This window comes from Polynucleobacter sp. MG-27-Goln-C1 (assembly GCF_018881905.1).
Classification (GTDB): domain Bacteria; phylum Pseudomonadota; class Gammaproteobacteria; order Burkholderiales; family Burkholderiaceae; genus Polynucleobacter.
Genome location: NZ_JACVPM010000001.1, coordinates 114,167 through 168,628 on the forward strand (window position 1 = coordinate 114,167; position 54,462 = coordinate 168,628).

The 54,462-nt window shown below is 46.3% G+C and carries 64 protein-coding genes (2 of these 64 only partly in view); 41 read left to right on the forward strand and 23 right to left on the reverse strand.

Annotation, left to right across the window (positions count from 1 at the left end; all coding sequences use genetic code 11):
- The 3 genes in view from ICN14_RS00590 to ICN14_RS00600 are tightly spaced (at most 15 nt apart) and all read right to left on the reverse strand, a layout consistent with a single transcriptional unit that may run on beyond the window.
- Window positions 1-727, reverse strand: the 5' portion of a protein-coding gene (locus ICN14_RS00590; protein WP_216224103.1) for a DegT/DnrJ/EryC1/StrS aminotransferase family protein. 446 nt of this gene lie to the left of the window's left edge; the window shows 727 of its 1,173 coding nt (coding positions 1-727); it begins with the start codon at window positions 725-727; its stop codon lies off the left edge, out of view.
- Between the two features lie 15 nt (window positions 728-742).
- Window positions 743-2,437: a glycosyltransferase family 39 protein gene (locus ICN14_RS00595; protein ID WP_216224105.1), complete on the reverse strand. Its 1,695-nt coding sequence runs from the start codon at window positions 2,435-2,437 to the stop codon at window positions 743-745.
- Complete coding sequence (locus ICN14_RS00600) at window positions 2,437-2,814, reverse strand: MTH938/NDUFAF3 family protein (RefSeq protein ID WP_216224107.1); 378 nt, start codon at window positions 2,812-2,814, stop codon at window positions 2,437-2,439. The genes ICN14_RS00595 and ICN14_RS00600 overlap by 1 nt, the downstream gene beginning before the upstream one ends.
- Window positions 2,815-2,893: 79 nt before the next feature.
- Here ICN14_RS00600 and ICN14_RS00605 point away from each other — a divergent pair, with 79 nt between their 5' ends.
- From ICN14_RS00605 to moaE, 6 genes are read left to right on the forward strand one after another with little or no spacing between them, the layout of a single operon-like run.
- Window positions 2,894-4,153: an aminotransferase class I/II-fold pyridoxal phosphate-dependent enzyme gene (locus ICN14_RS00605; protein WP_216224109.1), complete on the forward strand. Its 1,260-nt coding sequence runs from the start codon at window positions 2,894-2,896 to the stop codon at window positions 4,151-4,153.
- Complete coding sequence (locus ICN14_RS00610) at window positions 4,150-5,460, forward strand: homoserine dehydrogenase (protein ID WP_216224111.1); 1,311 nt, start codon at window positions 4,150-4,152, stop codon at window positions 5,458-5,460. Before ICN14_RS00605 ends, ICN14_RS00610 begins: the two co-directional genes overlap by 4 nt.
- Before the next feature lie 8 nt (window positions 5,461-5,468).
- Window positions 5,469-6,911, forward strand: coding sequence for a threonine synthase (gene thrC, locus ICN14_RS00615; protein WP_216224114.1), 1,443 nt, complete (start codon window positions 5,469-5,471; stop codon window positions 6,909-6,911).
- A gap of 30 nt (window positions 6,912-6,941) precedes the next feature.
- Entirely contained in the window at window positions 6,942-8,168 is a 1,227-nt protein-coding gene (glp, locus tag ICN14_RS00620) for a gephyrin-like molybdotransferase Glp (RefSeq protein WP_216224932.1), read from the forward strand.
- Window positions 8,169-8,186: 18 nt separating this feature from the next.
- On the forward strand, window positions 8,187-8,444 hold the full coding sequence (moaD, locus tag ICN14_RS00625; RefSeq protein WP_216224117.1) for a molybdopterin converting factor subunit 1: 258 nt from the start codon (window positions 8,187-8,189) through the stop codon (window positions 8,442-8,444).
- A gap of 1 nt (window position 8,445) precedes the next feature.
- Window positions 8,446-8,904, forward strand: a complete 459-nt coding sequence (gene moaE, locus ICN14_RS00630) for a molybdopterin synthase catalytic subunit MoaE (protein ID WP_216224119.1) — start codon at window positions 8,446-8,448, stop codon at window positions 8,902-8,904.
- Window positions 8,905-8,911: 7 nt separating this feature from the next.
- Here the strand turns inward: moaE and ICN14_RS00635 are convergent, their stop codons facing one another.
- The gene (locus ICN14_RS00635; protein WP_216224121.1) at window positions 8,912-9,901 is read right to left on the reverse strand and encodes an NAD(P)/FAD-dependent oxidoreductase; all 990 of its coding nucleotides are present in this window, start codon (window positions 9,899-9,901) and stop codon (window positions 8,912-8,914) included.
- Entirely contained in the window at window positions 9,898-10,521 is a 624-nt protein-coding gene (locus tag ICN14_RS00640; RefSeq protein WP_216224123.1) for an alpha-ketoglutarate-dependent dioxygenase AlkB, read from the reverse strand. The genes ICN14_RS00635 and ICN14_RS00640 overlap by 4 nt, the downstream gene beginning before the upstream one ends.
- Before the next feature lie 92 nt (window positions 10,522-10,613).
- Between ICN14_RS00640 and ICN14_RS00645 the strand changes: the two genes are divergently transcribed.
- A complete protein-coding gene (locus tag ICN14_RS00645) occupies window positions 10,614-10,799 on the forward strand; it encodes a hypothetical protein (RefSeq protein WP_216224125.1) in 186 nt (61 codons plus the stop codon).
- Here ICN14_RS00645 and ICN14_RS00650 read toward each other — a convergent pair.
- The 4 genes from ICN14_RS00650 to ICN14_RS00665 are packed head-to-tail and all read right to left on the reverse strand — an operon-like array spanning window position 10,771 to window position 13,009.
- Entirely contained in the window at window positions 10,771-11,103 is a 333-nt protein-coding gene (locus ICN14_RS00650; RefSeq protein WP_216224128.1) for a hypothetical protein, read from the reverse strand. The genes ICN14_RS00645 and ICN14_RS00650 overlap by 29 nt on opposite strands.
- Window positions 11,100-11,504, reverse strand: a complete 405-nt coding sequence (locus ICN14_RS00655) for a DUF4149 domain-containing protein (protein ID WP_255535903.1) — start codon at window positions 11,502-11,504, stop codon at window positions 11,100-11,102. The genes ICN14_RS00650 and ICN14_RS00655 overlap by 4 nt, the downstream gene beginning before the upstream one ends.
- Window positions 11,488-12,357 carry an oxygenase MpaB family protein gene (locus tag ICN14_RS00660; protein WP_216224133.1) on the reverse strand — a complete coding sequence of 290 codons (870 nt, stop codon included), beginning with the start codon at window positions 12,355-12,357 and terminating at the stop codon, window positions 11,488-11,490. Before ICN14_RS00660 ends, ICN14_RS00655 begins: the two co-directional genes overlap by 17 nt.
- A gap of 4 nt (window positions 12,358-12,361) precedes the next feature.
- The gene (locus ICN14_RS00665) at window positions 12,362-13,009 is read right to left on the reverse strand and encodes an LON peptidase substrate-binding domain-containing protein (RefSeq protein WP_216224135.1); all 648 of its coding nucleotides are present in this window, start codon (window positions 13,007-13,009) and stop codon (window positions 12,362-12,364) included.
- A gap of 111 nt (window positions 13,010-13,120) precedes the next feature.
- On the opposite strand from ICN14_RS00665, the gene ICN14_RS00670 reads away from it, so the two are divergent.
- From ICN14_RS00670 to ICN14_RS00690, 5 genes are all read left to right on the forward strand, one after another.
- Window positions 13,121-13,273 carry a hypothetical protein gene (locus tag ICN14_RS00670; RefSeq protein WP_216224137.1) on the forward strand — a complete coding sequence of 51 codons (153 nt, stop codon included), beginning with the start codon at window positions 13,121-13,123 and terminating at the stop codon, window positions 13,271-13,273.
- Window positions 13,274-13,319: 46 nt separating this feature from the next.
- A complete protein-coding gene (locus ICN14_RS00675) occupies window positions 13,320-13,733 on the forward strand; it encodes a DUF2244 domain-containing protein (RefSeq protein WP_255535904.1) in 414 nt (137 codons plus the stop codon).
- Window positions 13,734-13,832: 99 nt separating this feature from the next.
- Entirely contained in the window at window positions 13,833-14,399 is a 567-nt protein-coding gene (locus ICN14_RS00680) for an Rrf2 family transcriptional regulator (protein WP_216224140.1), read from the forward strand.
- A 17-nt stretch (window positions 14,400-14,416) separates the two neighbouring features.
- On the forward strand, window positions 14,417-14,887 hold the full coding sequence (locus ICN14_RS00685) for a tetratricopeptide repeat protein (protein ID WP_255535905.1): 471 nt from the start codon (window positions 14,417-14,419) through the stop codon (window positions 14,885-14,887).
- Between the two features lie 12 nt (window positions 14,888-14,899).
- Complete coding sequence (locus ICN14_RS00690; protein ID WP_216224142.1) at window positions 14,900-16,363, forward strand: 3'-5' exonuclease family protein; 1,464 nt, start codon at window positions 14,900-14,902, stop codon at window positions 16,361-16,363.
- Here ICN14_RS00690 and ICN14_RS00695 read toward each other — a convergent pair.
- Window positions 16,325-16,618, reverse strand: coding sequence for a GIY-YIG nuclease family protein (locus tag ICN14_RS00695; protein ID WP_370624790.1), 294 nt, complete (start codon window positions 16,616-16,618; stop codon window positions 16,325-16,327). The two genes, ICN14_RS00690 and ICN14_RS00695, sit on opposite strands and share 39 nt — an antisense overlap.
- Before the next feature lie 64 nt (window positions 16,619-16,682).
- Here ICN14_RS00695 and clpB point away from each other — a divergent pair, with 64 nt between their 5' ends.
- The 4 genes from clpB to ICN14_RS00715 all read left to right on the forward strand — a co-directional run bounded on the left by clpB (window position 16,683) and on the right by ICN14_RS00715 (window position 22,688).
- Window positions 16,683-19,277: an ATP-dependent chaperone ClpB gene (gene clpB, locus ICN14_RS00700; RefSeq protein WP_216224143.1), complete on the forward strand. Its 2,595-nt coding sequence runs from the start codon at window positions 16,683-16,685 to the stop codon at window positions 19,275-19,277.
- 48 nt (window positions 19,278-19,325) lie between these two features.
- Window positions 19,326-20,564 carry an MFS transporter gene (locus ICN14_RS00705; RefSeq protein ID WP_216224144.1) on the forward strand — a complete coding sequence of 413 codons (1,239 nt, stop codon included), beginning with the start codon at window positions 19,326-19,328 and terminating at the stop codon, window positions 20,562-20,564.
- 269 nt (window positions 20,565-20,833) lie between these two features.
- Window positions 20,834-22,132, forward strand: coding sequence for an isocitrate lyase (gene aceA / locus ICN14_RS00710; RefSeq protein WP_072583092.1), 1,299 nt, complete (start codon window positions 20,834-20,836; stop codon window positions 22,130-22,132).
- 115 nt (window positions 22,133-22,247) lie between these two features.
- On the forward strand, window positions 22,248-22,688 hold the full coding sequence (locus ICN14_RS00715) for an HIT family protein (RefSeq protein WP_216224145.1): 441 nt from the start codon (window positions 22,248-22,250) through the stop codon (window positions 22,686-22,688).
- A 16-nt stretch (window positions 22,689-22,704) separates the two neighbouring features.
- On the opposite strand, the gene ICN14_RS00720 is transcribed toward ICN14_RS00715, so the two are convergent.
- Genes ICN14_RS00720 through ICN14_RS00745 form a run of 6 tightly spaced genes read right to left on the reverse strand, consistent with a single transcriptional unit; the run spans window position 22,705 to window position 27,892 of the window.
- A complete protein-coding gene (locus ICN14_RS00720; RefSeq protein ID WP_216224146.1) occupies window positions 22,705-23,499 on the reverse strand; it encodes a DUF4239 domain-containing protein in 795 nt (264 codons plus the stop codon).
- Between the two features lie 31 nt (window positions 23,500-23,530).
- The gene (locus ICN14_RS00725) at window positions 23,531-23,956 is read right to left on the reverse strand and encodes a DUF1841 family protein (RefSeq protein WP_216224937.1); all 426 of its coding nucleotides are present in this window, start codon (window positions 23,954-23,956) and stop codon (window positions 23,531-23,533) included.
- A complete protein-coding gene (gene nth / locus ICN14_RS00730; RefSeq protein ID WP_216224147.1) occupies window positions 23,949-24,605 on the reverse strand; it encodes an endonuclease III in 657 nt (218 codons plus the stop codon). Before nth ends, ICN14_RS00725 begins: the two co-directional genes overlap by 8 nt.
- Window positions 24,605-25,297: an electron transport complex subunit RsxB gene (gene rsxB, locus ICN14_RS00735; protein WP_216224148.1), complete on the reverse strand. Its 693-nt coding sequence runs from the start codon at window positions 25,295-25,297 to the stop codon at window positions 24,605-24,607. Before rsxB ends, nth begins: the two co-directional genes overlap by 1 nt.
- Before the next feature lie 54 nt (window positions 25,298-25,351).
- Entirely contained in the window at window positions 25,352-26,650 is a 1,299-nt protein-coding gene (locus ICN14_RS00740; protein WP_216224149.1) for a polyhydroxyalkanoate depolymerase, read from the reverse strand.
- Between the two features lie 42 nt (window positions 26,651-26,692).
- A complete protein-coding gene (locus ICN14_RS00745; RefSeq protein ID WP_216224151.1) occupies window positions 26,693-27,892 on the reverse strand; it encodes an amino acid aminotransferase in 1,200 nt (399 codons plus the stop codon).
- 171 nt (window positions 27,893-28,063) lie between these two features.
- Between ICN14_RS00745 and uvrB the strand changes: the two genes are divergently transcribed.
- From uvrB to fdx, 8 genes are all read left to right on the forward strand, one after another.
- Window positions 28,064-30,217: an excinuclease ABC subunit UvrB gene (gene uvrB, locus ICN14_RS00750; RefSeq protein ID WP_255535906.1), complete on the forward strand. Its 2,154-nt coding sequence runs from the start codon at window positions 28,064-28,066 to the stop codon at window positions 30,215-30,217.
- A gap of 114 nt (window positions 30,218-30,331) precedes the next feature.
- A complete protein-coding gene (locus tag ICN14_RS00755) occupies window positions 30,332-30,901 on the forward strand; it encodes a Fe-S cluster assembly transcription factor (protein WP_216224153.1) in 570 nt (189 codons plus the stop codon).
- Window positions 30,902-30,939: 38 nt separating this feature from the next.
- Window positions 30,940-32,199 (forward strand): IscS subfamily cysteine desulfurase, encoded by a 1,260-nt coding sequence (locus ICN14_RS00760; protein WP_216224154.1) that lies wholly within the window; start codon window positions 30,940-30,942, stop codon window positions 32,197-32,199.
- 32 nt (window positions 32,200-32,231) lie between these two features.
- Window positions 32,232-32,618 carry a Fe-S cluster assembly scaffold IscU gene (gene iscU, locus ICN14_RS00765; protein WP_215301395.1) on the forward strand — a complete coding sequence of 129 codons (387 nt, stop codon included), beginning with the start codon at window positions 32,232-32,234 and terminating at the stop codon, window positions 32,616-32,618.
- Window positions 32,619-32,637: 19 nt separating this feature from the next.
- Window positions 32,638-32,961 carry an iron-sulfur cluster assembly protein IscA gene (gene iscA / locus ICN14_RS00770; protein WP_046330505.1) on the forward strand — a complete coding sequence of 108 codons (324 nt, stop codon included), beginning with the start codon at window positions 32,638-32,640 and terminating at the stop codon, window positions 32,959-32,961.
- Entirely contained in the window at window positions 32,927-33,466 is a 540-nt protein-coding gene (gene hscB / locus ICN14_RS00775; protein ID WP_216224155.1) for a Fe-S protein assembly co-chaperone HscB, read from the forward strand. Before iscA ends, hscB begins: the two co-directional genes overlap by 35 nt.
- Before the next feature lie 18 nt (window positions 33,467-33,484).
- Window positions 33,485-35,350: a Fe-S protein assembly chaperone HscA gene (gene hscA, locus ICN14_RS00780; protein ID WP_216224156.1), complete on the forward strand. Its 1,866-nt coding sequence runs from the start codon at window positions 33,485-33,487 to the stop codon at window positions 35,348-35,350.
- A gap of 18 nt (window positions 35,351-35,368) precedes the next feature.
- Entirely contained in the window at window positions 35,369-35,707 is a 339-nt protein-coding gene (gene fdx, locus ICN14_RS00785; RefSeq protein ID WP_215301387.1) for an ISC system 2Fe-2S type ferredoxin, read from the forward strand.
- 94 nt (window positions 35,708-35,801) lie between these two features.
- Here the strand turns inward: fdx and ICN14_RS00790 are convergent, their stop codons facing one another.
- From ICN14_RS00790 to ICN14_RS00800, 3 genes are all read right to left on the reverse strand, one after another.
- Complete coding sequence (locus tag ICN14_RS00790) at window positions 35,802-36,146, reverse strand: Rap1a/Tai family immunity protein (protein WP_216224157.1); 345 nt, start codon at window positions 36,144-36,146, stop codon at window positions 35,802-35,804.
- Window positions 36,147-36,198: 52 nt separating this feature from the next.
- Window positions 36,199-37,431, reverse strand: a complete 1,233-nt coding sequence (locus ICN14_RS00795) for a DUF3300 domain-containing protein (RefSeq protein WP_216224158.1) — start codon at window positions 37,429-37,431, stop codon at window positions 36,199-36,201.
- Window positions 37,432-37,622: 191 nt separating this feature from the next.
- A complete protein-coding gene (locus ICN14_RS00800; protein WP_216224159.1) occupies window positions 37,623-38,522 on the reverse strand; it encodes a LysR family transcriptional regulator in 900 nt (299 codons plus the stop codon).
- An 82-nt stretch (window positions 38,523-38,604) separates the two neighbouring features.
- Here ICN14_RS00800 and ICN14_RS00805 point away from each other — a divergent pair, with 82 nt between their 5' ends.
- From ICN14_RS00805 to ICN14_RS00835, 7 genes are read left to right on the forward strand one after another with little or no spacing between them, the layout of a single operon-like run.
- Window positions 38,605-39,336: a succinate dehydrogenase/fumarate reductase iron-sulfur subunit gene (locus ICN14_RS00805; protein WP_216224160.1), complete on the forward strand. Its 732-nt coding sequence runs from the start codon at window positions 38,605-38,607 to the stop codon at window positions 39,334-39,336.
- A complete protein-coding gene (locus ICN14_RS00810) occupies window positions 39,333-39,683 on the forward strand; it encodes a succinate dehydrogenase (protein ID WP_216224161.1) in 351 nt (116 codons plus the stop codon). Before ICN14_RS00805 ends, ICN14_RS00810 begins: the two co-directional genes overlap by 4 nt.
- Window positions 39,680-40,039 (forward strand): succinate dehydrogenase, cytochrome b556 subunit, encoded by a 360-nt coding sequence (gene sdhC / locus ICN14_RS00815; protein WP_216224163.1) that lies wholly within the window; start codon window positions 39,680-39,682, stop codon window positions 40,037-40,039. The genes ICN14_RS00810 and sdhC overlap by 4 nt, the downstream gene beginning before the upstream one ends.
- Window positions 40,040-40,050: 11 nt before the next feature.
- Window positions 40,051-40,926, forward strand: a complete 876-nt coding sequence (locus ICN14_RS00820) for a fumarate hydratase (protein ID WP_216224164.1) — start codon at window positions 40,051-40,053, stop codon at window positions 40,924-40,926.
- Between the two features lie 8 nt (window positions 40,927-40,934).
- Window positions 40,935-41,546, forward strand: a complete 612-nt coding sequence (locus tag ICN14_RS00825) for a fumarate hydratase C-terminal domain-containing protein (protein ID WP_216180469.1) — start codon at window positions 40,935-40,937, stop codon at window positions 41,544-41,546.
- Complete coding sequence (locus tag ICN14_RS00830) at window positions 41,543-43,261, forward strand: L-aspartate oxidase (RefSeq protein WP_216224166.1); 1,719 nt, start codon at window positions 41,543-41,545, stop codon at window positions 43,259-43,261. The genes ICN14_RS00825 and ICN14_RS00830 overlap by 4 nt, the downstream gene beginning before the upstream one ends.
- Window positions 43,262-43,272: 11 nt before the next feature.
- The gene (locus ICN14_RS00835; protein ID WP_216224168.1) at window positions 43,273-44,016 is read left to right on the forward strand and encodes a sulfite exporter TauE/SafE family protein; all 744 of its coding nucleotides are present in this window, start codon (window positions 43,273-43,275) and stop codon (window positions 44,014-44,016) included.
- A gap of 68 nt (window positions 44,017-44,084) precedes the next feature.
- Here ICN14_RS00835 and ICN14_RS00840 read toward each other — a convergent pair whose 3' ends face one another.
- Window positions 44,085-45,071 carry a tripartite tricarboxylate transporter substrate binding protein gene (locus tag ICN14_RS00840; protein WP_216224170.1) on the reverse strand — a complete coding sequence of 329 codons (987 nt, stop codon included), beginning with the start codon at window positions 45,069-45,071 and terminating at the stop codon, window positions 44,085-44,087.
- A 302-nt stretch (window positions 45,072-45,373) separates the two neighbouring features.
- On the opposite strand from ICN14_RS00840, the gene ICN14_RS00845 reads away from it, so the two are divergent.
- From ICN14_RS00845 to ICN14_RS00875, 7 genes are all read left to right on the forward strand, one after another.
- A complete protein-coding gene (locus ICN14_RS00845; RefSeq protein WP_216224171.1) occupies window positions 45,374-46,384 on the forward strand; it encodes an Ldh family oxidoreductase in 1,011 nt (336 codons plus the stop codon).
- Window positions 46,385-46,416: 32 nt separating this feature from the next.
- Window positions 46,417-46,698, forward strand: a complete 282-nt coding sequence (locus ICN14_RS00850; protein WP_015421504.1) for an SAF domain-containing protein — start codon at window positions 46,417-46,419, stop codon at window positions 46,696-46,698.
- Between the two features lie 42 nt (window positions 46,699-46,740).
- On the forward strand, window positions 46,741-47,913 hold the full coding sequence (locus tag ICN14_RS00855) for a UxaA family hydrolase (RefSeq protein WP_216180479.1): 1,173 nt from the start codon (window positions 46,741-46,743) through the stop codon (window positions 47,911-47,913).
- A gap of 9 nt (window positions 47,914-47,922) precedes the next feature.
- Window positions 47,923-48,642: a GntR family transcriptional regulator gene (locus tag ICN14_RS00860; RefSeq protein ID WP_216224172.1), complete on the forward strand. Its 720-nt coding sequence runs from the start codon at window positions 47,923-47,925 to the stop codon at window positions 48,640-48,642.
- A complete protein-coding gene (locus ICN14_RS00865) occupies window positions 48,614-49,639 on the forward strand; it encodes a YeiH family protein (RefSeq protein WP_255535907.1) in 1,026 nt (341 codons plus the stop codon). Before ICN14_RS00860 ends, ICN14_RS00865 begins: the two co-directional genes overlap by 29 nt.
- An 85-nt stretch (window positions 49,640-49,724) precedes the next feature.
- Window positions 49,725-50,984, forward strand: coding sequence for a sulfite dehydrogenase (soxC, locus tag ICN14_RS00870; RefSeq protein WP_216224173.1), 1,260 nt, complete (start codon window positions 49,725-49,727; stop codon window positions 50,982-50,984).
- Entirely contained in the window at window positions 50,974-51,510 is a 537-nt protein-coding gene (locus tag ICN14_RS00875; protein WP_255535908.1) for a c-type cytochrome, read from the forward strand. Before soxC ends, ICN14_RS00875 begins: the two co-directional genes overlap by 11 nt.
- A 19-nt stretch (window positions 51,511-51,529) precedes the next feature.
- Here ICN14_RS00875 and ICN14_RS00880 read toward each other — a convergent pair whose 3' ends face one another.
- Window positions 51,530-51,694: a hypothetical protein gene (locus ICN14_RS00880; RefSeq protein WP_216225047.1), complete on the reverse strand. Its 165-nt coding sequence runs from the start codon at window positions 51,692-51,694 to the stop codon at window positions 51,530-51,532.
- Window positions 51,695-51,801: 107 nt separating this feature from the next.
- Window positions 51,802-52,578, reverse strand: coding sequence for a ferredoxin--NADP reductase (locus tag ICN14_RS00885; RefSeq protein WP_215333516.1), 777 nt, complete (start codon window positions 52,576-52,578; stop codon window positions 51,802-51,804).
- A gap of 149 nt (window positions 52,579-52,727) precedes the next feature.
- Between ICN14_RS00885 and ICN14_RS00890 the strand changes: the two genes are divergently transcribed.
- Genes ICN14_RS00890 through ICN14_RS00900 form a run of 3 tightly spaced genes read left to right on the forward strand, consistent with a single transcriptional unit; the run spans window position 52,728 to window position 54,007 of the window.
- Window positions 52,728-53,000 (forward strand): hypothetical protein, encoded by a 273-nt coding sequence (locus tag ICN14_RS00890; RefSeq protein ID WP_216224175.1) that lies wholly within the window; start codon window positions 52,728-52,730, stop codon window positions 52,998-53,000.
- Between the two features lie 40 nt (window positions 53,001-53,040).
- Entirely contained in the window at window positions 53,041-53,526 is a 486-nt protein-coding gene (locus ICN14_RS00895) for an isoprenylcysteine carboxylmethyltransferase family protein (protein ID WP_216224176.1), read from the forward strand.
- Window positions 53,527-53,554: 28 nt separating this feature from the next.
- The gene (locus tag ICN14_RS00900) at window positions 53,555-54,007 is read left to right on the forward strand and encodes an OsmC family protein (RefSeq protein ID WP_216224177.1); all 453 of its coding nucleotides are present in this window, start codon (window positions 53,555-53,557) and stop codon (window positions 54,005-54,007) included.
- Window positions 54,008-54,091: 84 nt separating this feature from the next.
- On the opposite strand, the gene lysS is transcribed toward ICN14_RS00900, so the two are convergent.
- Window positions 54,092-54,462, reverse strand: partial view of a lysine--tRNA ligase gene (gene lysS, locus ICN14_RS00905; protein ID WP_216224178.1) — the 3' end only. It continues 1,186 nt past the right edge of the window; the window shows 371 of its 1,557 coding nt (coding positions 1,187-1,557); the start codon falls outside the window, past its right edge — the gene reads right to left on this strand; its stop codon occupies window positions 54,092-54,094.

Here is a 54,462-nt window from a genome sequence, read left to right on the forward strand (position 1 = left end):
CGGCATTCACATCAGTCAAATTATCTTTGCCGCCCAAGACGTCTACATCCATGCCATCCATACCTTGGCGGGTAAGTCCTTGAAGACGAAACTTCTCCGCAAGCTTTGCTTCATCCGTATTGTTGAGAACGAGGCAGCCGCCTTCAACAGTCGATAAATTTTTATTTGCCTGAAAACTAAAGCTCACGAGATCACCAATGCTGCCAATCTTTTGACCTTTCCACTGCGATCCAAATGCTTGCGCTGCATCTTCAATTACGCGCAGCTTGTATTGCTTGGCCAAGTCATAGAGTTGATCCATATTGACAGGCAGTCCAGCTAGATAGACGGGCATGATGGCGCGCGTCTTCGGTGTAATTGCTGCGGCCAGCTTGTTTAAGTCGATATTGCGGGTGATGGGATCAATATCTACAAAGACAGGCGTTGCGCCAACACTCAAAACGACATTAGAAGTGGCCACCCATGAGATCGGGGTGGTAATCACTTCATCACCAGGACCAATACCAGCAACCTGAAGAGCGATTTTCATGGTGGCAGTGCCATTGGCAAAGCAACGCACAGGACGACCACCAAAGTATTCACTCAGTGTGGCTTCAAACTCCGCCAGTTTCGGTCCTGAAGTTACCCAGCCAGAGCGTAATACCTCTGCAACTGCATCAATCGTTTCTTGATTGAAGTGTGGGCGCGTAAAAGGAATAAAAGGCAGGGAGTTTTGAGTGACTGACATGGGAGCCTTAAGAATTTATTGTGCAGAGTTAGTTGGTGATTCTGGGTGTTTAACAATGACACGCCGAGAGTCTCTTCCCACTTCTTGCATTGGGACATTGAGTTTTTGCAACTCAATAAATTGTTCCGGAACCATTAGAGCGTAAGCGGTTTGATCTTCTTTCCAGCGCTCAATAAAGGCGTCGAAGGTGGAGAGCCACAACTCAGGCTCTTGCTTCACTCCGAACTCTAGCTCATCTGGAGATTCCACCATGATCATGGTTCTGCCAAGATAGAAAGGCACCGTGTGATCGAGGATTCTGATTGAATAGAAGTTCACCTTCTCCGGAATACTCGCTTTAACTTGCTCAACTAAATCTATACCCGAGACTGCGCGACCAAGGGTTTCATGGCCTGTGCCTGCGATGATTGTGCAGAGAAAAAAGCCAGAAGCAAAACTGGTGATGCTGCTCAAGCCATTGCGCTTACTTTGGACAAATGCTAGCAGGCTAAATGAAATCAATACGATCAGCGCTGCAATGATCCAGTAAGTGTATTGCGCATAGGATTCAATTTCATCAGGCCTTGCTTGCTTGCCAACCTCGCTTAAAAAGAAAAAGCCAACGCCGCCCAAGATTGCGAAGAAGAGGGCTTGCAATCTCCAAGGCAATCCCATTGAATTGCTAAAACCCAGATTACGGTCTAAGCGATGACCAACAAGCATTGCCAATGCTGGAAAGACCGGGATGATGTAGCCAGGTAATTTCGATTGAGACATGCTGAAGAAGCCCATGATCACCGCAAACCAACAAACCAGCAACCAGCCGCTGGAGAACTCGCGGTTGCGTTCCCGCCAAGCCTGAGCAAGGGCTCCAGGGGTTTGCGCAATCCATGGCAAGAAGCCTAGCAGTAGCAGTGGAATGAAGTAATAAATTGGGCCCGTTCTACTATGCGCTGTTTGCGTAAAACGTTGCAGGTGCTCATGAATAAAAAAGAACTCTAGAAATTCTGGATTGCGTTGTGCCACCAGAACAAACCATGGTGCAGTAATTGCTAAAAATAAAATCGTGCCACTAATGATGTGTAGGCGTTTCCAAATCTTCCAGTCCCATGCAGTAATGGAATAAACAATGAAGACCATGCCGGGGATGGCAACTCCGATGACGCCTTTAGATAATGTTGCTAAGGCCATGAAGGCCCAGCAGGCCCACATCCACTTTCTAGTGTCGTTTGAGTTATGAGAAGTTTGCGCCAACAAAAGACTGCACAGTGCAGCAACTAAAAAAGCTGACAATCCCATATCTAGCGAGTTGATGTGCCCACCCATCACCCACATTGGGCTGGATGCTAAAGCGATCGCAGCCAACCAGCCTGCTCTTGCGCTGTAGACGCGTGCACCAGTAAATCCAATAAATACGATCGTCAGAAATCCAGTAAGCGCAGTCCACAAGCGCGCCTGCCAATCGCCGATGCCAAAAAGATTAAAGGCAGTAGCAGTAGCCCAAATTTGCAATGGCGGTTTTTCAAAATACTTGTAACCGTTGTAGCGTGGGGTGACCCAATCTCCGGTCACAAGCATCTCGCGAGCAATCTCGGCATAGCGGCCTTCGTCAGACGGGATGAGGTGACGGTAGTTGAGGGTGCCAAACCATAGCAAGGCATAGATCAGCACCAGAATCAAAATCGATGCTGGATTGAGGGCGCTAGACTGCCGAATTTGGCCAAACTGCATTAGGCGGCTTCCACGATGAGGGCGAGCAGAACCTGGCGACCTTCGCCAACAAGAATGTTGTATGTGCGACAAGCAGCTTGAGAATCCATTACTTCAAAGCCAATCTTGGCCTCGATAAGGGTCTTGAGTAACTCAGGCTTTGGAAAGCGCTGGCGTTTACCAGTGCCAATAATGATTAATTCAGGCTTAAGGGACGCCATTTGAGCGAAATCTGCTGGGCTTAGATCTTCAAAGGACTTGATGGCCCATTCGAGGATTTCACCGTCTGAGCTCAATAAAACCGCGTGACTGTAGGGGATCTTATTGATCTCGATGTAGCCATCGCCGTAACCGGTGATCGTATTGGCTCCGGAATGGGGGTCAGATTGAAGCTTCACATGGACTCTCTGTCATAATTATGAGGATTATAGCTAGCTGTTTTTTCCTAGATTTCAAGAACTTACCCTTTAATTTATTGTGAAACCGATCCTAAAGTCCGAAAAACTCAATCACGTCTGTTACGACATTCGTGGACCCGTGCTGGAGCTCGCTCAGCGCATGGAGGAAGAGGGTCACAAAATCATCAAATTAAACATCGGCAATGTGGGTGTTTTTGGTTTTGATCCTCCAGAAGAGATCCAGTTGGACATGATCCGCAATTTGGGTAATGCCTCAGCGTACTCCGATTCCAAAGGAATCTTTGCGGCCCGTAAAGCCATCATGCAGTATTGCCAAGAAAAAGGCATCCAGGGCGTTACCTTGGATGATATCTACACCGGCAATGGTGTTTCTGAATTAATCGTCCTGGCAATGAATGCATTGCTGAACAACGGTGATGAAGTTTTGGTACCAGCCCCTGACTATCCATTATGGACAGCTGCTGTCAGCCTATCTGGCGGTACTCCAGTTCATTACTTGTGTGATGAGTCTAAGGAGTGGGCCCCAGATCTGGCAGATTTACGTAAACGAATTACGCCGCGCACTAAAGCGATTGTGGTGATTAATCCCAACAATCCAACTGGCGCGATCTATTCCAAAGAAGTGCTGACAGAGTTAACTTCAATTGCGCGTGAGCATGGCTTGATTCTGTTTGCCGATGAGATTTACGACAAGATGTTGTATGACCAAGAGAAACATATTTCCTTGGCATCCTTATCTACCGATGTGGTCACCATCACTTTCAATGGCTTATCTAAGAACTATCGCTCTTGCGGCTACCGTGCCGGCTGGATGGTAGTTTCTGGGGATAAAGAGATGATTCGCGATTACATTGAGGGCCTCAATATGCTGTCCTCAATGCGCTTGTGCGCCAATGTGCCAGGCCAGTACGCTATTCAAACGGCATTAGGTGGTTATCAGAGCATTAATGATTTAGTGGCTGAAGGCGGTCGTTTGGCTAAGCAGCGTGATCTTGCTTGGAAGCTCATTACTGAGATTCCAGGAGTAACTTGCGTCAAGCCAAAGTCTGCTTTGTACCTATTTCCAAAACTTGATCCAGAGATGTATCCGATTGAAGATGATCAGCAATTTGTAGCCGATCTTTTGAAAGAAGAAAAAGTTTTATTGGTTCAGGGTTCTGGTTTTAACTGGGGCAAGCCAGATCATTTCCGCGTAGTGTTCTTACCTCACGAAGATGTGCTGAAAGAGGCGATTGGTCGTCTGGCACGTTTTCTAGAGCGTTATCGTCAAAAACATAGTCGTAAAGCGGCTAATTCAACAGCAACAAAGGCATCATGAAACCGATTCAAGTTGGTCTATTAGGCATTGGCACCGTAGGTGGTGGCGTATTTACTGTTCTCGAGCGCAATCAGGATGAGATTTTGCGTCGTGCGGGTCGTGGTATTCGCATCAATACTGTTGCCGATCTAAATGTAGAGCGTGCCAAAGAGTTGGTCAAGGATCACGCCCAAGTCGTGAGTGATGCGCGTGCAGTTATTAATAATCCTGAGATTGATATTGTTGTTGAATTGATCGGTGGTTACGGTATTGCTAAAGACTTGGTAATGGAGGCAATCGCTGCTGGTAAACATGTCGTGACAGCTAATAAGGCTTTGATCGCCGTACATGGCAATGAGATTTTCAAAGCTGCCCATGAAAAAGGTGTGATGGTTGCGTTTGAAGCGGCTGTTGCTGGCGGTATCCCAATCATCAAAGCGCTTCGTGAAGGTTTGACTGCAAACCGCATCGAGTGGATCGCTGGCATTATCAACGGCACAACCAATTTCATTCTGTCTGAGATGCGCGACAAAGGTTTGGACTTTGCGACCGTATTAAAAGAAGCGCAGCGTTTAGGTTACGCAGAAGCGGATCCTACATTTGATATTGAGGGTGTAGATGCTGCGCATAAAGCAACGATCATGAGTGCGATTGCATTTGGTATCCCAATGCAATTTGAGAAAGCCCACGTTGAGGGTATTACGAAGCTAGATGCCATCGATATTAAATACGCCGAGCAGTTAGGCTATCGCATTAAGTTGCTAGGTATTGCTAAGAAGACAACAACTGGTGTTGAGTTGCGCGTGCACCCAACATTGATTCCAACCAAGCGTCTCATTGCCAACGTAGAAGGCGCCATGAATGCCGTTCAGGTATTTGGTGACGCTGTAGGCACGACGCTTTACTACGGTAAGGGCGCAGGCTCAGAGCCAACCGCCTCTGCTGTGATTGCTGACTTAGTGGACATCACGCGTTTATTGGGCGCAAGCCCTGAGAATCGTGTTCCTTATTTAGCATTCCAGCCTGATGCAGTGCGCGATATCACCGTGCTGCCAATGGGCGAGATCACTACAAGTTATTACCTACGTTTGCGCGTAGCAGATCAAGCTGGTGTATTGGCCGATATCACGAAGATTTTGGCGGCTCACGGCATTTCGATTGATGCGCTCTTGCAAAAAGAAGCAGACGAAGGTGAGAGCCAAACGGATTTAGTAGCGCTAACTCACGAGACCAAAGAAAAGCACATGCTGGCCGCAATTCAGGAAATTCAGAATCTGAAAACTGTTGCCGGTGAAGTAGTGAAGATCCGTTTAGAAAATCTGTCCTAATACAAATCATGCGTTACCAATCTACTCGGGGCAATAGCCCACAACAATCCTTTCTAGAAATCTTGCTCGGCGGATTGGCGCCAGATGGCGGCTTATATCTGCCTACTGAGTACCCGCAAGTTACTAAAGAGCAGTTAGATTCTTGGCGTGGATTGTCTTATGCCGATCTAGCTTATGAGGTTTTGAGCCTCTATTGCGACGATATTCCTGAGGTAGATTTACGTGCCTTATTGCGCAAGACCTATACAGAACAGGTCTATTGCAATGGTCGCGCTGAAGATAACGCTAAAGACATTACTCCATTGCATTGGCTGGGCGAAGAGCAGGGTACTCGTATCGGCTTATTGAGCCTGTCCAACGGACCAACATTGGCATTCAAAGATATGGCGATGCAGTTGCTCGGCAATCTCTTTGAATACGCGCTAAAGAAAAAAGGTCAGAAGCTCAATATTTTGGGTGCGACATCTGGCGACACTGGTAGTGCTGCTGAATATGCCATGCGCGGCAAAGAAGGTGTGAAAGTATTTATGCTTTCACCACGCGGCAAGATGAGCTCTTTCCAATCCGCACAGATGTATTCCTTGCAAGACCCGAATATTTTTAACTTGGCGGTTGCTGGTGTATTTGATGACTGCCAAGATATTGTCAAAGCAGTCAGCAATGACCATGCCTTTAAAGCAAACAACCAAATCGGTACTGTGAACTCAATTAACTGGGGCCGTGTAGTTGCCCAAGTGGTTTACTACTTCCAAGGTTATTTACTCGCGACAAAATCAAGCTCAGAAAAAGTCTCTTTCACCGTACCATCTGGCAACTTTGGCAATATCTGCGCCGGCCATATTGCCCGCATGATGGGTTTGCCAATTGCGCACTTGATCGCCGCTACCAATGAGAACGATGTTCTCGATGAGTTCTTTAGAACCGGTGTTTACCGTGCGCGTAAGTCTGCAGAGACTTTGCATACCTCTAGCCCGTCCATGGATATTTCGAAGGCAAGTAATTTTGAGCGCTTTGTATTTGATCTCATGGGCAAAGACGGCAAGGTCACTGCTGAAATGTTTAAGCGGGTGGATGAAGCCGGTGGCTTTGACATTTCCAAAGATGCCGTCTTTAAAGAAATTACTCAGTATGGATTCCAGTCTGGTCGCAGCACTCATGAAAACCGCCTTGAGACGATCCGCAACATCGACTCAGAGTATGGCGTGATGATTGATACGCATACAGCCGATGGTGTAAAGGTTGCCCGTGAGCATTTGCAAGCAGGTGTTCCCATGATTGTTCTGGAAACTGCCTTGCCAATTAAGTTTGAAGAAACGATTGAAGTTGCATTGGGTCGTCCTGCAGAGTGCCCAGCAGCATTCAAAGATATCAAGTCAAAGCCCCAGCTCGTTGAAAATATCGATGCTGATGTCAATCAAGTGAAAAACTTCATTACTGCCCACGTCAATTAACTCAGAAAAACTACTATGACTAAGCCTCCGATGTTGACTGCTCAGCAGGCTTTAGATCACCTGCTGTCAAATGCAAAAACTGTAGGTGAGAGTGAGGTAGTCACTATGCAGGCTGCGCTCGGCCGTGTGCTTGCGGAAAACGTGAATAGCTTGGTGGACGTACCTCCACTCGATAACACCTCAATGGATGGTTATGCGGTACGCACTGCGGATACCCAAACTCCCGGAAGTACCCTCAAGATTGCACAGCGTATTCCGGCGGGATCAATGGGTACCCAATTGGAGCCAGGCACTGTTGCCAGAATCTTTACAGGCGCACCAGTGCCTCCGGGTGCTGATGCGGTTGTCATGCAAGAAGATTGCGCTATTCCAGAGGGATCAACCGATCAAGTGCAGGTCAATATTGCGCCAACATCAGGCCAGTGGATTCGTCGAAGAGGCGAGGATCTGACTGCAGGAAAAGTAGCTCTGACGGCAGGTACTTTTCTGCGCCCACAAGAACTAGGTGTTGCAGCATCTGCTGGTCTTACGCATTTAAATGTGAAACGCAAAGTCAGGGTTGCAGCATTTTTCACTGGCGATGAGCTTTCTCTTCCAGGTGAACCACTCAAACCAGGCGGCATCTACAATTCCAATCGCGATACTTTATTAGCGTGTATTAAATCTTTGGGATGTGATGCCACAGACTTTGGCATCGTTCCCGATAGCCTTGAATCCACTAAAGAAACGCTTCGCAAGGCTAGCAAAGATCATGATTTGATTATTACCTCTGGCGGCGTATCGGTTGGTGAAGAGGATCATATCAAGCCAGCGGTGACCGCTGAGGGTAGATTAGATCTCTGGCAAATTGCGATTAAGCCTGGCAAGCCTCTGGCTTTTGGTGCTGTACTCAAGTCAAGTGAGATCAAGGATGGGGAAACTTGGTTTATTGGACTCCCCGGCAATCCAGTTTCTAGCTTTGTGACATTCCTCCTGTTTGTACGACCCTTTATTCTGAAGTTACAAGGGCGAGATGCAGGGATGCCACAGTCTTATCCAATGCGAGCTGACTTTGATTGGCTCAAGGGTGATCGTCGCAATGAGTTTCTGCGCGTCAAGATCAATTCGCAGGGCGGTTTAGATCTATTCCCCAACCAAAGCTCTGGAGTGCTTACAAGCGCTTCATGGGGTGATGGCTTAGTGGATTGTCCGCCGGGACAGGCAATTAAGGCAGGCGATATGGTGAAGTACATTCCATTTAATGCGCTCCTCGCTTAACCGTATTACGATTCCCTTATGAAACTCGAATTACGATTCTTTGCCTCCTTAAGAGAGGGTCTTGGACTTTCTGGTGAAAGCATCACTACGCCGCCCGAGGTAAAGACCATTGCTGACTTAAGGACCCACCTTGCTCAACGAGGGAGTCCTTGGGCTGAAGTATTAGCAAGCAGTAAAGTAATTCGCTGCGCTTTAAATCAAGAGATGGTGGGTGACTCGACTCCGTTGGTAGAGGGTGCTGAGGTGGCTTTCTTTCCTCCGGTTACTGGCGGCTAAGATGCAAAATGATTTCATCCGCATTCAAGAGGCAGACTTCGATCTCACGACTGAAGTGAAAATGCTTCGCAAGAATGATCCTCGCGTTGGTGCAGTAGTGACTTTTGTTGGTACTGTTCGGGATATGAATGATGGCAGTCAGGTCAAGGGTATGACGCTGGAACACTATCCAGGCATGACAGAAAAGTCCCTAGATGAAATCATCCAGCAAGCTAGAGGCCGCTGGGATCTGTATAAAACAGTGGTCATTCATCGAGTGGGACCACTTCTACCTGAGGATCAAATTGTTTTGGTGGCGGTTACTAGCGCTCACCGAGGTGAAGCTTTTGCAGCTTGTGAGTTCATCATGGACTACTTAAAAACAGCGGCACCCTTTTGGAAAAAAGAAGAAACTCCGGAGGGTGGTAAATGGGTTGATGCCCGCGTGACTGACGATGCTGCAATGGCGCGTTGGAAATAATTTAGCGCTACATCTCTTTTAGTGCTACAGCCAGCTCGAGACCGCTCAACCAAGCACCTTCGACTCTGCCGCCATTAAGCCAGTCTCCACAAAGTCCTAAGCCGATATCCGGTAGCGAAAGAAAGCCAATTGAATTTTCTAGGCCGCCGCTTGCATAGCGCCAGCGGTGCATGCTGGTTTCTGCATCCTGACAGTTAAAACCAAGACTTGTTAGACATTGCAACATCTGGCCTTGAGCCTCCTCTTTGCTTAGCTCAACATTATCTTGGCTCCAGGTTGGGCTGCCATGGATGGTCCACGTAGCTCCCTGTCGCATTGGCTTAGATCCATTTTGGCAAATCCAGCTAATGATTTCTTGGTTGATAAACGCTGCATCAAAGTCTGATGGTGTCTGATTGGGAAAATTTGCCATCATTGTCCAGCAGGCCTTCATGTGCGCTGAGTGAGTGATATCAAAAGCTCTAGTATCAAGGTCTTTAACTAAGGCGCTTGCTTGAGGAGCGGGTATAGCTAATACGACAAAATCATAGGACGCAGTGATTTCACCAATCTCATTGCTCTGAAGATGCCACTGATCAGCTCTCCGATCTAATTTTGAGATAGTGACCCCATATTGAATGGATAGTTTTTCCGTGAGATGCTTTCCTATCGAGTTCATATTGGGGGTGCCAACATAGCGGATTTCTTGTGAGCTGCTTTCGCGCCATGCCTTAGCCTCATACACCTTGATTTTGGGTTTCCAAATTCTGGCAATCCCAGCCTGTATCCAGCTTTTCACTTCCTGAATAAAACGAGGATCTCTGGCGGTAAAGTATTGAGCTCCATGGTCTGCTGACCAATCATCGCTACGACGTGTACTCATTCGCCCACTAGGGCCGCGGCTCTTCTCAAAGACATCAACCAATATGCCCTGTGACTGTAGCTCGCGCGCGCAGGAGAGGCCAGCAATTCCTGCACCAATAACCGCTACCTTGTTGATTGCTTTACTAGTATTCATATCCTAGGAAGTATTTTGCGAAAGGTGAGATTGATTCTTGGGTCTATGACAGCCTTCGTTTTAAGAAGACTGTGATGCCAGTGCTCTTGAATGGGTGGATGCATGATGAGGAGGCTGCCATGCTCCAGAAATACTGAAGTGGTAGTTTTATCCTGCTTGTGGCGAAATGCAAACTTACGTCGAGCACCTAAGCTAATTGATGCGATAGGGGTCGTACTATCTAGCTCCTTCTCATTATCACTATGCCAGCCCATGCCTTCAGCACCAGCGTGATACAGATTGAGTAAGCAAGAGTTATAGGTTGAGCCAGTCACTTGTTCAAGCTGAGCCTTTATTTTCAGCAACTCATTGGTCCAGTTCTGTGGAGTTTTTTGAATTCCAGAATAGGTGTACAGGCATTCTGGATCGCCTACCCAGGCAACTTTTCTTGCGGTTGTAAGCAGTTTCCCAAACATCTGGATTTGGTCCAATTCCCAGGCAAGCGATCCCAATAGAGTCTTAAATAAGCTATCAGAAGCATCTGCATCGAAAAAGTTGTTGATATATTCGGCCCGCCCATCTTTTTCCAATACAACTATTGGTTCGGATGAATTCAAGTGTTCGAATAGGGTGTTTTGCATACTTAATTAATCTAGATGAGGCGCGTACGTGATTAAGGTAAAAACTCTAAAATAGACCTCATTATGAATTGTTCAAAGCGAATGGGTTAATTATGAAAGCACCAGATAAACGTTGCTGTGGCTCAGGTGTTTGCATCATTAATGATGCAGGTGAGTGTTGGTGTGGCCAGGTGTGGGATGGCGAAAAAATGAGTGCACCACCGCTACTATCGGCAAAGAATCAGCCTGCTGACCCTAGCTCTGAAAACTCTAAACCCGAATCCCAGGACCCTCTTTGAGGCAGGCTTTACTGGCTGACTGTTCTGCTGCCTTTAGCCAAGCAGGGCGACCTTCGCTTTGATTGAGTTCTTTTATTTGCGCTGGACTGAGATTCGTCATTAGCTGGCGCGTGGCGCATTCGCAGTACTCGGCAAAAGAATCGGCTGAGATCTCTTTTAGCTTCGTATGTAATTGGACTTGCTGTTTCATGCACGCGTCTTTGTAATTCTGAGTGAACCTCCTCTGATTGACTACTTGAGCCTGCGCAGATAGGGCTGTCACTGTGAATAAGCCAGCAATAATGAACTTATTAGATGGCTTCATAGTGATTTAGTCAGTAAGTAAATAAAAATGCAGAGTTGAGCGATATTGATAAGTACGCTTAAGCCATGCAGCATGTGGAACTGTTTATTTTTACCCTCGTCTTTTGCGGCATTGATTTTTCCTGTGAGAAAAAATAGGGTGAAGGCGAACAAAATTGCGCAGGCTATGAGATAAAGCCTACCAGTAGGATCCTGTTCGGTAAATATGGATACCAAAGTAACAAGCCCAAGGCTGGCATAGTATTTTGGGAAAAAGTTCCGAACATATTTACTAGACCATTCAACGGGGAGCACCTTAAAGACTGTAGGTGCTACTACGACAGTAAAGAACAGCATGATTCCCACCATGCCGGAAATAAGATAATTGGTAATCATGCTTGCCTTTTCATTTAGTTGATCCATAAACCCTGCGGAGGGAGTGAGCAGCTACGCCATCTTTTAGCGCTTCTCTAACTGGTATTGCCATCATTCGAATAGCAGAAGTCATTGCAAGGCGCTCTAGTCGACTCGGTTCTGGTCGATTAATGATGGGGTATACCCAATTTGGTAGGTTCAAAAATCCTGCGCGACTGATCATTTTTACAAAAGGCTTCGCGCTGAGACTGCTTGGAAAATTGTCTAGCATTTCAATAATGCTTTTAGCTCTATCACCGTAGTGAAGTTGGGGGGTATATTGTTTGATCGCATGCTCAGTAGTGGCATAGGTGTCTGGAAGATCAATGGCTCCTAATTTCTCTCCGAGTATTTTCATTTCTGCGAAATACTGGTCTTTTTCTTGCGCACGAAGAGATTCACTTCGATATGACTCATAAGAGCGCATAAAGCTACGGGTTTCTGTTAAGTGAACCCACGCGAGTAGCTCGGGATCATCCGCTCTGTAGGGTTGATTAAACTCATCAAATCCGGTGACCTTTTGATGGATCTGGTTAACGCGATTGATAGCGCTATTTGCCATTTCATTAGAGCCGTAGGTAGTTGCTGCAATGAAGAATGCAGTTCTTCCTAACCTTCCCTTGAGGTCCTCCCTGAAGCTAGAGTGGTCCCATACTCCGGCAAGCGCCTTTGGGTGAAGGGCTTGCAGCACTAATGAGCTGATGCCACCGATCATCATGGAAATAAAATCTGCATGCACCTTCCATGCTATTGACTCCGGACCGAACAAGCCTCTGTCCCCAGCTGGCTCCAGAAATGCGACGGGTGGACCCCCGCCGCCTACCATTGCACGAATTGACCGACGAATTAGCTCATCAATCATGCTACTAATGAATCACGATATTGCGTAGACCATCATCCTCAATAATCTCGGAAATTAAATCGAGCCGTATTCTGGGATTGCTTTGGGCAAGCAAATGATTCTTCTGGGCTAGGGGTAGCGGCAGGAGTTCTGCCAATCTATTGGAAACCCATCCGCAATCATCGAGATTTTCTGGGATTTTGAATGCATCCTCCCCAAGTAAATCTTCGGTTTTGATGATGGCAATAATTTCCTGAAGAATTGCGGCTACTTTTTCATGTTCTTTTGGTAATGGTATTTCAGGGTCAGCATCAATCAGCTCAACCTGACCCATCCACAAGCCATCGGATTCTTGTTTGATGTGTAAGAGATGAAAGCGCTGCGTTCCATAGGACTTGGTCATGTAAAGAGCGGGCTGAATCGGATCAAATTCCTCCAATTTCGCTAGGGTGCCAATGTTTGAAAAGTTAGCGAGGGCGTCTGCATCTGAATCAAGCGGATTGTTTTCAAGAATGCTCACAACGCCAAAAGGCGAATTTTCGCGTAAGCAACGCTTCATCATATCCAGGTAGCGCGCCTCAAAAATTTTGAGAGCGATCACACCCCCGGGAAATAGGGTGGTGCCGAGGGGGAAAAGGGGTATCCAGTTGGCTGTTGCAGAAGGTTTTGTCATGCATTCAATTTAAAGGATTTGCGTTTAGTTTGCTGAGCGCCCGAATTGGCACCATGTTCAGCAGTAATCCTGGATTTCAGCCAAAATGATGGTGTTCACAGGAGAGTAAAAATGATTCAAAAACTACGAGTTAAGCTCGCACGCTGGATTCTTGGCAAACATTGCCCTTGCTATCAAATGGGTTATCACACTATGGTTGATTTTCAGCAGCGCAGCGCTGATCAGCTTGAAAAAGCCAAACAAGCCAAGGCAGTTAATAACTAGGCCGTTAAATTCAGTAAATCCGTATCCCATGATGAAAACCTGGAAGATGAGACGAAATTGCGCGCTGACCCCGGGTCAGTTGCTCAAGTTCTACATTGCCTTGGTTTGCCTTTCGCTAACTGTAGCCACTGGTTTTCTATTGGCTGGCGTAAAAATTATCCTCATCTTCACGGCCATTGAGTTGACCGCTGTCACTGCCGGTTTCTTGATTTACTGCCGACATGCCTTAGATTTTGAGGAGATTGAAATTAGCGGAACCCGCTTAATTGTGAGGAAATTTATCGCCTACAAAGAGACGGTAATTGAATTTAATACTCGCTGGGTCAGACTATCTCGACCAGCAGAGCATGACAAAGTATTTTTTATTGAACAGACAGGGCAGAGCGTTGAGCTTGGTCAGTTTCTTAGACGTGAGCAATTTAAGCGCCTCCTTGCCGAGCTGAGACCGTATTTGGGTTGATTGCAACCATGGGTTCATCAGGGTTAAAGCTTGGAGTCCTGCAGAAATAAGCATTTAACTTGATACTCAATTCAATTCAACATATTTGCTAAATTAATCATGAACGTCAATACAGCAGTTAAGGCCGCCCTAAATACTTTGGTTGACATTGCATCCAATTCAAACAGCGTTCAACCCATCACTGGATTGGAGCTGGCACAACGCCAAAAATTATCAATTAGCAGAATTGAGCTTTTACTCAGCGCTTTGCGTGCCGCAGGAATTGTCAAAGGGACCAAGGGTCGCAATGGTGGGTACACGCTCCTGCAAGATCCCCGAATGGTCACCATTAAAGATGTAGTGCTAGCTATGAACTACATCAAAAAGCGCAAGGTTGAGGCTTGTGACATTGCAAGCGAGCTCTATCAATCCCTAGAGACTTATATGCTCGGTTGCATGGCTAATATGAACCTCTCCGATGCTATTAAAGATTATGTCCCGCGATTTAGCGAGGCTAAAACCGCACCAGAGCGCCAGACTTTTTCTTACCCAGAATTGAAGGTGCATAAGCCATCTAAGGGCGAGGTTCAGAGAGTAATTAAAGTGCCGTTTAAGAAGGTGGAAGATGTTCCTTTGGGACCAAACTCTATTTTTAGTTTCGGTGATTACCTACACAAAGCGGGATAACAATCAGGATCTTGACAATGCAGACAATCAAATGGAATTTTGCTAGCAAATTCTTTTTATCCCTTGTGCTTGCAATGGCACCATGGGTGGTTTCAGTTGCCGCTGATAGTACTCCAGCTAAATCTGATCCAGTTTGGCTAACGGATGCCCGCGCCAGCATTAAAGCGAATAATTACGATCAAGCATTAAAGCAATTGCAGTCAGCAAACGAAGTCAGCTCGGCAGACTGGAACAATCTCATGGGATACAGTCTTCGTAAAAAGCAGCCACCAGACTTAGCGTTATCTGAAAAGTATTACCAGGCGGCACTCAAGATCGACCCAAGTCATCGGGCTGCTTTGGAGTACTACGGTGAATTGCTTTTGATGAAAAAGGATTTGCCTGGAGCTGAGGCTATGCTGGCAAGACTCGATAAGGCTTGTTTATTTAGTTGTGAAGAGTACAGAGACCTCAAAGCGAGTATTGCGAAGTATCAAGGTAAAAAGTAATTCTTTCCCCCGATGTCAACGAGTGACCTTGAGTATCCCCCGTTAGCATTTGTTGATATCGAGACAACGGGCTCAAATTTTGAGCGCGATCGCATTACTGAGGTGGGTATCAAATCCCTGATTCATGATCAAGTAGAGACTTGGGAAAGCCTCATCAATCCCCAAACATTTATTCCTCAAAACATACAAGCCTTGACTGGTATCCGTCCGGACATGGTGAGCAAGCAGCCTCCCTTTGAGGGTCTTGTAACAGAAATCGCCCGAGAGCTCGAGGGAAAGATTTTTGTAGCCCATAACGCTCGATTTGATTATGGTTTCTTGAAGGCCTCTTTTAAGCGAGCGGGCATCGATTTCAAGCCTAAAGTGCTGTGCACTGTAAAGCTATCTAGATTGCTATTTCCTGAGCAGGCTAGACACAACCTAGACACCATCATCAGCGCTCATAAGTTAAAAATTAGCTCTCGGCATCGTGCGCTTGGTGACGCGGATTTATTGCTCCAGTTTTGGCGAGTATGCGAAGCAAAGTTGGGGCGTGAGGCGCTTCTCAAAGCCATGAACCAACTCATTGGAAATCCGAGCTTGCCGCCCAATATCGATAAAGCTTTGGTGGACTCTATTCCAGAGAAGCCAGGCTGCTATATTTTTTATGGTGAGAATCAGGTTCCGATTTATATCGGCAAGAGTATTTCTTTGCGAAGCAGGGTGATGGGGCATTTTCAGGGAGCGCTCACCCAGCGCAAGGAAATGAAGCTCTCAATGCAGATCAGAGACATTGATTGGATTGAGACTAGTGGAGAGCTAGGCGCACTGATTTTAGAATCTCGGCTCATTAAAGAGCGCATGCCCAGCATGAACATTAAATTACGTCGCTCAAAAGATCTCTGTGCCTGGAGATTAGAACTCGATGAGGATGGCGTTCTTACTCCGCACCTAGTCGGTCATCGTGAATTAGATCCTCGAGTTCAAGAAAACTTGTTTGGTTTGTTCTATAGAAAAAGAGAGGCCAATACTTACCTTAAGGCAATAGCTAAAAAATATCGACTCTGTGAGGCGCTGCTGGGCTTAGAGAAGCGCATTGAAGGTAAAGCTTGCTTTGGTTATCAGGTAAAGCAATGCGGAGGGGCTTGCATTGGTGGCTCCCCTGTAGAGTTGCACAATCTTCAACTCAAGACTGCCTTGGAGTTATTTCAGGTTCAGGTATGGCCTTATGCAGGGCCTATTGCAATTAAAGAAGCTGGTCATATGCACGTAGTAGATCAATGGCGTTATCTTGGTACTGCGATCAACGAGGAAGAGCTCTATGAATTAGCAGACTCGGGTGAGGCTGAGTTTGACCTAGATATTTACAAGATCCTGAAAAAAGCACTGGCCGGAAGCTTTAAGAGCCAGGTGATTCCCTTGGCAGTCAAAGAGGCTGTGCAAACAGCATCCAAAAGGCTAGGTTTTAAAAAAGCCCAACTTTTCAGATCTAGGTAATTTCTTCAGCCTAGCCTCTGCCTTGGAGGCTTCAGATCGATCAGGGTGCTCTTGGGTGGCCAAAAGGATTACTGGTCTGCGAGCCCTCGTATACCGAGCACCATCCCCTGAATTATGGGCTGCCAAGCGATGTTCTAGGCGGTTCGTAATGCCAGCGTAATAGCTGCCATCAGAGCACTCTAAGAGGTAAACAAGCCAGGTCAAAATAGGGATAAATTCGCTTAAAAAGAGGTCTAACAGACTTGAAATTATCAAGAATGCCCCTATATTCTATAGATAGAAATGTATAAAAATAGATAGAGTTGATAGGACTTACAAAATGAGAATAGATAAATTAACTACTAAATTTCAAGAAGCGCTTAGCGAGGCGCAAAGCCTTGCTCTGGCAAAAGACAATCAATACATCGAGCCAGCTCATTTGCTCTTGGCGATGTTGCGTGATTCCGATGGTGGCGCCAAGAGTTTATTAACCCGTGCTGGCGTTAATGTGTCTGGTCTCGAGAAGGCAACCGAGAAGCTGATTAGCAATCTCCCAGAGGTGCAGGGTACCAGTGGTGAGGTACAGGTCGGCCGTGATTTAAGTAACTGGCTCAACTTATGTGAAAAAGAAGCCAATAAGCGTAATGATCAATTTATCGCTGGCGAATTGTTTTTGCTGGTTGTGGCGGATGATAAGGGTGAGCTCGGCAAGATTGCTCGTGAGAATGGATTAAATCGTAAATCGTTAGAGGCGGCTATTGATTTAGTGCGCGGAGGAGAGTCAGTGAATAGTGCAGATGCTGAAGGTCAACGTGAAGCCTTAAAAAAATACACCGTCGATTTAACTGAGCGTGCTCGTATGGGTAAGCTTGATCCTGTTATTGGTCGCGATGATGAAATTCGTCGCACCATTCAGATCTTGCAACGACGCGGTAAAAACAATCCAGTGTTGATCGGTGAACCAGGCGTTGGTAAGACAGCCATCGTCGAGGGCTTAGCCCAACGCATTATTAATGGCGAAGTTCCCGAAACCCTCAAGAACAAGCGTGTTCTCGTATTGGATATGGCTTTGTTATTAGCCGGCGCCAAGTACCGCGGTGAATTTGAAGAGCGCTTGAAGGCGGTTCTCAGTGACGTTGCTAAAGACGAAGGTCAAACCATCATCTTTATTGATGAGATTCATACGATGGTTGGCGCAGGCAAAGGAGAGGGCGCGATGGACGCCGGCAATATGCTCAAGCCCGCCTTGGCTCGCGGTGAATTGCATTGCATCGGCGCAACGACTTTGGATGAGTACCGCAAGTACATCGAAAAAGATCCTGCTCTAGAGCGTCGCTTTCAAAAAGTCATGGTGGAAGAGCCTAGCGTTGAAGCTACCGTCGCTATCTTGCGCGGCCTGAAAGAGCGCTATGAACTGCATCATGGTATTGAGATTACTGACCCAGCGATTGTTGCAGCTGCTGAACTATCACATCGCTATATTACGGATCGTTTCTTGCCGGATAAGGCAATCGACCTGATTGATGAGGCTGGCTCACGCATTCGGATGGAGATCGACTCTAAGCCTGAGGTAATGGATAGATTGGAACGTCGCTTGATTCAGCTGAAGATTGAGCGTGAAGCTGTTAAGAAGGAAAAGGACGATGCTTCGAAAAAACGTCTAGGTCTTATTGAAGATGAAATTAAGCGTCTTGGCGCTGAGTACGCTGATTTGGAAGAAGTCTGGAAAGCGGAAAAGGGCGCCGTATTGGGTGCAGCTCATCTGAAGGAAGAAATTGAAAAAGTAAGGATAGATATTGCAAAGCTCCAGCGTGACGGTAAGTTAGAGAAAGTCGCTGAATTGCAATACGGCAAGTTACCTGAGCTTGAGGCGAAGCTGAAGTCTGCCGCCGCCGCCGAAGCCAAAGGTGATAAAGATGGCGTGGTTAAGAACAAGCTCTTGCGCACTCAGGTAGGTGCAGAAGAGATTGCTGAAGTAGTTTCTCGTGCGACTGGTATTCCGGTATCGAAGATGATGCAGGGTGAGCGCGACAAGCTGTTGAAGATGGAAGAGCTGTTACATAAGCGTGTGGTTGGTCAGGAAGAGGCTATTCGCGCTGTGTCGGATGCTATTCGTCGCTCCCGTGCTGGTTTGGCTGAAGAGAATCGTCCTTATGGTTCATTCTTATTCTTGGGTCCTACAGGTGTTGGTAAGACCGAGTTGTGCAAAGCCCTGGCAGGTTTCTTATTTGACAGCGAAGATCATCTCATCCGTATCGACATGAGTGAGTTCATGGAGAAGCACAGCGTGGCACGTTTAATCGGTGCGCCTCCGGGTTATGTTGGTTACGAAGAGGGTGGTTATTTAACTGAGCAAGTTCGTCGCCATCCTTATAGCGTCATCTTGTTTGATGAAATTGAAAAAGCGCATCCAGATGTCTTCAATGTACTCTTGCAAGTATTAGACGATGGTCGCTTGACTGATGGTCAAGGTCGAACCGTGGACTTTAAGAACACGGTGATTGTGATGACCAGCAATATTGGCTCACATCTCATCCAGTCAATGACTGATAAGAAGCAATCCGAGATTAAAGATGCGGTATTTGAAGAATTGAAGAATCATTTCCGACCTGAGTTCTTAAATCGTATTGACGAGATCGTGGTGTTCCATGGTTTGGATAAAGGCAATATCGCCAATATCGCGAAGATCTTGCTCAAGAACTTGTCAGATCGTTTGGCAAAGGTGGATATGCAATTGGAGGTCAGCGATGCTGCTCTAAGCAAGATTGCAGAAGTCGGCTTTGATCCTGTATTTGGGGCAAGACCACTGAAGCGTGCGATTCAGCAATATATTGAGAACCCAGTTTCTAAGATGATCTTGGAAGGTAAGTTTGGCCCTACGGATACGGTTCCTGTAGGCGTTGATCAGAATGGCGACTTTAGTTTTAGCAAGTAATACCAAGCAATATCAGCAGGAATTTTCCTGCACCAGTAAACTCGGTACATGACTGACGCTCTGAAAATGAGGCGCGCCAGTGATGTCCGGGTTGTTGGTCTCATTAGCCTGGCTCACGGCAGTTCCCATTTCTTTCATTTAATCCTGCCGCCCATGTTTCCATGGTTGAAGGCGGAGTTTGGCTTTAACTATGCCGAGCTAGGTCTGCTCATGACCATTTTCTTTGTGGTCTCCTGCATTGTTCAAGCAGCTTCTGGATTTTTAGTGGATCGCATTGGTGCTCGCCCCGTATTGTTTGCTGGCGTGGGTTTACTTGCATTGGCTGCGCTGACTTATTCACAAAGCAATGGCTATGCTATGTTGGTTTTGGGTGCAGTGATTGCGGGATGTGGCAACGGCGTCTTTCATCCGGTGGATTACACGCTCATCAATCACAAAATTTCCCCGCCCAATTTGCCTTACGCTTATTCCATTCATGGGGTAACAGGCTATATCGGTTGGGCAGCGGCCCCAGCCTTTATGGTGGCTGTGGCTACTATCGCTGATTGGCGCATTGCCTTTTTATCTGCTGCAGTCCTTGAAGCCCTGATCCTCTTAACCTTGTGGATTAGTAGGGCGCGCTTAATTGATGATGTTCATGCAAGGCGCGAGGAATCACAGGCTAGTCATGCTCAAAGCAATCCTGGCGGTGGGCCGATGAGCACCTTTGGATTTTTAAAGTTACCCGTTGTATGGCTTTGCTGGATTTTCTTTTTCTTCAGCATGGCTGCAACTACAGGCTTGCAGTCCTTTGCGCCAACTGCGCTTTTTAAGATTTATGACATTGCCGTGAGTTCCGGTAATTACTATTTAACACTCATGTCTATGGGTGGTGCTGGAGGGATGCTTTTGGGTGGCTATCTTGCTACTAAGTTAAAAGTACCCGAGCGCATTATTACGATCTGCTTTACCGTCAATATCGTGATGGGTCTTTTATTGGCCACTGGTTTAGTGCCTATTGAATTAATTGTGTTTGCCTTCATTGTGATTGGACTTGGTTTGGGTATTGCTGCCCCATCGCGTGATTTGATGATTCGCTCTGCGACACCATCAGGGTCATCGGGTAGGGTGTACGGCATTGTGTACTCTGGTATCGATCTAGGCGCCGCTCTAAGCCCGCTAGTCTTCGGAATCTTCCTGGATGTAGGCTTGCCAAAGCTCTTGTTCATTGGCGTTGCAGTCCTGCAGCTCATGATTATTTTGACTGGATTCAAGGTCGCCACCATCAGTGCCCCCAAAGCCAGCTAGCTAGCTTCTTTCTTTTCATAATGTGAAAAGACATTCCCATACGTAAAATGCAGTGCAACATTCGAGGCTTGGGATTCTTTCGCCCCTTGAATAGCCATTCCATATTATAAAAAATACTATTTAACTTATTGAATTAATTGAACTAATTATTTTCAGTAATTGCTGAAATAGTGCTTGCATGCTTTTCCTGGATCCTTAAACTCTTATATAAGACATAAGACTTGAATGTCCAAATATTTGAAGTACTTGTTTAACTTAGGGAGAAAAACATGGCAGATCGCAAAGCAGAAATCGCAGCACTACAAAAAGACTGGGATACCAATCCACGCTGGAAGGGTATTACTCGTGGCTACACAGCTGAAGACGTTGTTCGTCTACGTGGCTCATTGAAGATTGAGCACACCTTGGCTAAGCATGGTGCAGAGCGTCTCTGGGAATTAGTGAATAACGAAGCTTACGTTAACTGTTTAGGTGCTTTGACTGGTGGTCAAGCAATGCAACAGGTTAAAGCTGGTGTTCAAGCAATTTACTTGTCAGGTTGGCAGGTTGCCGCTGACGGTAACTCATACGCTGCGATGTACCCAGATCAATCTTTGTATCCAGTTGACTCAGTTCCTAAGATGGTTGAGCGTATTAACAACTCATTCCAACGTGCTGATGAAATCCAAACTGCTAAAGGCATCAACAAAGGTGATGCTGGTTATATCGAGTATTTCGCTCCAATCGTTGCTGATGCTGAAGCTGGTTTCGGTGGTGTATTAAATGCATTTGAATTAAGCAAGGCGTTGATCAAGCAGGGTGCTGCTGGTGTTCACTTCGAGGATCAACTCTCTTCTGTTAAGAAGTGTGGTCACTTAGGTGGCAAGGTATTGTTGCCTACCGCTGAGTCAGTGCAGAAGTTGATTTCTGCTCGTTTAGCTGCTGACGTAATGGGTGTTTCAACTATCATTTTGGCTCGTACTGATGCTGAAGCTGCTGACTTGCTGACATCTGACTACGATGCAAACGATAAGCCATTCTTAACAGGCGAGCGCACTCCAGAGGGCTTCTACAAAACACGTAAGGGCTTGGATCAAGCGATCTCCCGCGGTTTGGCATACGCTGCATACGCTGATATGGTTTGGTGTGAAACAGGTACACCTGACTTGGAATTTGCTCGTCAGTTCGCTGAAGCAATTCGTGCGAAGTTCCCAGGCAAGATGTTGGCTTACAACTGCTCACCATCTTTCAACTGGAAGAAGAACTTGGACGACGCAACAATTGCCAAGTTCCAACGCGAATTAGGCGCAATGGGCTACAAGTATCAGTTCATCACCTTGGCTGGTATTCATTCCATGTGGTACAACATGTTTGACTTGGCTCAAGACTACATGCAGCGCGGTATGACTGCTTACATCGAGAAAGTACAAGAGCCAGAATTTGCTGCTCGTGATCGTGGTTACACATTCGTATCTCATCAGCAAGAGGTTGGTACTGGTTACTTCGACGATGTCACTACCGTAATTCAGGGTGGCAAGTCTTCGGTAACAGCGTTGACTGGTTCTACAGAAGAAGAGCAGTTCCACTAAGAAATCCCTAAGTAGTACGTAGCAGTAGCGCAGTAATAAATCTGTCTTTACTGTCCCGGCATCTAAATTACCCCACAAGGGTGACTTAGATGCCGTTTTCGTATACATTCTTCTCATGACTAATTGCGTACTTTGTAAAGAAGATCTCAATCCTGAGGAGGGTCTATTGATTTGGCGTGGCGATGATTGCCGCGTCATACTCGTGAACGACCCTGAACTTCCTGGCTTTTGTCGCGTGATCTGGAATCATCATGTCGCTGAAATGACTGATCTCACCTGTGGTGAGCGCGAGCACCTCATGGCCTTAGTCTTTGCAGTTGAAGAGGCTGTGCGGCATGTGATGCATCCAGATAAGGTGAATATCGCTGCCTTAGGTAATATGGTGCCGCATATTCACTGGCATGTGATTCCTAGATATAAAGACGATGTCTTCTTTCCGGGGTCAGCTTGGTCTCAAAAGACTCAGACAACTCCCGCATCAAATTTAGAGGCAAGAAAAAAATTGGCTCAAGACCTGCCGACGGCGATTAAGTCCGCAATAGCTGCGTTATCTTGAGCAACTAAATACCGGATTAGTTATTTGAATTGACGGTGCCCAGCATCCTCAATGATTCCTCGAGTTGATGGGGTTTGATGGGATTCCACATGCCATAAGGCGAAATGGTGATGTAGAGAAAAGTCATCGCCGTGAGTATGCAAAGCGAGGCTATTGATAGCGATACTTTCATCGCTTTAAGGCTGCCAAGATGTACGATGCCAACCGAGATCAGTAGCAGAATCGAAGAAATGGGAATGACAATCCATTTATTTATATTGTCAGTGTCATATGCTATGGATTGCCTAACTTTACGATTGTGGCGAATGACTGTTAGCTCTGCTTCAAGCTGACTCCCTATGGAAGCGCGGTGATTAGTTTGATACGCTATCTGGTTGATTGTTTTACTTAAGGCGATAAATTCAGGCAATGCGATCTCTCGATTTTTAGCATCTTTTTCATTCATAGCAGGCCATTCTTTTTCAATGACTACATTGAGATAGTCTTTTATCGTAGAGATAATTTGCGCCTGATCTTGCGGGGGTAAGACTGTTGAGATATTAACGAGGCTATCAATTGCGCTTGATTCAGTAATCAAGTTTGAGATAGCTGATTCATGCTTCTCAAATGAAAAGCCCGCAAGAGTGGAAATAGTAAGGCCAAAAATAAATGCAGTAATGGATAGGAAAGACGGAACTACTGCATCTGAATCATTAAGCCACCGAGATATGGGCGAGTCATTTAGGACCCAGTAAATCGCATAGGCGACTACTGCAATCATGACAATGGATACTGCCGAAAATCTTAATACATCAAGAGTAAAGGGGGTCATCGCTTGGTTCCGGAGTGTCTTTATAGTTTGTTTAGTTTAGCTTCTTGAGCGCCTCAAGGTACTTCTCAGGACTAAGCGCTTGCCCTTCACGCTGCGCTTCCCACATCACTTGTCCAAGGCATTCCATCATGGCGTGCTGTGCTTCGTGTTCGGACCCCAGTTTCTTGGAGAGCTTCTCTGCAATTGCTTTAATGCCTGGCGGTTGATCGATGGAGATTTGCTCGCTAATCGATAAATGCATTGATAAATGTAGGAAGGGATTTGTCTCACCACGTTCTGGTGTGTAGTCTTGCGCCACTGCGCTTTCTGGATCTGTAAGGAGGGTATGGTATTCGGGGTGCTCAAGCATCCAGTCGCTGGCAATCATTTCCATTGGCGTCAGTATCTGATTCTCGGTTTTCTTCTTCCAGGTATCACAGAAAAAGCGACGCACTTCTTCACGAGTTGGATTAAATATTGCCACGAACTTTTCCTTTGCCGGTTTTTTGCTTGAATTCACAGAGTGGTTCAACAATACATTGCTCACAATCAGGGCTACGTGCCTTACAGGTATATCTACCATGCAGAATAAGCCAATGGTGAGCGTCCATTAAAAACTCTTTTGGCACGCGCTTCAGCAATTGTTCTTCTACCTTTACAACATCCTTACCAGGCGCTAAACCTGTTCGATTTGAGACTCTAAAGATATGGGTATCAACAGCCATAGTAGGTTGGCCAAAAGCGGTATTGAGAATGACGTTCGCCGTTTTTCTACCAACACCTGGCAGCGCCTCTAATTCTTCTCTGTTTTGCGGAACTTCGCCGCCATGTTTTTCCAGGAGCAGTCGGCAAGTTTCTTGGATGTGCCTACCTTTGGCATTGAATAAACCAATGTGCTGAATGAAGGGCTTAACACCTTCCTCACCCAGATTCAAAAGTGCTTGAGGTGTATTGGCAATCTTAAAGAGCTTACGCGTACCTTTATTCACTGAAATGTCAGTGGCTTGCGCGGATAACAAAACAGCTATGAGTAATTCAAATGGGGAGCTGTATTCCAGTTCTGTTTCTGGATGGGGATTATTTTCCCGGAGCAATTCAAAAAAGGCTTGGCGCTTTTCGAGATTCATCATTTCTTTTGCTGAGCTCTCGCAATGGCAGCAGCGATGATGGCTCGCTTTCTTTCCTGCTCTTTTATGGCTTCTTCTGAATTTGGATTCTCTGCGTTGACTACTTCTAATTTGGCTGCAGCCTTCTTTGCCAGCCTCTCATCATTGTCACGCTGTTCGCGATCAAGTCGGACATCACGCGCTTCATATCGAGTACGTGCGAGTTGCGCTAATTCTGGTGACCAAGCATCCCAGCCAGTTTTCTCATTAGTGACATCAATCATGGTGATGCAATCTACGGGGCAGGGCGGTATGCAAAGATCGCAGCCAGTGCACCAATCACTCAAGACCACGTGCATTTGTTTTGAGGCCCCCACAATCGCGTCTACAGGGCATGCCTGAATACACAAGGTGCATCCGATGCAGGTCTTGGGGTCGATAAAGGCAACTGGTCTAGGACGCTCTACGCCACATTCAGAATCAATCTGAGGGTGCAGCTCAAAAGCATCCTGAGGAAAGATGGGAGAAAGGATGGCGCTGAGCCTCTGAATGCCCTCTACGCCTCCAGGAGGGCAGCGATTAGGCAAAGCCTCACCTGTTGCCATTGCTTCTGCATAGGCTCTGCAGTCTGGATAGCTGCATTTGGTGCATTGGGTTTGAGGAAGGATGTCCTCGAGACGATTGGCGAGTTCTTTCGTCTGCTGAATATTCATTGCAATTGGTGTGCCCTAAAACTAGAAGCGCGACCTTAGAGTCGCGCTGCTGTTTTATGCAGACTTTGAGCCTTCTAATTTAGGAGGCCTAGCCCTCGTTTTCTTCTGAACGCCTTGGTGCTCACGAATAAACGATTTAATTTTTGGATACACCTTTTCACGCCAGCGACGACCAGAGAAGATGCCATAGTGACCAGCACCTGCAACTTCGTAATGATCTTTATCAGTTTTCGGAATCCCTGCACACAAGGCATGTGCTGAGCGAGTCTGCCCGCTACCGGAAATATCATCTAACTCACCCTCAACAGTAAGAAGGGCGGTTTTCTTAATATCTTGTGGCTTAACTAGATTGCCGGATACTTCCCATGTGCCATTTGGCAATGAGTAGTCCTGGAACACAGTCTTAATAGTGTCTAAATAGAACTTCGCATCCATGTCGAGAACAGCGTTGTACTCATCATAGAAACGGATATGCGCTTCGGCATCTTGTTCATCGCCGCGCACTAAGTTTTGGAAGTAATCCCAATGTGACTGCAAGTGGTTCTGGGGATTCATGGCAATAAAACCAGTGTGTTGCAAGAAGCCTGGATACACTTTGCGACCAGCACCTGGGTAGCCTGGCGGCACTTTATAAACCACATGACTCTCAAACCAATCATAAGACTTTTGATCGGCTAGGTTATTAACAGCAGTTGGTGACTTACGTGCATCAATTGGGCCGCCCATCATGATCATAGAGGCCGGTGTTACTTCACCGGCAGAGGCCATCAAAGAGATTGCGCCAAGCGTAGGAACTGTTGGCTGGCAAACAGAGATCACATGTAAGTTCTCGGCACCAATAGCACGGATGAAATCTTGCACGTAATGAACATAGTCATCTAAACCAAAGTCACCCGCATCCGCAGGAACAATGCGAGCATCGATCCAGTCAGTGATGTATACCTTGTGATCTTGCAATAGTGTGCGCACAGTGTCGCGCAGTAATGTGGAGTGATGTCCAGATAGTGGTGCAACTACCAATACCGATGGATCGTCTTTGAGTTTCTTGATGACTTCGACATCATCAGAAAACCGCTTGAAGCGAATTAAATTACAAAATGGTTTGGCAACGATCGTTCTTTCATGAATCGCTACTTCTTTTCCATGCGCCTTTACAGAGCGAATACCAAACTCTGGCTTCTTATAGTCTTTACCTAAGCGGTAGAGCAGTTCGTAACTAGCAGCTAAACGTTCAGAGCCTGGAACCTTGGATGCGGGATTTGAAGCGTTAATGAAGGCTTCAGAAGCAGCACGAGCCCATGAGCTCATTGGTTGAAGTAAGGCTTTTTGAAATTCATGTAGCTGATATAGCATGGTGACTCCTAGTAAATCAGTGTAGCCGCTTATTACGCGTTGTTACGCCAATACGCGGGCGATTGCTTTGGCTACTTTATCAATATTTTTAGTATTGAGGGCAGCCACACAAATACGGCCTGTGGAGAGAGCATAAATGCCATCTTCCTTTTGTAAACGCTCTACCTGCTCGGCACTCAAGCCAGAGTAAGAGAACATGCCGCGCTGCGCTTCGATAAAAGCAAAGTCTTGCTTCACGCCAGCAGCAGCGAGTTTTTGTACGAGTCCTTGACGCATTGCTTTAATGCGATCACGCATCTCGGCTAATTCATCTTCCCAAAGCTTTCTGAGTTCTGGTGAATTCAGAACAGCGGCTGCAATAGCGGCGCCATGAGTTGGAGGATTGGAATAGTTTGTACGAATCACGCGCTTCAATTGAGACAGTACGCGAGTAGATTCATCTTTGCTTTGAGTCACGATAGACAGAGCACCAACACGCTCACCGTAAAGCGAGAACGATTTGGAGAAAGAGCTCGATACAAAGAATGACATTCCAGACTCAGCGAACAGGCGAACTGCAATGCCATCTTGCTCAATACCAGCAGCGAAGCCTTGATAGGCCATATCCAAAAATGGGATGAGTGATTTTGCTTTGCAAATATCAATCACTTGACGCCACTGAGCTTCAGTAATGTCTGCACCGGTTGGGTTGTGACAGCAAGCGTGCAACAAGACAGTAGTGAACTTTGGGAAAGACTCTAAAGACTTCACCATGCCATCAAAATCAACGCCACGAGTTTTGCCGTCGAAATAGGTGTACTCAACTACTTCAAAACCTGCGGATTCAAAAATACCGCGGTGGTTTTCCCAAGTGGGGTTACTAATTGCGCAAGGTGCATTTAAATTCAGACGCTTAATAAAGTCTGCGCCAACGCGCAATGCACCGGTGCCACCAAGGCACTCAGCAGTTACTACGCGACCATCTTTAATCAGGGAGGAATCAGCGCCGAACAATAGGTTTTGAACTGCGCTGTTGTATGGGTTTGGACCTTCAATCGGAATATAGCTACGAGGAGAGTGCTTTGCAACAATTGCTTCTTCAGCCTTAATGACTGCTTTCAAAAGAGGTACCTTGCCTTCGTCGGTGTAGTAAACGCCAACACCCAGATTGACCTTGTCTGCGCGTTGATCGGCGACATAGGCTTCTGTGAGGCCAAAAATAGGGTCTTTAGGGGCTAGCTGGACTGAAGTGAAAAGGTTCATTTGAGGGTCGAAAAGGGTGGTTAATAAGGTATTGCAGGGTTAATTGACGTTAAATTCAGTTCAATTTACTTTAAATGGCTGTTTTTGAGGCTAGATTCAACTATTTCCAAATAAAAACGGCAAAATCAATGTTTGTACAAAATTCTCTGTGAACTAATAGTCACAGGTGAAATGATAGCTGAGATGCCCCCTAAGTCGCCTAAAACTTCCTCAAATTCCAAAGTCGCTGAAAGCAAGAAAAGCCCCGTGGCCGATCCTTTGGGCGAGGTAGGTCACGACCTGGATCCAGCTAAGTTCGTTTCCTTCCCAGATTCACCGTTTCAGCTCTATCAGCCGTTCCCGCCCGCGGGCGATCAGCCGGCTGCAATTGATGCTCTGGTGGCTGGAATTGAGGATGGATTGACCTTTCAGACCCTTTTAGGGGTCACGGGCTCGGGAAAAACCTTCACGATGGCTAATGTGATTGCCAGAACTGGTCGTCCAGCCATCATTTTTGCCCCCAATAAGACCCTAGCCGCCCAGCTCTATAGTGAATTTCGAGAGTTTTTCCCTAAAAATGCGGTGGAGTACTTTGTTAGCTATTACGACTACTACCAGCCAGAGGCCTATGTCCCAACGCGGGATTTGTTCATTGAAAAGGATTCATCAATCAATGAGCATATTGAGCAAATGCGACTGTCTGCCACCAAAAGCTTGCTGGAGAGACGCGATGTCATCATCGTAGCAACTGTCTCTGCAATTTACGGTATTGGTAATCCAGGCGACTATCACAGTATGGTGATGACCTTGCGCCCTGGTGACAAGATGAGTCAGCGCGATATTTTGATGCGCTTAATTGCGATGCAGTATGACCGCAACGAAACTGATTTCAAGCGCGGTGTTTTTAGAGTTCGGGGCGACACAATTGATATCTTTCCGGCTGAGCATAATGAATTAGCGGTGCGCGTTGAACTTTTTGATGATGTCATTGAAAGTTTGCAATTCTTTGATCCGCTTACTGGAAGAATTCGTCAGAAAATTCCACGCTTTACTGTCTATCCGAGTTCGCATTACGTTACGCCGCGCGACACAGTGCTTAAAGCGATTGAAACAATTAAAGCGGAGTTGCGTATTCGCTTGGATGAGTTTGTTAAAGATGGCAAGCTGGTTGAGGCGCAACGTTTGGAGCAGCGCACTCGCTTTGATTTAGAGATGCTCAATGAGTTGGGCTTCTGTAAGGGTATTGAGAACTACTCCCGCCACCTCTCTGGCGCCATGCCTGGTGAGGCTCCGCCCACCTTGGTGGATTACCTGCCCAACGATGCCTTGATGTTCTTGGATGAAAGTCATGTCCTGATAGGTCAGCTCAATGCCATGTACAACGGTGATAAATCTCGAAAACATACTTTGGTGGAATTTGGTTTTCGTTTGCCATCCGCGATGGATAACCGACCACTCAAGTTCACCGAGTTTGAAACCAAGATGCGTCAAACCGTCTTTGTCTCCGCAACACCAGCTGATTACGAAAATACGCACACTGGACAAGTGGTGGAGCAAGTGGCTAGACCAACAGGATTGGTTGACCCGGAAATTGAAGTATTGCCAGCAAGTACACAAGTAGATGATTTGCTAAATCAGATTCATGAGCGAGTCAAAGTGCATGAGCGCGTTTTAGTAACGGTATTAACAAAACGTATGGCTGAGCAGTTGACGGACTACTTGTCGGATAACGGTGTGAAGGTGCGTTACGTCCACTCCGATATCGATACTGTAGAGCGCGTAGAAATTCTGCGTGACTTACGCTTGGGTGTCTTTGATGTTCTAGTCGGTATTAATTTATTGCGTGAAGGCCTGGATATTCCAGAGGTTTCACTGGTTGCTATTTTGGATGCGGATAAAGAAGGTTTCTTACGCTCCGAGCGTAGCTTGATTCAAACGATTGGTAGGGCGGCACGAAACGTCAAAGGCAAGGCAATTTTGTATGCTGATCGCATTACCGATTCCATGAAGCGGGCGATGGGTGAGACTGAACGTCGCCGAACCAAGCAAGTTGCCTTTAATAAGGCGAATGGAATTGAGCCGCGAGGCGTCCAGAAGCGCATCAAGGACATTATTGATGGGGTCTACGACGTCAAGGAGAAGCGCTCTGAGATGCAGGTGGAGCAGGAGCGGGCTCGGTATGAGGATATGAGCGAGAAGGACCTGGCGGGCGAAATCAAGCGTTTGGAGAAGCAAATGAACTCTGAAGCTAAGAATCTGGAGTTCGAAAAGGCTGCATCTACCCGCGATCGCCTTACTAAGGTTAAGGAAATGGCTTTTGGGGCGCGCTCCAGAGACGGTATTTAGGACTGTTGTAATCCTGAGCAAATTAGTGGGGTATATGGTAAAGTTGAGTGGAATGGTCGGGTATTACCCGCCCGACTGTTAGCTGTCCATAACAATCCATTACCAAGGTGACATATGAGACTTACAACTAAAGGCCGTTTTGCAGTAACCGCAATGATCGATTTAGCCCTGCGTGAGACGCACGGGCCTGTAACTTTGGCTGGAATCAGTCAAAGACAGAAGATTTCCCTATCGTATTTAGAGCAGTTGTTCGGCAAGTTACGCCGCTTCAACATCGTTGAGAGCACTCGCGGTCCTGGCGGTGGTTACACCCTGTCTCGCAAGTCTGAGGAAATTAGCGTGGCCGACATTATTGTGGCCGTCGATGAGCCTCTGGATGCAACTCAATGTGGCGGTAAGGGCAATTGCCATAGCGATGAAGACAATCATGGTCGTTGTATGACACATGATCTGTGGTCAAACCTGAATGCCAAGATGGTGGAGTACCTCAGTTCCGTGTCATTGCGTGATTTGGTGCAACAGCAATCTGGACGTGGAATCGTATTGCAGGATTTACGCCCTAAGAAAATGAAGACTGAAAGTACCAAGGCGGAAAAGCCGGCAACTGCAGTTGCAGCAGCAAAAGAAGCCGCTCCGAAGCGACCTCTCGTGAATTCTGTTTTTAACCTGGCTCAGCAAAGTTAAGAGATTAACTTCTTAGTCTATTAATCGATAAGTAAAAAATGAACGCACCACAAGACATTCCTCAGAACCCAATACCGATGTTTAGTCCTAAGCACTTCCCGGTATACATGGACTACTCATCTACTACACCGATTGATCCGCGTGTAGTGGACAAGATGTTGCCTTACTTGCGCGAGCAATTTGGTAATGCAGCATCTCGTAGTCATGCCTACGGTTGGGCTGCAGAAGAGGCAGTTGAGTGGGCGCGTTCAGAAGTGGCCCAGTTAGTTCACGCAGATCCAAGAGAGATCGTATTTACTAGTGGCGCAACTGAAAGTATCAATTTGGCACTCAAAGGTGCTGCTCACTTTTACAAAGAGCGTGGCAATCACATTATTACCGTGAAGACTGAGCACAAGGCGACCTTAGATACTTGCCGTGAGCTCGAGCGCGAAGGCTTTGAAGTGACTTACTTAGATGTTTTGCCTGATGGCTTGATTGATTTTGCTCAGCTAGAGACAGCAATGAAGCCGGGCACGATCTTGGCATCAGTCATGTATGTGAATAATGAAATTGGCGTTGTACAAGACATTCCACGCATTGGTGAGTTATGCCGTTCCCGCGGCGTAATCTTGCACGTAGATGCAGCACAAGCTACCGGCAAAGTTGAAATTGACTTAGAGAAAATCAAAGTGGATTTAATGAGCTTTTCTGCTCACAAGACTTATGGCCCAAAAGGTATCGGTGCATTGTTTGTCCGTCGTAAGCCTCGTATTCGCATTGAGGCACAAATTCATGGTGGTGGTCACGAGCGCGGTATGCGTTCTGGAACATTAGCCGTTCACCAAATTGTTGGTATGGGTGAAGCCTTCCGTATTGCTCGTGTCGAAATGGTCGAAGAGAGTGCGCGTATTCGTGCTTTGCGCGATCGCTTGCTGACTGGCTTAAAAGATATTGAAGAGGTCTATGTCAATGGCGACATGGATCACCGTGTTCCACATAACCTGAACATCAGCTTTAACTATGTTGAAGGCGAGTCCATGTTGATGGCATTAAAAGATTTGGCCATCTCTTCCGGCTCAGCATGTACTTCAGCATCCCTAGAGCCTTCTTACGTATTGCGCGCTCTTGGCCGAAACGATGAATTGGCGCACAGCTCAATTCGCTTTACCTTGGGCCGCTTTACTACCGAAGAAGAAGTGGATTTCACAATCAAGTTGGTGAAAGAGAAGATTGCGAAGTTGCGCGAACTCTCACCACTGTGGGAAATGTTTAAGGATGGTATTGATCTCAGCACCATCCAGTGGGCAGCACACTAAATAAAATACTAAAGAAATAACGAGGAAATACCATGGCATATAGCGACAAAGTAATTGATCATTATGAAAATCCCCGCAATGTGGGTTCTTTTGAAAAGGGTGATGACCAGGTAGGCACTGGTATGGTTGGCGCGCCTGCATGCGGCGACGTCATGAAATTACAAATCCGCGTAAACGATCAGGGTGTAATTGAAGATGCTAAGTTCAAGACCTATGGTTGCGGCTCTGCAATTGCTTCATCTTCTTTGGTAACCGAGTGGGTCAAAGGCAAGACTTTAGACCAAGCTTTAGAGATTAAGAACTCCTTAATTGCGGAAGAGTTAGCTTTGCCACCTGTAAAAATTCACTGCTCCATCTTGGCTGAAGATGCCATCAAGGCAGCCGTGGCAAATTACAAAGAAAAGCATCCAGCTAAGTAAAGATAAAGAGGCATCCATCATGGCAATTACCTTAACTGACAAAGCAGCAAAGCACGTACAGCGCAATTTAGATAAGCGTGGAAAAGGTTGCGGCTTGCGTTTGGGTGTTCGTACGACTGGTTGCTCTGGCTTAGCCTATCAACTGGAGTATGTGGATGAGGCTGCTCCTGAAGATGCCAAGTTTGAATCCAATGGCATCACTATTTTTATCGATCCTAAGAGCTTGGCCTATTTAGACGGTACTGAATTGGATTTTGTGCGTGAAGGCTTGAACGAAGGTTTTAAGTTCCAGAATCCGAATGTAAAAGATGAGTGTGGTTGTGGTGAATCCTTCCGGGTCTGACGATTACTTTCGTTTCTTTGGTTTAGAGCAGAAATTCAATCTCGATTTGTCTGCATTGGATCAGGCGTATCTAGCGATCCAAAAAGAAGTACATCCAGATCGCCATGCTCGTGGAAGCGATACTGAGCAGCGATTGGCCATGCAAATGGCAACCCTAGCCAATACTGCTTTTCAGACTCTGAAGAATCCGATTCAGCGCGGCCTTTATCTTTGCCAACTTCATGGTGTTGATGCTCGCCTGGAAACCAATACCGCTATGCCGGCTGCTTTCCTCATGAAGCAAATGGAATGGCGTGAGAGTCTTGAAGATCAAGATGACGACCTTGGCGCCATGGAAGCCTTGGCCGATGAGGTTGATCAATCCAAGCGCAATACCTTGGTAGAGATTACGCAAGCTATCGATACTGCCAAGAACTATGAGCGTGCTGCTGAGTTGCTCAGGGGCCTTCTATTTATAGATAAGTTTGCGCTCGAGCTAGATGATGCTATCTCAGCTTTGGTATAGCTTTAAACTCTAGTCCCCATGGCCTTATTACAAATCTCCGAACCTGGTAAGTCACTCGCTCCGCATCAACGTCGGATTGCGGTAGGTATTGATCTGGGTACCACTAATTCCTTGGTGGCGATTGTGCGAGATGCCTTGCCTAAAGTGCTTCCTGATTCCGAAGGGCGAGAGTTGCTTCCTTCGGTAGTGCGCTACTTGCCTAATGGTAGAACCCAAGCTGGCTTTGAGGCTATCGAAAGTATTGTTTCTGATCCCAAGAACACCATTGTTTCTGTCAAACGTTTTATGGGTCGCGGTATCGTTGATGTAGAAAACATTGAGAACGCACCTTACGATTTTGTCGATGAGCCCGGTATGTTGAAGTTGCGAACCGTGGCTGGCGATAAGAGTCCTATTGAGGTCTCTGCTGAAATTCTGGCACGTTTGCGTCAGTTAGCTGAAGACTCGGTAAATGACGACATTGTTGGTGCAGTGATTACTGTGCCTGCTTATTTTGATGATGCTCAACGTCAAGCAACTAAAGATGCCGCCAAATTAGCTGGTATCGAAGTCTTGCGTTTACTCAATGAGCCTACTGCCGCTGCGATTGCCTATGGCCTAGATAATGCCTCTGAAGGTATCTACGCCGTTTACGACTTAGGTGGTGGCACCTTTGATATCTCCATTTTGAAGATGAGTAGGGGTGTGTTTGAAGTGCTATCTACTGGCGGTGATTCTGCTTTGGGTGGCGATGACTTTGATCACCGCCTCTATTGCTGGGTTATCGAGCAGGCCAAGCTTCAGCCTATCTCGATTCAGGATCATCGCAAGTTATTACTTTCTTGCAAGCACGCCAAAGAACAGTTAAGTCACAACCCATTAGCCCGCGTACACGAAACACTCACTGATGGCACGGTAGTGAACGTCGGTATCAGCCAAGCCCAGTTCTTTGAGATTACTCAGAACCTGATTAATAAAACACTGGTAGCCGTAAAAAAGGCTTTGCGTGATGCCGGCCTCAAGGCGGATGAAGTCAAAGGCGTGGTAATGGTTGGCGGCGCAACCCGTATGCCCCATGTACAGCGCGCGGTTGGCGAACTCTTTGGTACTAAGCCTTTAAACAATCTCAATCCTGATCAAGTGGTTGCCTTAGGTGCTGCTATGCAAGCAGACCTACTTGCCGGCAATCAAAGTAAGGATGATGAGTGGCTTTTATTGGATGTCATTCCACTCTCCCTTGGTATTGAGACTATGGGTGGTTTGGTAGAAAAAATTATTCCACGCAACACACCGATTCCGGTTGCTCGAGCACAAGATTTCACCACCTTTAAGGATGGCCAAACGGCTTTAGCTATTCAGGTAGCGCAGGGTGAGCGTGAGTTGGCCCAAGACTGCCGCTCATTAGGTAAATTTGAGCTGCGCGGTATTCCGCCGATGGCTGCTGGTGCTGCCCGTATTCGGGTGACATTCCAGGTGGATGCAGATGGCCTACTTTCAGTTAGCGCAACAGAGCAGGGTTCGGGTGTGCAGGCCTCGATCGATATTAAGCCGTCGTACGGTCTGACTGATGCTGAGATTGCTCGCATGCTGCAAGATGGTTTTGCTTCTGCCAAAGTGGATCTATTGGCCAGATCTTTGCGCGAAGAGCAGGTGAATGCACAAAGACTTTTAGATGCCGTACAAACTGCGTTGGATTCTGATCGTGGATTGTTGAATGCTCAAGAGCAGTCTGTTGTTGATCAAGAGATGGCGGCTTTGCAAAAGATTCTTACAGAAGAAACAGACAGCGCCATTTTGAGAAAGGCAGTAGATCATGCCGCAAAGGCAACTGATGAGTTTGCTCAGAAACGCATGAACGCGAGTATTCAGAAGGCTTTAGCTGGCAAGAATGTTGCAGAAATTTAAGAGAAGAAAACTACCGAGATGACTCAAATTGTTGTTCTACCCCATAGTGAATATTGCCCAGAGGGCGCCGTAGTTGAAGTAACACCCGGCACCTCCATTTGCGAAGCATTACTAGAAAACAATATTCCAATTGAGCATGCCTGCGATATGGTTTGCGCTTGCACTACCTGTCACGTCATTGTGAAAGAGGGTTATCAGAGTCTCAATGAGCCTGATGAGAATGAAGAGGACTTACTTGATCGTGCATGGGGTCTTAATCCCCAGTCTCGCTTATCCTGCCAAGCCATTGTTGCTCGTCAAGATTTAGTGATTGAGATTCCGAAATACTCAATCAATCATGCAAAAGAAAATCACTAATTGATTTAAAGCGTTTCAAGATACAAACAAAGAAAAAGCCACCCCGAGGGTGGCTTTTTTAATGCCGGATCAGAAGATCAAGCAATTCAATGCATTACTTTCCGCAAGGGAATACACCCTCTAAAAACTTCAACATGGTTTCTGCTGCTGGTTTTGGTCCATTAGATGGGTTTGCATTGGCCCAAGCAATGTATTCGTCTACCACTTGAATGCGTGTTGGGGCAGGTTGCTTGACGCAAATCTTGCTGGGCGCAGTTTTTGGATTGCGTGTTGCAAGATAGGTGTCATAAACGGCCTGACCATAAATTTGGCAAGTTACGTTTGTGTTTCCGTCACCTTTGCAGTATTGCAATAGCTCATCAGTAGTTGTCGCGTTAGCTGCTTGCATGCTAGCGGCCATTCCGAAGGCTAGGGTAGCGGCAATTAAAAATTTCTTCATGTTCATTCCTTTAATCAATTTTATATATATCAATGTAGATGAGTGCGACTAATTAGCGGCGTCCACGACCGCCACCACCACCAAAGCCACCACCGCGGTTACCGCCACCAAAGTGCTCGCCACCGCCATCAAAGCGCGCGCTGCGAGTATCACCAAAGCCGCCACCACCACCAAATCGATCGCCACCACCCGAAGGTCTATTGGCGCTGCGATCGCCGCTAAAATTACCGCCACGGTCGCCGCCATCCCTGTCGGGTGTTCGGTCTGCAGCTGCACGATTGCCTGCGCGATCACCACCCATATTCCCAGCACGATCGCCAGGGCGGTTATTACTTAAGTCACCACGTTGTAAGTTCTGGCGTAATTGATCACGCTCCGCATCACGATTTGCATTAGCTCCAGCACCGCCACCAAGATTGGCGCTACGACGTTGTTGGTCGGGCTTCCAATCACTAGAACCGCCATTGCGATTGCCATTCCAGTTGTTGTTAGTGTTCTTGTTGAAGTTGTTGAAGTTATTGTTGTTTACGGTCAATGATCCGCCGCCGTAACCGCCGCCCCAGTGGCAACCACCCCAAAGAGCGGCGCCAACCGCCATACCAACGCCAAATGAAAGAAGTGCTGTGCCAGCTACATATCCAGGCGGATAGTATGCGTACGGAGGATATGCTGGGTAGGCCCATGCACCGTAAACAACTGCTGGGTTGTAAGTGGGCACATAGACTACCTGTGGGTTAGCAGGCTCAATGATGATGGTCTGACTGCTACCACTACCTTGTGTTGTCACCGTCTGTTGTGAATTCGATTGCAATGATCCAGCTTGCTTAGCTTTTGCGCGCAATGCTTGAATCGCACTCATGGTTTCAGATTGCTGTGCCAAAACCGCATTGCCAAGTTGCTGTGTCCAGCTCAACTGTGAGCCCATCATCTCCAGCACTGGTGGAAATGACACCAGAGATTTCACACTGGCATCCCACGTCTGCTTTTGGAGTGCTTGGTTCAGAGCATTGCCCTTAAGCTGGCTATTAGCTTTGGCCCAATTGGATGCCTCCCCAACCTCTAGTGGGTAGGTGGCAGCCATTAGTACTTGCGAGACAAGTGCGTCTGGATAAAGTGCAATCGGTGCCACTAAAGCCTCTAATTGGGCTTGAGAAAGCTTAGCCGCCTGCTGCTGGCTTGAGTTCTGGGCGTAAGCCACAGGAGCCGCTGCAGGAATGATGAGTGCAGCCGTAAGTAGGCTTGCTATTAAACGAGATGGAATACCCATCTTCTTTGTCGCCAACATTGGCACCCCTTTTTTCTAGGTTGAATATGTTTTGATTCTACAGAATGGCATAAATCTTCAGATATGCACCAAATTGAAGCATAACGCACTTAAAGTAGGCCGGCTAATGATTGAGGTGAAGGTCGGGGGAATACTATGAACTTGTTGTTCATTCTTTAGTAGCACCTCCATAGATTTTCTTTTAAGCCACCCTAAGGGGTGGCTTTTCTTTTTGTGGTCACTTCATCTAGGAAGAACTTCTTAATTTCCTGAGTGATATTTTCACGTGAATGCTTACGTTTTTCTAGGAGACCAACTTTTCGATAAATCGTTTTTCCAGGCAGTGCGGATATTTTTAGTTGGCGATCATTTTCCCAAGAAATATTGGCTAACTTAGGAACAATGGAATACCCAAGCCCCTGTCTTACCAGCTCAATAATTGCCTCGACTGAATTGAGCTCCATACCTTCTTTAATGCTTAATTTATTTGCTCGAATGGTTTGATCCACAAGGTGGCCGGTCCAGGTATTTCTTTCGAAGCGCATAAACGGGAGTTCATTTGCCAGCTCCTTTGGTGTGGAAACTTTTTTGTTTTTACTTGCCGGAGAAATCAATACCATTGGTTCTGTATAGAGCTCTGTCCAACGAATATGTTGAGGTAATGCATAAGGTGATTCGGTCACAATCGCCGCATCTAGAGTGCCTTCAATTACCTGATCTAGGAAGTTATTTGATAGACCTGCAATGAGCTTGATTTCTAGTTCTGGATAATTTTGCTTGAGTTCATTTAACGTGTTTCCAAATGCACCCATTAAAGTGGAAACGAGTGCACCTAGTACGATAGTTCCACTAAGCTCAGATTTGAAATCAGAGCCCAGGACCTCATAACGAGCCACAATTTCCTGGATTGGTTCAACTAGCGATCTGCCATGATGATTTAAGGACATGGAGCGTTTGGTCCTGTCAAAAAGCTCAACACCAATATCAGCCTCTAGTTGCTGCAATTGTTGTCCCGCAGCAGCAGCGGTAAGCCCTATTTCACGTGCAGCGGCCGCCACGCTCTTGTGCCTGGAAATGGCTAGAAAGTTCTTGAGTACTCGAATGCTCGACATGGGATTAAATATAAAGTATTTTTTTATCTCAAAGAAAATTATATTCGATTTATTTTTTACTATCTATCGATATAATCAGTCCATGTCCAATACAGATCTCAAAGTAAAAGTCTGGCGCGGTGCTCAAGAGGGTGAGTTTGTTGAGTATTTGGTGCCGCGAAACCCCAACCAAACGGTGCTGGATGTCGTCACCTATATTCAGCGTAAGCTGGATCCGACTCTAAGCTACCGCTTTGCTTGTCGAGTTGGCATGTGTGGTTCTTGTGCCATGACAGTGAACGGTGTTGCTCGCTGGACATGTCGCACTCACGTTTCTCAGATTGTTGAGGGTGATTCACTAGAGATCGCCCCCTTAAATAATCTTCCCGTCATTAAGGATCTCGCAACGGATATGCGAGAGTTCTTCAATAAGTGGAAAGGCGCAGTTGGCTTCTTCAAGGGCGATAAAACACGCCATGATGATTTTGCAAAGATAGAGCCTGAATCACTGGAACGTCAACTAGCGAATGCTGGTATTGAATGTATTGGTTGTGGAGTTTGCTATTCCTCTTGTGAGGTTGTTGAAAAACGCGCTAACTATCTTGGCCCTGCGGCTCTGAATCGCGCTTGGACACTAACAAACGACGTGCGTGATGTACAGCAATTAGATCGCCTACGCGCTGTTGCCGGTGATGAAGGTTGCCATGCATGTCATACGCAGGGATCTTGTACTGAGCGCTGCCCTAAGAAGCTGGAGCCTACAGCCAGTATTGCCGGCCTTAAGAAATTAGTAGCCAGGGCTGCCGTGCGTGGCAGCAAATGGGGTAAGTTATGAGCCAGGGCGTATTGCAGGCAAAACTTTGGTATGCCCAAAGAATTAGTGCCATGATTTTGGGGCTCTGTGTCAGCATCCACCTCATCATTATTTTCTACGCAATACGCGGCGGCCTCACTGCTGAAGAGATTCTTGGGCGTACGCAAGGCAATATTGCATTTGCCATTTTTTATGAAATTTTTGTTTTGGCCTGTTTTGTACATGCACCTATCGGCGTGGCTAATATTCTCGAAGAAACATTTTGCAAAGGATGTATTTCCAAGACCCTATCTTGGATTTTGGCAGCCCTCATCATCACCCTGGGAACCACGGCAGTGATCGGTGTCTATACCGGAGGTGCTCTATGAGATCTAGACCAAAGCTCGATTTACGCGCAAAGACACATCTCTCTTACTTTGCATACGCATGCCATCGTTTCTCTGGACTATTGCTGGCTTGCTTTATCCCCTTACATTTCCTAATGCTTTCTCAGTCTCTACGTGGGGCCAGTGGATTTGAGCGCTACTTGGAATTAACGGATTTTTGGGTATTCAAATTTGGTGAGTGGGCGCTAGTGATTTTATTGGCAATACATTTGGTGGGTGGAATTCGACTCATCATGATTGAGTTTGGTCCGTGGCGCGGGCTGCGTAAGGCTTGGACCCAGGTAGCTATTTTGTTTGGCATTGCTTGCGGCCTTCTATTTTTGTATTTAGCAAATTGATTGGGTAATTTATGCAGTTGCAAATGAAAGCAGTTGAAGACGCTTGTAAAGAGCTTTATATCCGCGCCTTAAAAGTGCTCCCAGATGATGTTAAGGCGGGTATTGAGCGCTTAAACCAAGGTGAGTCGGATGCCCGCGCGCAGGTGGTGCTAAAAACCATGATCACCAATATTGCGGTTGCAGAGCGTGAGGACAATTTACTTTGCCAGGACACAGGCCTGCCGATCTACAAAGTCAAGATTGGTCGCAATGTTCAGCTTGATGGCATGGAGCTCAAGGCAGCTATTCGTAAAGGGTGTGAGCGTGCAACCACTGAATATCCATTGCGCTCATCAGTAGTTCATCCAATCACCAGAAAAAATAACCACACCTCATGCGGCATCGATATGCCTGCAATCAGCATCGATTTTTGTGACGATGATGAGACGCTTGAAATTGAGATGGTTCCAAAGGGAAGCGGTTCAGAAAATAATTCCTTTTTGAAGATGGCTATTCCTGCTGATGGGATTAATGGCGTTAAAGCTTTTGTTATTGAGAGTGTTGTTTCTGCTGGAGGTAAGACATGTCCCCCAACGATTGTTGGCGTTGGCGTTGGTGGCACCTCCGAGCAATGTGTTGCGATGGCTAAACGTGCGGCTACAAGGGCATTGGGTAGTGTTTGTAGTGACGAAGAAGGTGCCAAGTTAGAGCAAGAGCTAACTGCTGCTGTGAATAAATTAGGTATTGGTCCTCAAGGTTTAGGTGGTGATGGAACAGCATTTGCTGTGCATGTAGAGCTTGCTCACACACACATCACCCTCAATCCAGTGGCAGTCAATATGCAGTGCCACTCTGCGCGTAGAGCGCGAGCAACTTTCACACCCGCTGGTGTGACTTACGGATTCTAGGAATAACGATGGCCCATTACTACCTGCCAACCCCTGTTAGCGAAGCTGATATTCGTAAGCTACGTATTAATGACACAGTGACACTTCAAAACACTTTGTTTGGGATTCGGGATGCTACGCAGATTCACCTATTTGATAAGGGTCGGAAAACCCGCTTTGATCTTAATGGTCATGCCGTCATTCATACGGCGCCGAATGTGCGCAAGGTACCTGTGAGTGAGGAGTTTCCAGCCGGATATCAACCCATCTGCATTGGCACCACCACCTCAGATCGAATGGAGCGCTTCACTCGACCTTTGATGACTGAGAATGGAGTGCGCATGATTGTAGGTAAGGGCGGTATGCGCGAAGGATCTGCGGCAGCCTTTCAGGAAATCGGTGGTGTTTACCTTGCGATTATTGGCGGCACAGCGGCGCTAGAGACAACTTGGATTGAGCAAATAGAAGATGTCGATATGGATGATCTCAATCCAGAATCCCTCTGGCGCTTCAAGATTAAGGACTTTGGCCCTTTGCTAGTAGCAATGGATAGCCACGGTGGCAGCATTTATCAAGAAGTAAAAAGCGATGTTGCTCGCAATAAAGAGGCTGTATTAAAGAGCCTGGGAATTGCATCATGAATATCACCACTCTTGAAACTGATATCCTGATTCTGGGTTCTGGCGGTGCAGGACTATTTGCAGCTCTACACGCACATCAAACTAATCCAGATCTTCATATCACTATTGCAGTAAAAGGACTTCTAGGTAAATGTGGCTGCACTCGGATGGTACAGGGTGGTTATAACGTTGCGCTGGCAGAAGGTGACTCTGTTGAGCGTCACTTTATGGATACGATTGAAGGCGGTAAATGGCTATCTGATCAAGAATTGGCATGGACCTTAGTTAATAAGGCTGTCGAACGCATTCATGAACTTGAGAATGAGCTCGGATGTTTCTTTGATCGCAATCCAGATGGAACGGTGCATCAAAAAGCATTTGCTGGGCAAACCTTTGACCGCACAGTTCATAAGGGAGATTTGACGGGCATTGAAATTATCAGTCGATTGGCTGAGCAAGTTTGGGCGAGAGGAATTCATCGTCTTGAGGAATATCGGGCACTTGAGCTAATTCACAGTGCTGATGGAAAGTCTCTCGCTGGAGTGCTGATGCTCAATATGCAGACTGGTGAATTCACGCTGGTACGAGCTAAGGCAGTGCTCTTGGCTACAGGTGGCGGCCCCACAATGTATAAGTACCATACGCCTTCAGGAGATAAGAGTTGTGATGGCTTAGCTATGGCACTGCGTGCTGGTCTTACATTACGCGATATGGAAATGGTGCAGTTTCATCCAACCGGCTTGTTAGCAGGACCTGGGACTAGGATGACTGGAACTGTTCTTGAGGAGGGGCTGCGTGGCGCGGGCGGATATTTGCTTAATGGCAATCAAGAGCGCTTTATGGGTAACTACGATCCCCGTAATGAACGCGCTACCCGAGATATTGTTTCTCGCTCCATTAATTCTGAGATCAGGGCGGGCAGAGCCACCCCTAATGGCGGTGTCTATATTCAGATGAGCCACCTTGGGCCTGATAACGTCCGTAAGCAATTTAAAGGCATGGTCGAGCGGTGTGCCGATAGTGGCTTTGACTTGGCTGGAGATCTTGTGGAGGTTGTTCCAACTGCACATTACATGATGGGCGGATTGATATTTAAGGCGGACTGCAGCACCGAGTTACCAGGTTTATTTGCGGCAGGTGAAGACACTGGAGGAGTGCACGGAGCCAATCGCCTAGGTGGTAATGGCGTCGCTAACTCCACTGTATTTGGCGGTATTGCTGGTGAAGAAATGGCGAAGTGGGTTGTGTCCCACAAATTGCAAGAGTGCAATATGGATGAGGTACGCGCCAGTATCAAGGCTCATGAGGCTCCATTAGAGAGGCCCGCAGGCGATATTGAACTGATTCGCGATGCTCTGGCAGAGTGTATGTGGGATGACGTAGGTATCTCAAGAACAAAAGAGAGTTTGCTCCGAGCTCGTGCCAAGCTTGATCAGCTTGGTCAGCAGTTACATAAAATTGGTGTAGGTGATATCCAAAGAGAATACAGCATTACATGGCAGGATTGGATGAATTTAAATAATCTGATCTTGGTAAGTAAGTCGGTAACCGAGGCTGCGCTTTCTCGTGAAAACTCTCGAGGAGCTCACTATCGCGATGATTTTCCTCAGCCCGGCTCTTTGGAGGAGTCTTATTTCACAGCAGTTCAATTGGGTGAAGATGGGTTAGACATCAAAAATAGACCAGTTCAATTTACGATGATTAAACCTGGCGAGACTATTTTGGTAGAGGCCTAATCATTTTTGAATTGATTGAGCCGGCCTCATTTGCGCTAGCAACTCTAATCGTTCTTTGCGCATTCTTCATCTTTGGAGTTTCTGGGTTTGGCTCATCAATAGTCTCTGTGCCTTTATTGGTTCAGATGTATCCGCTGAAAGTTGTAGTGCCAATGATGGTGATCATTGATATCTGCGCTTCGCTGTATGTGGGTAGAAAGTCATCTGGTGATGCCAATATTCAAGAGTTGAAGTGGCTATTTCCTTTCAGCTTAATCGGTATGGTCTTGGGGATATTTTTATTGGTAAAGGCCCCGAGCGAGCCTTTGTTACTGATCCTTGGAATCTTTGCAGCTATTAATGGTTTGCGTGTTTTGGCTCAGAGAAATGTCGAGGCTCGAGATCCAATAAATAAATGGTGGGCAGTGCCATTTGGTTTTTTTGGCGGCGCATTTACAGCTCTTTTTGCTACGGGCGGGCCGGTATATGTCTCTTATCTAGGTTTAAGAATTAATAATCCTAAGGTACTTCGCGCAACCATGGCCTTCGCCATTTTTATGTTGACATTCTTGAGGCTTACTCTGATGTTGGTAACCGGTCTAATCCTGAGTTGGGAGGTTATAGGCCTCGCCATTTTCTTAATGCCAGTCGCATTTTTGGGTATATGGACAGGCTCGCATGTTCATACCAAGTTGAGCAATATGTCCATGCGGATAGCCTACGGCTCTATATTGGTGTTTGCCGGTTCAATGTTGTTGCTGAGACAGCTTGCATAAAACCATCAACCATTAGGAAATAAAAAAGCGAGGAAGAATCCTCGCTTTTTTCATACTGCTATGAATCATTACTGGGCACTAATATTGCGACCCTTAATCACTTTCTCCCAGTTTGCAGACTCAGCTTTAATCTGAGCATCAAAGTCTTTCTGAGAATTCACTACTGGAGTTAAGCCGTTGAGCTCTAAACTCTTTTTCATCGCTTCTGAGCTCACTGCCTTTACCGTAGCATCGTAAATCTTATCGGTGATCGCTTTTGGAGTGTTGGCAGGGGCAATCAAGCCAAACCAGCCCGTGCTTTCAAATCCAGGAATACCACTTTCAGCGACGGTAGGGACATCGGGAAGTTGCTTAACGCGCTTAGCACTGGTAACAGCGATCGGCTTAATTTGCCCAGTTTTTGCAAATCCAGTTGCAGCTGTCAAGTTGCCAACCATGAAATCAATTTGCCCAGCCACTAGATCATTAATGGCAGCAGACTCACCTTTATAAGGTACATGTGTTGCTGGGATATTGGCAGAGTAGGTGAGATTTTCACCAGCCATGTGCACTTGGCTGCCGATACCTGCGGAACCAAAATTGAGATCTTTAGTTTTAGCGTAGGTGATAAATTCATTTAAATTTTTAACGGGTAATTTAGTGCTTACTGACAGCAACATTGGACCGCTGGCAACGTTAGTGATGTTCACAAAATCTTTGCTGTAATTCACTGGCAATTTTTTATACAAGTTAGGGTTAACTGTGAGCATACTTCCAGAGGCAAGCATGATGGTGTAACCGTCAGCAGGTGATTGCGCTACAAATTCAGCTGCGATATTGCCGCCCGCGCCGCCTTTGTTTTCAACGATGACGTTCTGTCCTAGGTCTTTTGTTAATTGCTGAGCCAAGAGTCTGCCAAGAATATCGGTAGTTCCTCCAGCTGCAAATGGGATGACTAATTTAATTGGTTTAGTAGGCCAGGATTGCGCTGTTGCTAATTGAGGTAGTGCAAGGGTGAGTGCGCCAGCAAGTAAAACTAAACGTCTACTTAACTTATATTTCTGAATCTTCAACATAGGTGACCTCCAGTGGAAATTTGATCTTTGTATCTTAGCTACTTAGTTATCAAAAAAATATACTCAATTGCTATTTAATAGTTATATGCATATTCATTACTACTGTCTCCTCCACCCACTATATTGCGCCACTTTGTATTCGTTGCGCCGCACAATGAATTGATTCTTGCAAGATATCTAAATCATCTATATGATTCAGATATGTCAGTTATTTTGTTCCCTAAAGCTAAGGCTAGTCAAGCCCTGAAAACCCTGCGTTTTGATGGCTCGATTCTGCTTACTTTTTCCCATAGGGGGCATGCATGAATCTCAGCTATCAGGAATTGCTTAATCTGGCGGATTCAGGCCTGAGGGCTGCAGGTATTGGCGCAAAGGCGGCCCATGAAACGGCGCAATTTTTGGCTTTAGCTGAGCTAGACGGCCTTGCATCCCATGGCCTCGCACGGGTAGCTCAATATGCTGGCCATGCTAAAAATGGCCGCATTGAACTGGATCCGAAGTTGAAGGTTCGGCCATTCAAGACAGCAGCAGCATTAGTTGACGCGCGTGATGGCCTCGCTTTTCCTGCACTTCGCTTTGCTACCGACCTCTCCGTGAATTTAGCTTCAAAAAATGGCCTTGGTTTGGTGTCGGTTACCAATAGCCATCATTTTGGCGTTGCGGGTCATTACGTTGAGGCTGCTGCAAGAGCCGGCTACATCTCATTGTTATTTGGCAACACTCCAGCGGCAATGCCAATGGTTGGTGGTGCGAAAGCTATTTTTGGGACCAATCCTTTGGCTGCCGCTTTCCCAATTTCTGGTGGCGATCCTTTGGTTATCGATATGTCACTTTCTGCGGTTGCCCGCGGAAAATTATTGGTCGCAGCAAAAAATGGCCAGCAGATCCCCGAAGGTTGGGCATTGACTGCTGACGGTAAGCCAACCACTGATCCTCAAGAAGGCTTGAAGGGTCTGATGGTGCCTCTGGGCGGTGATAAAGGGGCTTTACTTGCTCTGATCGTTGAATTGCTGGTGGTCGGGCTTTCTGGCAGTAGATTTTCCTACGAGGCAGATTCTTTTTTTGATCCAAAAGGCAATCGCCCGCGGATTGGTCAGTTGATATTGACGATTGATCCTGGCTTGGCAGGCGCATCTGTTTTTGCTGCTCGAATCCAAGATTTTTTACAAGTTTTAAGTGCTGATGCTGGGACTCGTCTTCCTGGCCAGCGTCGCTTTAAGCAGCGTGCCACGGGGTTAAAAGATGGTGTCACAGTTTCAGATGTAGTTGTAGAGGAAATTCAGACTGGTATCCGCCAGTCATGGACTGAGTAGTTTTTATAAACGAGATTATTGAGGAGATAGTAATGATCCACTTTGTCGTGCATGAGCCAGCAGATGGCGTAGGTGTAGTGGTAGTTGAGGGTGTTAAAGCCGGAACCGACTTGATTGGTTGGGTAATGGATGGTGACCTTACTTTAAATATCAAATCTGAAAGTGATATTCCAATTGGTCACAAAATTTCATTGAACGATTTCAAGCCAGGTGACACGGTAATGAAATACGGCGTTGATATTGGAAAAGTGGTAGCCCCAATTAAAAAAGGTGAGCACCTCCACGTCCAAAACGTAAAAACTAAGCGCTGGTAATCCAGCCCCCTTACCTACCTATTCATTGAGAGAGATATAAAAATGACTAATTTGAAAGACGCAACCTTTTTAGGTTATCGCCGTGAAAACGGACGCATGGGTATTCGCAATCATGTATTGATTTTGCCTTTAGATGACTTGTCTAACGCAGCCTGCGAAGCAGTAGCAAATAACATCAAAGGAACGATGGCAATTCCTCATTCCTATGGTCGTTTACAGTTTGGAGCTGACTTAGATTTGCATTTCCGCACTTTGATTGGAACTGGTTGCAATCCAAACGTGGCAGCAGTAGTGGTGATTGGTATTGAGCCACAGTGGACAAAAATTATTGTCGATGGCATCAAGGCATCAGGTAAGCCAGTTGAGGGATTCTGGATTGAAGGTAATGGCGATACAGCAACGATTGCCTCTGCCAGCAAAGCTGCATATAGCATGATGAAGCATGCATCTAAGCAAAAACGCGTTTCTGCTCCTCTTTCAGAGTTGTGGGTTTCTACAAAATGCGGTGAATCTGACACGACTTCTGGTTGCGGTGCAAATCCAACTGTCGGCGATGCTTTCGATAAGCTTTATGGAATTGGTTCTACCTTGGTATTTGGTGAGACTACCGAATTGACTGGTGGCGAACATTTAGTTGAGGCACGTTGCCGCACTCCTGAGGTGAAGAAGAAGTTCCGTGAGATGTTTGATCGTTACCAAGATGTGATTGAGCGTCATAAGACGAGCGATCTATCTGACTCTCAGCCAACCAAAGGCAATATTGCAGGTGGTTTAACAACCATCGAAGAGAAGGCTTTGGGCAATATCCAAAAAATCGGTAAGAAATGTATTGTGGATAGCGTGCTTGATAAGGGTGAAGAGCCAACTATTCCTGGACTGCATTTCATGGACTCATCATCAGCTGCTGCTGAAATGGTCACCTTGTGTGCAGCTGCTGGCTTTACAGCTCACTTCTTCCCAACAGGGCAGGGTAACGTGATTGGTAATGCAATTCTTCCAGTAATTAAGATTTGCGCTAATCCAAAGACTGTTCGCACTATGGGTGAGCATATCGACGTTGATGTGTCAGGCTTATTGCGTCGTGAAGAGAATATGGATGATGCAGGCAACAAGTTGTTAGATTGTTTGAAGCGTACAGCCGATGGTGAATTGACTGCTTCTGAGATTCTCGGTCATCGTGAGTTTGTATTGACTCGTTTATACGAATCAGCATAAGACTGCAGCATGAGAAACCTGACCGCTTATCAAGAAGTTAAGCAAAAGATCACCGAGGATCTGGTCAGGGGTCGCTATCCTATGGGGCAGGCATTGCCTGCCGAAAAGGATTTATCAAAAGAGTTAGATGTATCTATAGGAACCCTGCGCAAGGCGGTGGATGAGTTGGTCGCGGAAGGTATCGTGGTTCGGCGCCAAGGCAGGGGTACCTATGTTGTTGAGCATGATCTCAAAAGGCTTTTATATTATTTTTTCCATATCGTAAAACACGATGCTGAAAAAAAGGTTTACCCAAAAGTTGAACTGGTTTCCTTAAATAGCGCTTCCGCCAATAAAGAAGAGGCAGGCAAGCTGGAAATTAAAGAGGGGTCGCCTGTTTGGAGGGTGACTAATCGCCTTTCTTTGGAAGGGCAGTGCGTCATGATCGATCAGATCACGCTAGATAAGCAAAGATTTAAAGATTTAACCCGATCGGACTTCATTGATCGTAAGGGCAGTATTTATCAGATGTATCAAATGGAATACGGTCAGACCGTTGTGCGTAGTAGCGAGCGTTTGCGAGCTGGGCTAGCTGGTAAGCAGCATGGCGATTGGCTTGGATTGAGCCCAGATGCCCCGGTCATTGTTATCCGAAGAGTGGCGCTCGGTATCCAGGATGAACCTTTGGAATGGCGCGTCTCCACTTTAAATACTACTCAACATGAGTATTTTAGTGAATTGGTCGCTTAGTTTTATGCTGACTAACACTCGAAAAAATATTCCAGGACTTTTAGTCTGCTTGGTCATCGCTATGTCGACCAGCTTTCTTTCTGAGAACTATGGTGGTCCACAGTTGTTATATGCCTTGCTGATCGGCTTATCACTTCATTTTCTATATCTCAATGAGACGGTTAAACCGGGAATCGATTTCTGCGCGAAAACAGTTTTACGTTTAGGTGTTGCATTCCTAGGTATCCGCATTACATTTGCTGATATTGGCGCAATCGGTTGGAATACCGGGTTAATGGTGATGTTTGCCGTTGGCACGACGGTATGTCTTGGCTTCTTCCTTGCCAAGCTATTGAGGCTGTCTCCTGACTTTGGTCTGATCGCAGGTGGGTCTGTAGGCATTTGCGGGGCATCTGCAGCTTTGGCAGTTGCCTCAGTTCTTCCAAAAACAAAAGAGAATGAGCGCTTTACTTTGCTCGTAGTGGTTGGGGTAACTGTTCTTTCAACTATTGCAATGGTGGTGTATCCCTTTGCTCTACAGTTACTCAATATTACCGATTTACCTGCAGGCATCTTTTTAGGTGCAACCATTCATGATGTTGCGCAGGTAGTTGCTGCTGGTATGTTATTTGGCCCTGAGGCGGGCGATGTAGCTACGGTTGTTAAGCTATTCCGAGTTGCGCTGCTATTGCCGGTAGTTTTATTTATTTCTATTTTCTTTGGCGCTGAAAAATCGTCTCAACGCTTAGGTTGGGGAAGTTTGCGTCTGATACCAACCTTCCTATTAGGATTTGTTGCCTTATCTGTTGTTGCATCCATGCAGATTTTGCCAAGCTCTATAACTCACTCTATTGGTGGCATATCTCGCTGGATGCTCGTGATTGCTATCGGCGCTGCTGGGCTAAAAACAAACTTTCAGGAGTTAGCAAAGCTCGGCTGGCAACCGGTTGTGATGTTGGTAGTGGAAACCCTATTTATTGCTTCAATAGGCTTAATTTTTATCCTGAATCTAGCTTAACGTCATTGCCAATCAGTATTTAGTCGGTATTCTCTAAAAAATGCGTTCTTAATTGATGCGTGTATTTTAAAAAGGTGAGCTACCTATGTCGGACAAAAGCAATATTTCTAACCGTCGTAAATTTCTTAAAAATTCTGCTGGTGTAGGTGCGAGCCTTGGTGCTGCAATGGTCTCTGGCAATGCCTTAAGTCAAACCTCACCCAGTGAATTTTTGGAAGTTGATCCATGGACCAAGGTGCAGGGTTCGACTTTCATTAATCCACCTTATGGATTGCCTTCAAAATACGAGAAGAATGTAGTTCGAGTCTTGCCATCTCCTGCCCCAACATTTTTAACTGGATCGCGGACGCCATTGCAAAACCTGCATGGCATCATCACGCCAAATGGACTCTTCTTTGAGAGGCATCACGCTGGCGTGCCGGATATTAATCCCGATCAGCATCGCTTAGTCATTCATGGCATGGTGGATAGACCTCTGATGCTATCCATGGAAGACATTGTTCGGTTCCCATCGGAATCTCGTATTTATTTTCTAGAGTGCTCTGGCAATAGTGCCGCTGAGTTAAAAAAGGCAAGCGGTAAAACTGCCCAAGAGATCCATGGGCTACTTTCTTGTTGTGAGTGGACTGGAGTTCGTTTATCTACCATTCTTCAGGAGTGTGGAGTTCAACCAGGTGCTACATGGGCTTTAGCGGAAGGTGCGGATGGGGCTGCAATGACTCGAAGTATTCCGATGAGCAAGATGATGGACGATGCTTTATTGGTATATGCCCAGAATGGTGAGATGTTACGAGCGGAGCAAGGATATCCACTGCGCCTTTTCTTGCCGGGATTTGAAGGCAATATGAGTATTAAGTGGTTAAGACGGATTAAATTAGGTACCGAGCCCTGGCAAACACGTGAAGAAACGTCTGCTTATACCGACTTACAAAAGGATGGCAAGGCTCAGCAATTTACGTTTGCAATGGACGTGAAGTCTGTTATTACGCAACCATCCGGCATGATGAAGCTCAAGTCCAAGGGATTCTATGAGGTTTCGGGTGTTGCTTGGTCTGGCAATGGAAAAATTAAAAAGGTTGAGGTATCAACCGATGGCGGAAAGTCTTGGGGTGATGCCATTTTGCAAGAGCCGGTCATGGATAAGTCTTTGGTGCGCTTTCGCTATCCCTGGGTTTGGAATGGTGAACCGACAGTGTTTATGAGTCGAGCGATCGACTCTAGTGGTGATACTCAGCCAAGCATGGAAGCTTTATTAAAAGTGAAGAGCCCTAATAGTTTTTATCACAACAATGCAATTCAGCCATGGCGTGTTGCTGCTAACGGGGAGATTACAAATGGTCGTTAAATCTTTTGTGAAACTTCCTCTAGCCATAGCATTGGCTGGGGTTTTAGCGGCATGTACCAGCGGATATCACACGACTGGACCAGTTGGCCTTGGTAAGCCAGTTACTGAAAACCAAATCAAAGCGTGGAATATTGACATTGGCCCAAGCGGTGCAGGTTTACCGGCCGGATCTGGAACGGCTGCAACAGGTGAAATTATTTATCAGCAAAAATGTTCATCCTGTCATGGTGATAAGGGGCAGGGTGGAATTGCTAATCGATTGGTTGGTGGAGGCCAGCTTAATACAGATAAGCCAGTTAAGACAGTAGGTAGTTTTTGGCCTTACTCCACAACTATATTTGATTACGTAAGAAGAGCTATGCCGCATCAAGCTCCGCAATCACTCACCGATGATCAGGTGTATGCCTTAACTGCTTATATCTTATATATGAATAAGATTGTTTCAAAGGACGAGGTAATGAATGCGAACTCATTGCCGTTGGTAAAGATGCCAAATCGAGATGGATTTATTCCGATCGTAAAGTAGTTATCTGTATTGAGTTTGCTTAAGCGTAAGAGTCCTCAAACTCTTCCATCTTGATAGTAGTCATCAAGAACAGAATTCTGCGCTGGAAACTTTTGCGCTCACTGACATTCTCATGGGGCAGCTGATCATGCTGGCGCAGTAGTTGAGTAATGATTGGGTTGTAGTGTTCGCGTACGGGTGACATCTCGTTTCCTTGGTAAATATCTCGTTATGGATAATTTACCAAGGCATCTATATATCCACAAGGAATATATAGCGATATCTAAATTACTTTTAGATATATAAGGCAGATTACTTTTCTACGAATGCCCGTTCGAATACGTAGTCGCCTAGCTGACCCAAGCTGGGGGATACCTTGAAGCCTTTGGCATCCAGCATCTCAGCAGTTTCTTTCAGCATAGATGGGCTACCGCAGATCATCGCGCGATCGACTGCTGGATCTAGTGGGGGTAGGCCAATATCTTTAAAGAGTTGCCCAGATTCAATGGCGGTAGTTAAGCGACCGGTGTGCTTAAAAGCCTCACGTGTCACGGTTGGGTAGTAGATTAATTTCTCGCGAATGATTTCACCGATGTATTCGTCTTGAGTGAGTTCATTCTTAATGTAGTCGGCATAGGCTAGTTCGCTTACCAAGCGCACACCATGAATCAGGACGACTTTTTCAAACTTCTCGTACGTATCTGGATCGCGAATGATGCTCATAAATGGCGCTAATCCTGTGCCAGTGCTAAATAAGTAGAGATGTTTTCCTGGGTTTAGATCGTCAATTACTAGGGTGCCAACAGATTTTTCGCTCACCAAAATAGGGTCACCAACCTGAATCTTCTGGAGGCGGGAGGTAAGTGGGCCATCTTGAACCTTGATACTCAAAAACTCTAAATGCTCTTCATAGTTAGGGCTTGCCACACTATAGGCGCGAACCAATGGCTTACCTTCAACCTCTAAGCCAATCATCAAAAAATGGCCGCTACGAAAGCGCAGACCTTTGTTTCTGGTGGTGGTAAAGCTAAAGAGGGTGTCGTTCCAGTGATGGACTGTGAGGACGGTTTCGGTGTTGTAGGCTGCCATAAATGCTTAATAATGAGGTGTAAACCTCAATTATCCCCATTCTTGGGATGGTTCTATAGATAAAAAAGTATTTAGCTTATAAAAAGGGATTCTTTTACTTATGCTCGCCAGTTCCCTATGATCATTTCATACCCAATCGAAAGAGTCATATGTCTACTAAGCCTGCCATCCAGAAGTCTTTATTTCTGACCATCATCCAGATATTTCTGGGTTTGGCCCTGTTGAGCCTGTCTACTCATCTAGCGTTGGAAAGCTCTCTCTATCTTGAGGTCCTTAATCAGAGCGGCCTGAATCAATACCATGCCTTTGGCGTGCTGGTTTGCCTAAGTTTTATTTCAGGCGTGTTTCTTATTGCGCAGCATGTCCTCACACAAGATCAGGCCAGTATTGATGATCACTTTATTCGGGCCCTGAACTACTAAAGGAAGATAGACTGTGGTCTTATCTCTATAAGGTCACAATATGAATTCATCGCGCCATAAATCTATCTTCGAGAGAGGTGCGTGGTATGTGGTGGTTCAGGGAATCTTGATTGGTCTGATCTTATTCGGACCCCAGGGATTTCCTCTCATCACCTCGGAGCCTCTCACTACCATTCTTCAATCCTGTGGCATTGCCATTGGTTTGCTAGCCTGTTTAATTATGGCAATTGCAGTAATTAATCTAGGTAAAAATCTCACTCCCTTACCTTGCCCCAAAGATGATGCTGTCCTGATTCAGATTGGCTCATACCAATATGTTCGTCACCCGATTTATTTCGGAGTGCTATTGGCGGCTCTGGCCTGGCTACTCATTTTCCCTGGGCTCTATATATTGGCTTATTCGATCTGCTTATTTGTATTGTTTGACATCAAAGCTAGGCGAGAGGAGATGTGGTTAGTAGAGCGTTTCCCAAACTACCGCGACTATCAGACTAGAGTCAAAAAATTAATCCCTGGCATCTATTAATATAGAGTTTTAAGTTATTGGAGCATCTATGAGTGGCGAACCTTCCGTAAGACTTGTCCAGCAAGCTGATTATCAATTTGCTATTTATTACAACGAAGAGCGCGATCCTATTTATGGGGATGAGCCGCCGCCATTAGGTAGATCTCAAGGCGCCACACCGTCACAGTTTTTATTGGCTGGAGTGGCTAATTGCCTATCTGATTCTTTGCTATTTGCATTAAGAAAGTTCAAGCAGAATCCTGAGCCAATCGAAACTAAAGCCAGTTGCGAGATTGGTAGAAATGTAGAAAACCGCCTGCGTATTCTGGCAATCCAGGTAGAGATTCGTATTGGTGTGCCAGGAAAGACTTTGGAAAACCTTGATCGCGTATTGGCGCAATTTCAAGATTTCTGCACTGTATCTTCTAGTGTCAGTCTGGGTATTCCGGTCAATGTTACGGTAATCGATAGCGAGAATACGAAGTTATATCCCGCTACCTAAGTATCTATCAGTTGCATAAAGAAAAAAGCCGCAGAGCTTAAATTCTGCGGCTTTTGTATTTCTAGGTAGTGCTAGTCGGACTAATTATTCTTCTTCGCGACGCAGATGTGGGAAGAGAATGACATCACGAATATTGGGCGCGTCAGTCAACAACATGACTAGGCGGTCAATACCGATACCGCAACCACCTGTTGGAGGCATGCCGTATTCCAGCGCGCGAATGAAGTCATGGTCAAAGTACATTGCCTCTTCGTCGCCGGCTTCTTTTTGCTCTACTTGTTTGCGGAAGCGATTGGCTTGATCTTCTGCATCATTTAACTCTGAGAAGCCGTTGGCAATCTCGCGACCGGTAATGAATAATTCAAAACGCTCGGTAATGCCAGGGCGTGTATCGGATTCACGAGCTAGAGGGCTTACTTCGATTGGGTAATCGATGATGTAAGTTGGCTCCCACA

Excerpts from the sequence above, each read along its gene's own strand:
- ICN14_RS00595 (WP_216224105.1), bottom strand. The coding sequence starts at position 2,437 with ATGCAGTTTGGCCAAATTCGGCAGTCTAGCGCCCTCAATCCAGCATCG.
- ICN14_RS00610 (WP_216224111.1), top strand. The coding sequence starts at position 4,150 with ATGAAACCGATTCAAGTTGGTCTATTAGGCATTGGCACCGTAGGTGGT.
- thrC (WP_216224114.1), top strand. The coding sequence starts at position 5,469 with ATGCGTTACCAATCTACTCGGGGCAATAGCCCACAACAATCCTTTCTA.
- glp (WP_216224932.1), top strand. The coding sequence starts at position 6,942 with ATGTTGACTGCTCAGCAGGCTTTAGATCACCTGCTGTCAAATGCAAAA.
- moaD (WP_216224117.1), top strand. The coding sequence starts at position 8,187 with ATGAAACTCGAATTACGATTCTTTGCCTCCTTAAGAGAGGGTCTTGGA.
- moaE (WP_216224119.1), top strand. The coding sequence starts at position 8,446 with ATGCAAAATGATTTCATCCGCATTCAAGAGGCAGACTTCGATCTCACG.
- ICN14_RS00635 (WP_216224121.1), bottom strand. The coding sequence starts at position 9,901 with ATGAATACTAGTAAAGCAATCAACAAGGTAGCGGTTATTGGTGCAGGA.
- ICN14_RS00640 (WP_216224123.1), bottom strand. The coding sequence starts at position 10,521 with ATGCAAAACACCCTATTCGAACACTTGAATTCATCCGAACCAATAGTT.
- ICN14_RS00645 (WP_216224125.1), top strand. The coding sequence starts at position 10,614 with ATGAAAGCACCAGATAAACGTTGCTGTGGCTCAGGTGTTTGCATCATT.
- ICN14_RS00650 (WP_216224128.1), bottom strand. The coding sequence starts at position 11,103 with ATGAAGCCATCTAATAAGTTCATTATTGCTGGCTTATTCACAGTGACA.
- ICN14_RS00655 (WP_255535903.1), bottom strand. The coding sequence starts at position 11,504 with ATGGATCAACTAAATGAAAAGGCAAGCATGATTACCAATTATCTTATT.
- ICN14_RS00660 (WP_216224133.1), bottom strand. The coding sequence starts at position 12,357 with ATGATTGATGAGCTAATTCGTCGGTCAATTCGTGCAATGGTAGGCGGC.
- ICN14_RS00665 (WP_216224135.1), bottom strand. The coding sequence starts at position 13,009 with ATGACAAAACCTTCTGCAACAGCCAACTGGATACCCCTTTTCCCCCTC.
- ICN14_RS00670 (WP_216224137.1), top strand. The coding sequence starts at position 13,121 with ATGATTCAAAAACTACGAGTTAAGCTCGCACGCTGGATTCTTGGCAAA.
- ICN14_RS00675 (WP_255535904.1), top strand. The coding sequence starts at position 13,320 with ATGAGACGAAATTGCGCGCTGACCCCGGGTCAGTTGCTCAAGTTCTAC.
- ICN14_RS00680 (WP_216224140.1), top strand. The coding sequence starts at position 13,833 with ATGAACGTCAATACAGCAGTTAAGGCCGCCCTAAATACTTTGGTTGAC.
- ICN14_RS00685 (WP_255535905.1), top strand. The coding sequence starts at position 14,417 with ATGCAGACAATCAAATGGAATTTTGCTAGCAAATTCTTTTTATCCCTT.
- ICN14_RS00690 (WP_216224142.1), top strand. The coding sequence starts at position 14,900 with ATGTCAACGAGTGACCTTGAGTATCCCCCGTTAGCATTTGTTGATATC.
- clpB (WP_216224143.1), top strand. The coding sequence starts at position 16,683 with ATGAGAATAGATAAATTAACTACTAAATTTCAAGAAGCGCTTAGCGAG.
- ICN14_RS00705 (WP_216224144.1), top strand. The coding sequence starts at position 19,326 with ATGACTGACGCTCTGAAAATGAGGCGCGCCAGTGATGTCCGGGTTGTT.
- aceA (WP_072583092.1), top strand. The coding sequence starts at position 20,834 with ATGGCAGATCGCAAAGCAGAAATCGCAGCACTACAAAAAGACTGGGAT.
- ICN14_RS00715 (WP_216224145.1), top strand. The coding sequence starts at position 22,248 with ATGACTAATTGCGTACTTTGTAAAGAAGATCTCAATCCTGAGGAGGGT.
- ICN14_RS00720 (WP_216224146.1), bottom strand. The coding sequence starts at position 23,499 with ATGACCCCCTTTACTCTTGATGTATTAAGATTTTCGGCAGTATCCATT.
- nth (WP_216224147.1), bottom strand. The coding sequence starts at position 24,605 with ATGAATCTCGAAAAGCGCCAAGCCTTTTTTGAATTGCTCCGGGAAAAT.
- rsxB (WP_216224148.1), bottom strand. The coding sequence starts at position 25,297 with ATGAATATTCAGCAGACGAAAGAACTCGCCAATCGTCTCGAGGACATC.
- ICN14_RS00740 (WP_216224149.1), bottom strand. The coding sequence starts at position 26,650 with ATGCTATATCAGCTACATGAATTTCAAAAAGCCTTACTTCAACCAATG.
- ICN14_RS00745 (WP_216224151.1), bottom strand. The coding sequence starts at position 27,892 with ATGAACCTTTTCACTTCAGTCCAGCTAGCCCCTAAAGACCCTATTTTT.
- uvrB (WP_255535906.1), top strand. The coding sequence starts at position 28,064 with ATGATAGCTGAGATGCCCCCTAAGTCGCCTAAAACTTCCTCAAATTCC.
- ICN14_RS00755 (WP_216224153.1), top strand. The coding sequence starts at position 30,332 with ATGAGACTTACAACTAAAGGCCGTTTTGCAGTAACCGCAATGATCGAT.
- ICN14_RS00760 (WP_216224154.1), top strand. The coding sequence starts at position 30,940 with ATGAACGCACCACAAGACATTCCTCAGAACCCAATACCGATGTTTAGT.
- iscU (WP_215301395.1), top strand. The coding sequence starts at position 32,232 with ATGGCATATAGCGACAAAGTAATTGATCATTATGAAAATCCCCGCAAT.
- iscA (WP_046330505.1), top strand. The coding sequence starts at position 32,638 with ATGGCAATTACCTTAACTGACAAAGCAGCAAAGCACGTACAGCGCAAT.
- hscB (WP_216224155.1), top strand. The coding sequence starts at position 32,927 with ATGAGTGTGGTTGTGGTGAATCCTTCCGGGTCTGACGATTACTTTCGT.
- hscA (WP_216224156.1), top strand. The coding sequence starts at position 33,485 with ATGGCCTTATTACAAATCTCCGAACCTGGTAAGTCACTCGCTCCGCAT.
- fdx (WP_215301387.1), top strand. The coding sequence starts at position 35,369 with ATGACTCAAATTGTTGTTCTACCCCATAGTGAATATTGCCCAGAGGGC.
- ICN14_RS00790 (WP_216224157.1), bottom strand. The coding sequence starts at position 36,146 with ATGAAGAAATTTTTAATTGCCGCTACCCTAGCCTTCGGAATGGCCGCT.
- ICN14_RS00795 (WP_216224158.1), bottom strand. The coding sequence starts at position 37,431 with ATGTTGGCGACAAAGAAGATGGGTATTCCATCTCGTTTAATAGCAAGC.
- ICN14_RS00800 (WP_216224159.1), bottom strand. The coding sequence starts at position 38,522 with ATGTCGAGCATTCGAGTACTCAAGAACTTTCTAGCCATTTCCAGGCAC.
- ICN14_RS00805 (WP_216224160.1), top strand. The coding sequence starts at position 38,605 with ATGTCCAATACAGATCTCAAAGTAAAAGTCTGGCGCGGTGCTCAAGAG.
- ICN14_RS00810 (WP_216224161.1), top strand. The coding sequence starts at position 39,333 with ATGAGCCAGGGCGTATTGCAGGCAAAACTTTGGTATGCCCAAAGAATT.
- sdhC (WP_216224163.1), top strand. The coding sequence starts at position 39,680 with ATGAGATCTAGACCAAAGCTCGATTTACGCGCAAAGACACATCTCTCT.
- ICN14_RS00820 (WP_216224164.1), top strand. The coding sequence starts at position 40,051 with ATGCAGTTGCAAATGAAAGCAGTTGAAGACGCTTGTAAAGAGCTTTAT.
- ICN14_RS00825 (WP_216180469.1), top strand. The coding sequence starts at position 40,935 with ATGGCCCATTACTACCTGCCAACCCCTGTTAGCGAAGCTGATATTCGT.
- ICN14_RS00830 (WP_216224166.1), top strand. The coding sequence starts at position 41,543 with ATGAATATCACCACTCTTGAAACTGATATCCTGATTCTGGGTTCTGGC.
- ICN14_RS00840 (WP_216224170.1), bottom strand. The coding sequence starts at position 45,071 with ATGTTGAAGATTCAGAAATATAAGTTAAGTAGACGTTTAGTTTTACTT.
- ICN14_RS00845 (WP_216224171.1), top strand. The coding sequence starts at position 45,374 with ATGAATCTCAGCTATCAGGAATTGCTTAATCTGGCGGATTCAGGCCTG.
- ICN14_RS00850 (WP_015421504.1), top strand. The coding sequence starts at position 46,417 with ATGATCCACTTTGTCGTGCATGAGCCAGCAGATGGCGTAGGTGTAGTG.
- ICN14_RS00855 (WP_216180479.1), top strand. The coding sequence starts at position 46,741 with ATGACTAATTTGAAAGACGCAACCTTTTTAGGTTATCGCCGTGAAAAC.
- ICN14_RS00860 (WP_216224172.1), top strand. The coding sequence starts at position 47,923 with ATGAGAAACCTGACCGCTTATCAAGAAGTTAAGCAAAAGATCACCGAG.
- ICN14_RS00865 (WP_255535907.1), top strand. The coding sequence starts at position 48,614 with ATGAGTATTTTAGTGAATTGGTCGCTTAGTTTTATGCTGACTAACACT.
- soxC (WP_216224173.1), top strand. The coding sequence starts at position 49,725 with ATGTCGGACAAAAGCAATATTTCTAACCGTCGTAAATTTCTTAAAAAT.
- ICN14_RS00875 (WP_255535908.1), top strand. The coding sequence starts at position 50,974 with ATGGTCGTTAAATCTTTTGTGAAACTTCCTCTAGCCATAGCATTGGCT.
- ICN14_RS00880 (WP_216225047.1), bottom strand. The coding sequence starts at position 51,694 with ATGTCACCCGTACGCGAACACTACAACCCAATCATTACTCAACTACTG.
- ICN14_RS00885 (WP_215333516.1), bottom strand. The coding sequence starts at position 52,578 with ATGGCAGCCTACAACACCGAAACCGTCCTCACAGTCCATCACTGGAAC.
- ICN14_RS00890 (WP_216224175.1), top strand. The coding sequence starts at position 52,728 with ATGTCTACTAAGCCTGCCATCCAGAAGTCTTTATTTCTGACCATCATC.
- ICN14_RS00895 (WP_216224176.1), top strand. The coding sequence starts at position 53,041 with ATGAATTCATCGCGCCATAAATCTATCTTCGAGAGAGGTGCGTGGTAT.
- ICN14_RS00900 (WP_216224177.1), top strand. The coding sequence starts at position 53,555 with ATGAGTGGCGAACCTTCCGTAAGACTTGTCCAGCAAGCTGATTATCAA.